Origin of the sequence: Sphingomonas spermidinifaciens, assembly GCF_002351485.1 — a bacterium.
Taxonomy (GTDB): Bacteria; Pseudomonadota; Alphaproteobacteria; order Sphingomonadales; family Sphingomonadaceae; genus Sphingomonas; species Sphingomonas spermidinifaciens.
This window is the reverse complement of record NZ_NWMW01000001.1, coordinates 55280-112950: the sequence shown is the minus strand read 5'-3', so window position 1 is coordinate 112950 and position 57671 is coordinate 55280. Positions and strand designations below refer to the sequence as shown.

The 57671-nt window shown below is 68.2% G+C and carries 50 protein-coding genes and 1 riboswitch (1 of these 51 cut by a window edge); of the genes, 28 read left to right on the top strand and 22 right to left on the bottom strand.

The annotated features are described in order from the left end of the window. Positions 1-491 precede the first annotated feature (491 nt). The 5 genes from COC42_RS00520 to COC42_RS00500 all read left to right on the top strand — a co-directional run bounded on the left by COC42_RS00520 (position 492) and on the right by COC42_RS00500 (position 7308). Entirely contained in the window at positions 492-1769 is a 1278-nt protein-coding gene (locus COC42_RS00520) for a cytochrome P450 (protein ID WP_096341360.1), read from the top strand. Between the two features lie 453 nt (positions 1770-2222). After that, complete coding sequence (locus COC42_RS00515; RefSeq protein WP_096341359.1) at positions 2223-3302, top strand: GAF domain-containing protein; 1080 nt, start codon at positions 2223-2225, stop codon at positions 3300-3302. A 63-nt stretch (positions 3303-3365) separates the two neighbouring features. Then, a complete protein-coding gene (locus COC42_RS00510; protein WP_096341358.1) occupies positions 3366-4526 on the top strand; it encodes a benzoate/H(+) symporter BenE family transporter in 1161 nt (386 codons plus the stop codon). A gap of 316 nt (positions 4527-4842) precedes the next feature. Continuing rightward, positions 4843-6459 (top strand): GMC family oxidoreductase, encoded by a 1617-nt coding sequence (locus COC42_RS00505; protein ID WP_096341357.1) that lies wholly within the window; start codon positions 4843-4845, stop codon positions 6457-6459. Between the two features lie 87 nt (positions 6460-6546). Next, a complete protein-coding gene (locus tag COC42_RS00500; protein ID WP_217991249.1) occupies positions 6547-7308 on the top strand; it encodes a winged helix-turn-helix domain-containing protein in 762 nt (253 codons plus the stop codon). A gap of 231 nt (positions 7309-7539) precedes the next feature. On the opposite strand, the gene COC42_RS00495 is transcribed toward COC42_RS00500, so the two are convergent. Next, positions 7540-8478 (bottom strand): hypothetical protein, encoded by a 939-nt coding sequence (locus COC42_RS00495; RefSeq protein ID WP_096341355.1) that lies wholly within the window; start codon positions 8476-8478, stop codon positions 7540-7542. 24 nt (positions 8479-8502) lie between these two features. Here COC42_RS00495 and COC42_RS00490 point away from each other — a divergent pair, with 24 nt between their 5' ends. Beyond that, the gene (locus COC42_RS00490; protein WP_217991248.1) at positions 8503-8985 is read left to right on the top strand and encodes a nuclear transport factor 2 family protein; all 483 of its coding nucleotides are present in this window, start codon (positions 8503-8505) and stop codon (positions 8983-8985) included. Between the two features lie 582 nt (positions 8986-9567). Continuing rightward, positions 9568-9789: a hypothetical protein gene (locus COC42_RS17325; RefSeq protein ID WP_141395751.1), complete on the top strand. Its 222-nt coding sequence runs from the start codon at positions 9568-9570 to the stop codon at positions 9787-9789. A gap of 158 nt (positions 9790-9947) precedes the next feature. Here COC42_RS17325 and COC42_RS00485 read toward each other — a convergent pair whose 3' ends face one another. After that, positions 9948-10427 carry a MarR family winged helix-turn-helix transcriptional regulator gene (locus tag COC42_RS00485; protein ID WP_096341353.1) on the bottom strand — a complete coding sequence of 160 codons (480 nt, stop codon included), beginning with the start codon at positions 10425-10427 and terminating at the stop codon, positions 9948-9950. A gap of 113 nt (positions 10428-10540) precedes the next feature. On the opposite strand from COC42_RS00485, the gene COC42_RS00480 reads away from it, so the two are divergent. Together COC42_RS00480 and COC42_RS00475 are read left to right on the top strand one after the other, a co-directional pair. Continuing rightward, a complete protein-coding gene (locus COC42_RS00480) occupies positions 10541-11557 on the top strand; it encodes an alpha/beta hydrolase (protein ID WP_217991247.1) in 1017 nt (338 codons plus the stop codon). A gap of 23 nt (positions 11558-11580) precedes the next feature. Beyond that, complete coding sequence (locus tag COC42_RS00475; protein ID WP_096341352.1) at positions 11581-12012, top strand: organic hydroperoxide resistance protein; 432 nt, start codon at positions 11581-11583, stop codon at positions 12010-12012. Between the two features lie 374 nt (positions 12013-12386). Here COC42_RS00475 and COC42_RS00470 read toward each other — a convergent pair whose 3' ends face one another. Genes COC42_RS00470 through COC42_RS00455 form a run of 4 tightly spaced genes read right to left on the bottom strand, consistent with a single transcriptional unit; the run spans position 12387 to position 18497 of the window. Continuing rightward, entirely contained in the window at positions 12387-13385 is a 999-nt protein-coding gene (locus COC42_RS00470; protein WP_096341351.1) for a DUF2891 domain-containing protein, read from the bottom strand. Then, the gene (locus COC42_RS00465; RefSeq protein ID WP_096342984.1) at positions 13382-14287 is read right to left on the bottom strand and encodes a DUF979 domain-containing protein; all 906 of its coding nucleotides are present in this window, start codon (positions 14285-14287) and stop codon (positions 13382-13384) included. Before COC42_RS00465 ends, COC42_RS00470 begins: the two co-directional genes overlap by 4 nt. Beyond that, the gene (locus COC42_RS00460; RefSeq protein ID WP_096341350.1) at positions 14284-14940 is read right to left on the bottom strand and encodes a DUF969 domain-containing protein; all 657 of its coding nucleotides are present in this window, start codon (positions 14938-14940) and stop codon (positions 14284-14286) included. Before COC42_RS00460 ends, COC42_RS00465 begins: the two co-directional genes overlap by 4 nt. After that, positions 14940-18497 carry a hydantoinase B/oxoprolinase family protein gene (locus COC42_RS00455; protein ID WP_096341349.1) on the bottom strand — a complete coding sequence of 1186 codons (3558 nt, stop codon included), beginning with the start codon at positions 18495-18497 and terminating at the stop codon, positions 14940-14942. The genes COC42_RS00460 and COC42_RS00455 overlap by 1 nt, the downstream gene beginning before the upstream one ends. Positions 18498-18559: 62 nt before the next feature. Here COC42_RS00455 and COC42_RS00450 point away from each other — a divergent pair, with 62 nt between their 5' ends. Continuing rightward, a complete protein-coding gene (locus COC42_RS00450; protein WP_096342983.1) occupies positions 18560-20398 on the top strand; it encodes an ABC-F family ATP-binding cassette domain-containing protein in 1839 nt (612 codons plus the stop codon). A gap of 27 nt (positions 20399-20425) precedes the next feature. On the opposite strand, the gene COC42_RS00445 is transcribed toward COC42_RS00450, so the two are convergent. Genes COC42_RS00445 through COC42_RS00420 form a run of 6 tightly spaced genes read right to left on the bottom strand, consistent with a single transcriptional unit; the run spans position 20426 to position 26507 of the window. Beyond that, positions 20426-22105 carry a GMC family oxidoreductase gene (locus tag COC42_RS00445; RefSeq protein WP_096341348.1) on the bottom strand — a complete coding sequence of 560 codons (1680 nt, stop codon included), beginning with the start codon at positions 22103-22105 and terminating at the stop codon, positions 20426-20428. 20 nt (positions 22106-22125) lie between these two features. Further along, on the bottom strand, positions 22126-22959 hold the full coding sequence (locus COC42_RS00440) for a sugar phosphate isomerase/epimerase family protein (protein ID WP_245843745.1): 834 nt from the start codon (positions 22957-22959) through the stop codon (positions 22126-22128). Then, entirely contained in the window at positions 22956-23534 is a 579-nt protein-coding gene (locus COC42_RS00435) for a gluconate 2-dehydrogenase subunit 3 family protein (protein ID WP_096342981.1), read from the bottom strand. The genes COC42_RS00440 and COC42_RS00435 overlap by 4 nt, the downstream gene beginning before the upstream one ends. Continuing rightward, positions 23534-24337 carry a 3-keto-disaccharide hydrolase gene (locus tag COC42_RS00430; protein WP_096341347.1) on the bottom strand — a complete coding sequence of 268 codons (804 nt, stop codon included), beginning with the start codon at positions 24335-24337 and terminating at the stop codon, positions 23534-23536. Before COC42_RS00430 ends, COC42_RS00435 begins: the two co-directional genes overlap by 1 nt. Before the next feature lie 14 nt (positions 24338-24351). Further along, the gene (locus COC42_RS00425) at positions 24352-25260 is read right to left on the bottom strand and encodes a hydroxypyruvate isomerase family protein (protein ID WP_096341346.1); all 909 of its coding nucleotides are present in this window, start codon (positions 25258-25260) and stop codon (positions 24352-24354) included. Then, positions 25257-26507, bottom strand: coding sequence for an MFS transporter (locus tag COC42_RS00420; protein ID WP_096341345.1), 1251 nt, complete (start codon positions 26505-26507; stop codon positions 25257-25259). The genes COC42_RS00425 and COC42_RS00420 overlap by 4 nt, the downstream gene beginning before the upstream one ends. A gap of 334 nt (positions 26508-26841) precedes the next feature. On the opposite strand from COC42_RS00420, the gene COC42_RS00415 reads away from it, so the two are divergent. The 7 genes from COC42_RS00415 to COC42_RS00385 all read left to right on the top strand — a co-directional run bounded on the left by COC42_RS00415 (position 26842) and on the right by COC42_RS00385 (position 36607). Continuing rightward, positions 26842-29880 carry a PAS domain-containing protein gene (locus tag COC42_RS00415; RefSeq protein WP_096341344.1) on the top strand — a complete coding sequence of 1013 codons (3039 nt, stop codon included), beginning with the start codon at positions 26842-26844 and terminating at the stop codon, positions 29878-29880. A gap of 72 nt (positions 29881-29952) precedes the next feature. Further along, positions 29953-30172, top strand: a riboswitch (cobalamin riboswitch). Positions 30173-30369: 197 nt separating this feature from the next. Beyond that, the gene (locus COC42_RS00410; protein ID WP_096342980.1) at positions 30370-32316 is read left to right on the top strand and encodes a TonB-dependent receptor plug domain-containing protein; all 1947 of its coding nucleotides are present in this window, start codon (positions 30370-30372) and stop codon (positions 32314-32316) included. Beyond that, positions 32316-33152 carry an ABC transporter substrate-binding protein gene (locus COC42_RS00405; RefSeq protein WP_096341343.1) on the top strand — a complete coding sequence of 279 codons (837 nt, stop codon included), beginning with the start codon at positions 32316-32318 and terminating at the stop codon, positions 33150-33152. Before COC42_RS00410 ends, COC42_RS00405 begins: the two co-directional genes overlap by 1 nt. Continuing rightward, positions 33149-34132, top strand: a complete 984-nt coding sequence (locus COC42_RS00400; protein WP_096341342.1) for a FecCD family ABC transporter permease — start codon at positions 33149-33151, stop codon at positions 34130-34132. Before COC42_RS00405 ends, COC42_RS00400 begins: the two co-directional genes overlap by 4 nt. Further along, positions 34129-34896 carry an ABC transporter ATP-binding protein gene (locus COC42_RS00395; protein WP_096341341.1) on the top strand — a complete coding sequence of 256 codons (768 nt, stop codon included), beginning with the start codon at positions 34129-34131 and terminating at the stop codon, positions 34894-34896. The genes COC42_RS00400 and COC42_RS00395 overlap by 4 nt, the downstream gene beginning before the upstream one ends. A gap of 56 nt (positions 34897-34952) precedes the next feature. Beyond that, positions 34953-36005, top strand: coding sequence for a LacI family DNA-binding transcriptional regulator (locus COC42_RS00390; RefSeq protein ID WP_176484521.1), 1053 nt, complete (start codon positions 34953-34955; stop codon positions 36003-36005). A gap of 65 nt (positions 36006-36070) precedes the next feature. After that, positions 36071-36607, top strand: coding sequence for a cytochrome b (locus tag COC42_RS00385; protein ID WP_096341339.1), 537 nt, complete (start codon positions 36071-36073; stop codon positions 36605-36607). A gap of 162 nt (positions 36608-36769) precedes the next feature. Here COC42_RS00385 and COC42_RS00380 read toward each other — a convergent pair whose 3' ends face one another. Then, entirely contained in the window at positions 36770-39595 is a 2826-nt protein-coding gene (locus COC42_RS00380; protein WP_096341338.1) for a M16 family metallopeptidase, read from the bottom strand. A 157-nt stretch (positions 39596-39752) separates the two neighbouring features. Between COC42_RS00380 and COC42_RS00375 the strand changes: the two genes are divergently transcribed. Beyond that, positions 39753-40760, top strand: a complete 1008-nt coding sequence (locus tag COC42_RS00375) for a cell wall hydrolase (RefSeq protein ID WP_245843744.1) — start codon at positions 39753-39755, stop codon at positions 40758-40760. Between the two features lie 224 nt (positions 40761-40984). Here the strand turns inward: COC42_RS00375 and COC42_RS00370 are convergent, their stop codons facing one another. Next, on the bottom strand, positions 40985-41317 hold the full coding sequence (locus COC42_RS00370; RefSeq protein ID WP_096341337.1) for a hypothetical protein: 333 nt from the start codon (positions 41315-41317) through the stop codon (positions 40985-40987). Positions 41318-41447: 130 nt separating this feature from the next. After that, positions 41448-41849: a GFA family protein gene (locus COC42_RS00365; RefSeq protein WP_096341336.1), complete on the bottom strand. Its 402-nt coding sequence runs from the start codon at positions 41847-41849 to the stop codon at positions 41448-41450. A gap of 101 nt (positions 41850-41950) precedes the next feature. On the opposite strand from COC42_RS00365, the gene COC42_RS00360 reads away from it, so the two are divergent. Both COC42_RS00360 and COC42_RS00355 read left to right on the top strand, forming a co-directional pair. Next, on the top strand, positions 41951-44224 hold the full coding sequence (locus tag COC42_RS00360) for an ATP-dependent helicase (RefSeq protein WP_096341335.1): 2274 nt from the start codon (positions 41951-41953) through the stop codon (positions 44222-44224). A gap of 79 nt (positions 44225-44303) precedes the next feature. After that, complete coding sequence (locus COC42_RS00355; protein WP_096341334.1) at positions 44304-45416, top strand: acyltransferase family protein; 1113 nt, start codon at positions 44304-44306, stop codon at positions 45414-45416. Position 45417: 1 nt separating this feature from the next. Here the strand turns inward: COC42_RS00355 and COC42_RS00350 are convergent, their stop codons facing one another. Then, on the bottom strand, positions 45418-45732 hold the full coding sequence (locus COC42_RS00350; protein ID WP_096341333.1) for a hypothetical protein: 315 nt from the start codon (positions 45730-45732) through the stop codon (positions 45418-45420). A 163-nt stretch (positions 45733-45895) separates the two neighbouring features. On the opposite strand from COC42_RS00350, the gene COC42_RS00345 reads away from it, so the two are divergent. Further along, positions 45896-46720: an alpha/beta fold hydrolase gene (locus COC42_RS00345; RefSeq protein WP_096342978.1), complete on the top strand. Its 825-nt coding sequence runs from the start codon at positions 45896-45898 to the stop codon at positions 46718-46720. Here COC42_RS00345 and COC42_RS00340 read toward each other — a convergent pair. Both COC42_RS00340 and smpB read right to left on the bottom strand, forming a co-directional pair. Continuing rightward, complete coding sequence (locus tag COC42_RS00340; protein WP_096341332.1) at positions 46717-47286, bottom strand: DUF2062 domain-containing protein; 570 nt, start codon at positions 47284-47286, stop codon at positions 46717-46719. The genes COC42_RS00345 and COC42_RS00340 overlap by 4 nt on opposite strands. A 1-nt stretch (position 47287) precedes the next feature. After that, complete coding sequence (smpB, locus tag COC42_RS00335) at positions 47288-47770, bottom strand: SsrA-binding protein SmpB (RefSeq protein ID WP_096341331.1); 483 nt, start codon at positions 47768-47770, stop codon at positions 47288-47290. Positions 47771-47952: 182 nt separating this feature from the next. Here smpB and COC42_RS00330 point away from each other — a divergent pair, with 182 nt between their 5' ends. After that, complete coding sequence (locus COC42_RS00330) at positions 47953-48495, top strand: fasciclin domain-containing protein (protein ID WP_096342977.1); 543 nt, start codon at positions 47953-47955, stop codon at positions 48493-48495. Between the two features lie 28 nt (positions 48496-48523). Here the strand turns inward: COC42_RS00330 and dapA are convergent, their stop codons facing one another. Further along, positions 48524-49405, bottom strand: coding sequence for a 4-hydroxy-tetrahydrodipicolinate synthase (gene dapA / locus COC42_RS00325; RefSeq protein WP_096342976.1), 882 nt, complete (start codon positions 49403-49405; stop codon positions 48524-48526). Between the two features lie 71 nt (positions 49406-49476). On the opposite strand from dapA, the gene COC42_RS00320 reads away from it, so the two are divergent. From COC42_RS00320 to COC42_RS00305, 4 genes are all read left to right on the top strand, one after another. Next, entirely contained in the window at positions 49477-51531 is a 2055-nt protein-coding gene (locus tag COC42_RS00320; RefSeq protein ID WP_245843743.1) for a lytic transglycosylase domain-containing protein, read from the top strand. A 2-nt stretch (positions 51532-51533) separates the two neighbouring features. After that, positions 51534-52019, top strand: a complete 486-nt coding sequence (gene greB / locus COC42_RS00315) for a transcription elongation factor GreB (RefSeq protein WP_096341330.1) — start codon at positions 51534-51536, stop codon at positions 52017-52019. A 52-nt stretch (positions 52020-52071) separates the two neighbouring features. Beyond that, the gene (locus COC42_RS00310; RefSeq protein ID WP_096341329.1) at positions 52072-52305 is read left to right on the top strand and encodes a hypothetical protein; all 234 of its coding nucleotides are present in this window, start codon (positions 52072-52074) and stop codon (positions 52303-52305) included. A 109-nt stretch (positions 52306-52414) separates the two neighbouring features. After that, entirely contained in the window at positions 52415-52702 is a 288-nt protein-coding gene (locus tag COC42_RS00305; protein ID WP_342747270.1) for an acylphosphatase, read from the top strand. Between the two features lie 141 nt (positions 52703-52843). Here COC42_RS00305 and COC42_RS00300 read toward each other — a convergent pair whose 3' ends face one another. Both COC42_RS00300 and pdhA read right to left on the bottom strand, forming a co-directional pair. Beyond that, the gene (locus tag COC42_RS00300; RefSeq protein WP_096341327.1) at positions 52844-54277 is read right to left on the bottom strand and encodes a pyruvate dehydrogenase complex E1 component subunit beta; all 1434 of its coding nucleotides are present in this window, start codon (positions 54275-54277) and stop codon (positions 52844-52846) included. 1 nt (position 54278) lies between these two features. Further along, positions 54279-55328, bottom strand: coding sequence for a pyruvate dehydrogenase (acetyl-transferring) E1 component subunit alpha (gene pdhA / locus COC42_RS00295; protein WP_096341326.1), 1050 nt, complete (start codon positions 55326-55328; stop codon positions 54279-54281). A 146-nt stretch (positions 55329-55474) separates the two neighbouring features. On the opposite strand from pdhA, the gene argJ reads away from it, so the two are divergent. Next, on the top strand, positions 55475-56698 hold the full coding sequence (argJ, locus tag COC42_RS00290; protein WP_096341325.1) for a bifunctional glutamate N-acetyltransferase/amino-acid acetyltransferase ArgJ: 1224 nt from the start codon (positions 55475-55477) through the stop codon (positions 56696-56698). A 36-nt stretch (positions 56699-56734) separates the two neighbouring features. On the opposite strand, the gene COC42_RS00285 is transcribed toward argJ, so the two are convergent. After that, positions 56735-57163 carry a response regulator gene (locus COC42_RS00285; RefSeq protein WP_096341324.1) on the bottom strand — a complete coding sequence of 143 codons (429 nt, stop codon included), beginning with the start codon at positions 57161-57163 and terminating at the stop codon, positions 56735-56737. Positions 57164-57293: 130 nt separating this feature from the next. Between COC42_RS00285 and COC42_RS00280 the strand changes: the two genes are divergently transcribed. Next, positions 57294-57671 carry the 5' portion of a pseudouridine synthase gene (locus tag COC42_RS00280; RefSeq protein WP_281253060.1) on the top strand. It continues 972 nt past the right edge of the window, so 378 of the gene's 1350 nt are visible here — the first part of the coding sequence; its start codon is at positions 57294-57296; its stop codon lies off the right edge, out of view.

The window sequence follows — 57671 nt, the reverse complement described above, 5'->3', positions numbered from 1 at the left end:
TCGCATTCGTCCCCTCCCTCGATCAGGTCGAGTGCGAATTTGACGGGGAGCCCGCTCCGCCAACGTCCGGACGCTTGGCCCATACTGCTCGCCATGGCCCAACAGAAGGAAACGACGCCGCTCACCCGGACGATTCCGATCGCGGTGCGCGCCCCCCGCAGGAATGGTCGCATCCGGCCTGCCTGAACCGATAGGGCGAAACCACAGAGCGAGATGTCGACGCAAACCATCGCAAGCAGCCACGCAGACTGCACGTGGCTGCCCTCCCTGTGAAAGCATCTCGCAGGTAATCGAGCACTCGTTGCAAGGGAGGTCGTCTCAGCTGGTATGCCAGCCCCTTCGCAGCAGCCCACTGCATAGCGGCCCCACACCGACCGCAGCAGGTTTGCGTCGTGTGGAAAGGATCGCGGCACTGGCCCTTCACTACTCCGGTCACCCACGCGCGGCGAGTGGTAGCGCGAGGGTAGCCGGACGTGCCGCAACCTGCGCGCATGAGCAACGAAAGCCGGTCCGCCGATGTCATCGAACCCCTGGACGCCGCCTACTTCGAAGCGGCGCTCGACCGACTCCCGATCGAGGCGCTGAACGTCGCCCAGCCCGAGCTGTTCGCCGCCGGGCTGGCGCCGCAATATCTCGCCCGACTGCGCCACGAGGCGCCGGTGCATTACTGCGCGGAAAGCCGCTTCGGCCCCTATTGGTCGATCACACGCCACGCCGACATCGAGGCAATCGAGCTCAATACCGAAGTCTTTTCGTCGGCGCATGCGAACGGCGGCATCACCATCGGCTCCAGCGCCGACGATCCGCAGTTTCTCCCCGCCTTCCTCTCGATGGACCCGCCGAACCACGCGGCGCAGCGCAAGGTCGTGGCGCCCGCCTTCGCGCCCGAGCGGCTGTCGGCAATGACGCCCCGGTTGCGCGCCTGGGCGGCCGAGATCCTAGACGGGCTGCCGCGCGGCAGCTGGTTCGACTGGACCGACCGTGTGTCGATCGAGTTCAGCGCGCGCACGCTTGCACTGCTGCTGGGCTTTCCGCAGGCGCGTTCACGCGACCTGATCCACTGGTCCGACACGATGGTGGCGCTGCCCGGGCACCCCGCCTTCGTCTCGCTCGACCACAAGCTGCGGGTGATGCACGAATGTTTCGGCACATTCGACGCGATCCGGGCAGAGCGGCGCGCGGCGAGCGAGGGAGACGACCTGATCTCGCTGCTGGCGCGGGGTGCGGAGACACGGGACATGCCGAAGGAGGAGTTCTACGGCAATATCCTGCTGCTCATCGTGGGCGGCAACGACACCACCCGCAACAGCATCAGCGGCAGCATCCTCGCCATGCACCGCTTCCCCGAGTCATGGCGCAAGCTACAGGCAGATCGGGATCTCCTCGCCAGCCTCACGCCCGAGCTGCTGCGCTGGCAAAGCCCGATTGCCCATATGCGCCGGACCGCCATGTGCGATGCGACGATCGGCGGACGAACCATTCGCCGCGGCGACAAGGTGGTGCTTTGGTATCTCTCCGCCAATCGCGACGAAGCGCTGTTCGAGGGCGCCGACGATTTCGTGCTCGATCGACAGAATGCGCGCCGCCATCTCGCATTCGGCTTCGGCATCCACCGCTGCATCGGTGCGCGGCTTGCCGATCTTCAGATCCGCACGCTGTGGGAAGCCATCTTGGAGCGCGGACTGTCGTTCGAGGTGGAAGCGGAACCGCTGCGCATCCCCTCCACCTTCATCAACGGGTATCAACGCGTCCTCGTGCGCCTGTCTTGAACGACCCCGGGATGCGCCGGGAGCGACGATTGTCGGCTCGAGGCGTCCTGAATGTTTGCTGTGATCAATCTGCAGTGGATGCGTCCACACACATCCCGGGGATAGGAAACAGCATAGCAACGCTCGTCCCGTTGAATGCTCCCATGCCGAGAGCACAGGATCCCCCAAGGCGAGCCACCCCAGACCTGACCAATGTGTCGCATAAGACGAACCCCAACGGCGTCGTATTTACAGAGCCTTGGGCGTCAAAGATCGTACTAGTATTCTCTCGATATGAATCGCGCTATGGTCGCAGCAACCTAATCGCGGGCTCCGCCTGCCGCTTCTCTCGACCGATCCACCGCCCTTTAAATTGCCGATTCTATCAATATGTTTGGCCATCTGTCCGCGCTTAGCGTGGAGACGTCGCACAGAGGTTGCGAATAGGTCCGTCGGGTCGAGGAGTCGGAAAGCTTGAAGGATATTTTGACCACGGCAGACGCAGCGAAGTTGCTGGGCGTATCGGTACGCACGTCCCAAGTGCTGATTGAGGGCGGCACGATCCCTTCGTGGAAGACTCCGGGCGGCCATCGCCGGGTCTATCTCGCCGATGTGCTGGCATTGATCGACAGCAAGCAGGCGCCGGCGGATACCGAGGCCTCCGCGATCCTCGTCGTCATCGCGGCAAGCGACCGCATGCCAGACTATCATGCTGCGACCGCAAATGCCGCCGATTTCGAGATCGAGTATTTCGACGACGTGCTAGCTGCGCTGGTCCTGATCGGCTCGACGCGGCCCTATGCCGTACTGGTCGACTGCGCCTCAGGGTTCAACAGTCAGCCGCTGTTGCGTAGCCTAGCGGCGAACAAGTCGATCGCCGCGACCCGGCTCGTCGCAGTCGGCAGCGATGGCTGCGTCCCGATCGAACTCAGCGCGCGGGTCACACGCGCCGCGGCACCGGCGCAAGCGCTCGCGCATCTGCGCGGATCGGCATTCCTCACAGAGGGTACGGAGTTTGCAGATTGGGGGGTCGCCTTTCCGGTCTCACAGGACGAACGGCGGCGACTGATGGCGGTCGAGCGCTCGGGCCTGCTCCATTCTGAGAACGAAGAGAGTTTCGACAGACTGACCTGGCTCGCCGCGCAGACCTTCGACGCGCCGATCGCGCTACTGACTCTGCTCACTCCGACCAAGCAATGGTTCAAGTCGAAGGTCGGCCTCGACATGACCGAGACGCCGCGCAGCTGGGCTTTCTGCAACCATACGATTCTGCAACGCGAGATCTTTACCGTCCCCGATCTTTCAGCCGACCCGCGGTTCGCCGACAATCCGGCGGTGGCAGGCGATCCGGGCTTCCGCTTCTATACTGGCGCGCCGGTGACCGATGATGACGGGTTCATCGTCGGATCGCTTTGCGTGATTGATCGCAAGCCGCGTGTGATCGGCGACCGCGAGGCCAAGACACTGCAGGCACTCGCAGCCATGGCTTCGGACGAAGTCCGGCTCCGTGCGCTTGACCGGAAGCTGCGCTCGACAGCGCGCGCAAAGCGCTAGCCTCTTCGCCGCGCGGCATCGACAATCGCGCGCCGATCAATTGTCCCCCGAGAGCGCCCGGTCATGCATCGAATGCCACCGCCGTCTGCGTGGATTTCCGCGTTCGTTGCGGCGCTGGTCGGCTTCGGCGGCACTGTCGCGCTGGTAATCCAGGCACTGCACGCGCTCGGCGCAACGGGCACGCAGATCGGCACGGCGCTCACTGCCCTGTGCCTGGGGATCGCCATAGGCAGCGCGGTGCTGTCGTTTCAGCAACGGGTGCCGGTGATCCTCGCATGGTCCACGCCCGGCGCCGCATTGCTCGCGGGCATGTCTGGCCTGTCGTGGAGCGTCGCGACCGGCGCCTTCGTCTTCGCGGCGCTGGTCGGGATCGCATTCAGCCTGATCCCGACGCTCGGGCGGCTGGCGGCGGCGATCCCGCACGCGATCGCCGCTGCAATGCTGGCGGGCGTACTGATGCCCTTCTGCCTGGCCTTGTTCCGGCTGGGCAGCGTCGATCCGCTGCTGGTGGCAAGCCTTGCCCTCCTCTTCCTCGTCGCACGGCAGCGTATCCCGGTCTATGCGCTGCTGGTCGTGCTTGCGGCCGGCATCCTGCTCGCGTTCGTGCGCGGCCAGGTTGGGGGCGTGGCGCCTGGCGCCGTCTTCGGCAGCCTCGTGCCGGCGCCGATGGAGGTTGACGCCAGCGTGCTTGCCAGCGTCGGGCTACCGCTGTTCTTCGTGACCCTCGTGTCGCAGAACCTGCCCGGCCTCGCGGTGCTGCGCGGGGCCGGCTATCCGGCGAGGCCGACGCCGCTGCTGCTTGGGACCGGGCTCGCCAGCCTCGCTGCGGCGCCGTTCGGCGGACATGCAGTGAATCTGGCGGCGATCACCGCAGCGATCTGCACCAACGAAGAGGCCGATCCGGAGCCGCACCGCCGCTGGAAGACGGGCCTTCTCTATGGCGGCTTCTACCTTCTGCTCGCCGGCTTCGCGCCGCTGCTGGTCCGCCACTTCCTCGCTTTGCCCCCGACGCTGATGGCGGCGCTCACCGGCATCGCGCTACTCCCGCCGCTCGGCGCCGCGATTAGCAGCCTCGCGACGGCGGCGCAGGACCGTGATGCCGCGATCTTGACCCTGCTCGTCACCGCATCGGGCGTGTCCGTTTTCGGGCTGGGATCAGCGCTCTGGGGGATCGTCGCCGGGCTAGTCGCGCTGGCCGTCTCCAGGCTGCTGAAGCGCAGATAGCGTCTCTCGAAAGGCTGGCTTGGGGAACGTGTCCTCCCGGCGCCGCGGCCGTAACATGTCTGTAGCCAAGATTTTGATCCGGCAGTATTGCCATATTTGATAGAAATGATAGGCCGCCTGCGCCGGAGGTGGACGCACGAACCCCAACCCTTCGGACTGCCGGATGTGGAGAGCCCCCGCTGCGTCCGGCAGCGCAAACGAGTTGAGAGTCACCCGTCCTCAGGCGCGGCCGACGGCATTTCCACGCCGTCGCGGCGCCAACGGATCCGCGTGCCTCCTTCCCGACCGCGCATCAGCCATTCGAAGGAGTTTGACGATGACCCAAGCACAGCCCACCAGCCATCCGGACTTCCTGCGCCGCGCGGCTGAAAACCAGGCCCGCCTGACCGCCGACCTCGAGCCCGCCTATGACTTTGTCGTCTGCGGCGCCGGCTCATCCGGCTCGGTCGTCGCGCGGCGGCTCGCCGAGAATGCGGCCGCCCAGGTCCTGCTCGTCGAAGCCGGCGGCAGCGACGACGACGAGTCGGTGCTGAACCCCGCCTTGTGGCCGACGAATCTCGGCAGCGAACGCGACTGGGGCTTCACCGCCGAGCCCAACCCGCATCTGAACGGCCGCGCCCTGTCAATGGCGATGGGCAAGGGCCTGGGCGGGGGCTCCAGCATCAACGTGATGGTCTGGGCGCGCGGCCACCGCAACGACTGGGAGCATTTCGCGGCGGAAGCGGGCGATCCAAGCTGGAGCTATCAGAACGTCCTCGACATCTATCGCCGCATCGAGAACTGGCAGGGTGCCCCAGACCCCGGCCATCGCGGCACGGGCGGTCCGGTCTGGGTGCAGCCGGCCGCCGATCCGAGTCCGATCGCGCACGCACTGCTCGATGCTGCCGGCGAACTCGGCATCCCCACCTATGACAGCCCCAATGGCGCCATGATGGAAAACGAGGGCGGCGCGGCGATCAGCGACATGCTGGTTCGCGACGGCCGGCGCCAGTCGCTGTTCCGCGCCTATGTGCAGCCCTATCTCGATCGCCCGAACCTGACGGTACTGACCGGCGCGACCGTCGAGCGGATCGCCTTCGACGGCAACCGCGTCGTCGGTGTCGACCTGATCCATGGCGGCGAGCGCAAGCGGATCGGCGCGCGGCACGAAGTGGTGCTCTCGATGGGCGCGATGCAGACGCCAAAGGTGCTGATGCATTCCGGCATTGGCGACGAGGCCGAACTGCGCCGGGTGGGCATCCCCGTTCGCCAGCACCTGCCGGGCGTGGGCGCCAATCTGCAGGACCATGTCTCGTTCGGCTGCACCTGGGAATATGCCGAGCCGATCGCCCCGCGCAACAGCGGCAGCGAGGCGACGCTCTACTGGAAGAGCCGCCCCGAACTGACCGCGCCGGATCTGCTGTTCTGCCAGGTCGAGTTCCCGGTGCCGAGCGAACGCACCGCCTCGCGCGGGGTGCCCGAACACGGCTGGACAATGTTCGCAGGGCTGGCGCAGCCGCACAGCCGTGGCCGGCTGCGCTTGCGCAGCGACGATCCGGCGGCGGCGCTGCAGATCGACGCGAACATGCTGTCGGAGCCAGCGGACATGACCGCGGCGCTTGCCTGCGTCGAGCTTTGTCGCGAAATTGGCAATGCGCAGGCCTTCCGCCCCCTGGTGCGCGGCGAAGCGATGCCGGGCCACCTGAGCCGCGACGCGCTGAAGGACTATGTGCGCGACGCGGCGGTCACCTACTGGCACCAGACCTGCACCGCAAAGATGGGGCGCGACAGCATGTCGGTGGTCGATGGCGCGCTGTGCGTCTATGGCATCCATGGGCTGCGTATCGCCGATGGCTCGATCATGCCGCGCGTCACGACGGGCAACACGCAGGCGCCGTGCGCAATCATTGGCGAGCAGGCCGCAGCCAGACTCCGCGCCACGCATCAACTTTAATCCCTCGACCCGCCGGGTGTGTGCGCGGATCGCAGGACACACCCGGTGCTCCGGCCACCTGCGCAAGTCCCCTGCGGAGTTCCTGCCATGTACCGCTTTCCCATGCATGCATTCTCTGAACAGGGTCGGCGCGCGACCAGCATCGGCCGGATCCTCGTCGTCGATGAAGACGAGCGGGTCCGCGACCATGTCCTCACCTATCTGCGCGACCATCGCTGGACCGCGATCGGCTCCGGCACGCGCGACCTCGCTCACCAGCTGCACAACCGCGCGCTGAGCCTCGTCTTCCTCAGCGCGCGGCTGTGCAGTCGCGACGCGCTGGACGTGTTGCGCGAGATCCGCAGCCGATCGGATGTGCCGGTGATCCTGTACGATGATGGCGAAAGCGATCGCGTCAGCGCCATTGTGGGATTGGAGCTGGGCGCCGACGACTTCCTCACCGGCCCACTCAATGTCGCCGAGTTGTTGGCGCGCGCGCGAGCGGTGCTGCGGCGGCAGGAACTGGGCCGCGTCGTCGGTACGCCGCTGCGCGGCGGCTATCGTTTTGCGGGATGGGAAATGCGTCATGCCGGGCGCGCGCTGATCGCTCCTGATGGGGCCGAAATCGATCTCACCAAAGGAGAGTACAGTCTGCTCTCCGCGCTGCTCGACGCCCCCGGACGATCGCTGTCGCGCGTCCACCTGATGCGTGCCACCCGCGCCCATGACGACATCTACGACCGCAGCATCGACGTGCAGGTTCTGCGGCTTCGCAGGAAGCTGGCGCGGGTACCCGGCGGCGAGACGCTGATCAAAACCGAGCGGGGTTTCGGCTATCGACTGGAGGCCGAGGTCGAGGCGCTGTTTTGACAGCTGCCCGGGAAGCCGGCAGTGCGGCCGACCGGCTCCCTTCCCTCGATGCTGCACAGGATCTTGAGCAGAGTCGCAGCGTATGTGACGTATCGGTAGCGGCGTCGGGGCAATCCAGCGGTACCACCGGATGCCAACGTCTCGCCGGTGATACTAGCACCGACAGCCATTCTTCCCGTGCGCCCTGACGCGCGCCAGACCTGGGGTACGAGCTTCGCTCCGGCCCGCCGCTCAGGATCCCGAGGCCAGCAGTACCGTCACGCGCTTCAGCCGCGCGCGGACCGCCGGCGCATCGAGTGGTACGTAGCGATGCAGGATCTTCCCTTCGAGGTCCCGCACGACGATGGCGGGGCGCACGTGCCACCGCGCCTCTAGCTGCTGCCACGCGATCAGTTCGGCGAGCTCTTCGCCCGGTGCCACGCTGGCGTACAGCGACACGAACGGCGTCTGCCTCATGCCGGCATAGAGCGCAGCCGCATCGCCTATCGGTCGCTTGGCGCCGCCACGCCAGGCAATGCTGCCGGTTGCATTGTTGACGAGGCCCGGTGCCAGCGCCCTTCCCTCGCCCCGCGCCCAGACGCCCTCGCGAAACGCGTTGCGCGTCGACAGGCCGAGCACCCGGTCGACGATATGGCTGCTCTCGTGCAGCAGGATGTAAGGAACGGCGGGCAGCTCGCCTGCCTCGATGCGCACCGTCGTGCCAGAGCCATCAGCCTCGAACAGCCCAGCCTCCTTGTCCGTGAGGAAGCGACTCAGCGATTCTCGGAACAGTCCCGCGCGCAGCGTCAGGTCGAACAGCGCCTCCCCGCAATCCGCGTCCACCTGGCTGGTCAGTGCATTGCCCGCACCGTCGGAGGCCTCGACGAAGCTGATGCGACGAAGGTGGCGCTGCAGAATATCACGATGCTGGCGCGGCAGCGCTGCGATCGCGGCATCCACCTGTTTCCACTCGGCGTCCGAAAGGTTGTGCGGACCCACGCCCGTTGCGCCCGATCCCCGATATGCGGCGAGGACGTCGCGCGAGGGCTCACCCACCCGCGCGCGCAGTGGCATTGCCGGATCGAATGGGATCGCACACGGCGGCTCGCGATCGGCGCGGGACAGGGCAGAGGCGCCCGGGGCGAGGACGAACGCTGCGGTGATCACCACCGCAAAAACCCGGTTATGCATGTCGCATCCCTTGTCAGTGGGTCGATGGCAATCGCTGGGCGCCGCCCCGCTGTTGGCGACGGCGACGTAAGGCGCTGCCGGGCCATTCTAGCGCGAGACGCTGAAAAGCTCCCGCCTGCCAACTGCCCGGTCAATATCCCGAAAACAGACACGGCGCATCTTGAATCGTCTCTCTTATTGCCCAAACCCGGCGTGTTCTTTTTCGCGACTTATTTCCACGAGGATCGACACGGCGATCTCGAGGACGTCGTCGCCCGCTTCACGGCCGATGCCACCGTTCGCGACGAGGACGTGATGAACCGCGGCCACGACGCAGTTGGCGCTTGGAAGACAAAATCCCCCACCGTCTACAGCTATACCAGCGAGCCCTTAGCGGTGACGACCACCGGCGATCAGACGATCGTGACGAGCCATCTTGTCGGCGACTTCCCCGGCAACCCGCTCGACCTGCGCTATCTCTTCACATTGCGCGACAGCAAGATCGCCGCGCTGGAGATCCAGCCGTAAGCGGCTTTCTCGACCTGAAACGCGGGATCGCGCTAGCACAAGGATCGCCGCTGCAGACGCGCTCCCCGCGACTTCATGGCGCGTCAGCTTCCGCATTCCTCTATCCGGTGCACAGGATCACAATTGCGCCGTTCTGCGCCTTGGCTTCGGAGGTGGCCTCGGGCGCAACTGGATGGAGGGCCCGCGTCGCGACGAGTGACTGGAGAAAATCCTGATCGGCGGGGGGCGCGCGGCCCATGTCTTTGCAAGCCGGACGCCCGCTTGCTGGAGCGGCGTCGACTCGAAGACGGTTTGGCTCGGAGCGGATTCACCGAAGGAGTGCACGGGCGTGTCGGAAGGCATGGTCTACGATCCCGGCTATAGTGCAGCACCGATTGCGTATCGCTGGGCCGAAGCCGCGCACCAAAAAGGGCGCACGAAGTTCGACTGGCAGAGGATTGCTATGAGCGCGTGCCGAAAAGGCGTCGATCAGCGCACGCGCTGTCCAGTGGGGGGCCGTATCAGCAGCAGTTTTTCGGGGCATTGGAATAACCGGCACTCGGAATTGTCTTGCACGGGTCACACCGACGAGGGAGCCGACCCATGAGAATCGGGGCAGTCGCCGCGACGTTTATCGTATTTTGCTTACCCGGTGACGGACGGGCGGAAGCGCAGGCCGCCGTCGGCGTCGCCGTGCTGTTTCCGAATGGATCAAGCTTTCGGAATTTCGCGGCCAGCCTTGGCGAGGTGCGCTGCGGCGCAGCCTGCCAAAGAACAGCGCAGATCGTTCACAATCACCGCTATGATGATGGGGACGGGATGTGAGCGCTGCACCTCCTCGGCCTCCGTCCAAGCGGCGCCCTCTCCGGTGGTTCCCGCCCCTTTCGGCGGAGAGGGCCTCATCAGATGGACGCCGCGCCTCAAGGCACCGTCCATCTATCCGAGGCCATGCCAAGCGCCAGCCCGAACCGCTTCGACCGCGCCTATCCGGCGCGCCCCGCCGGGGCGGCGGCGCTCCGAAGCGCGGCACCGAGGGACGCCAGCTTGTGGTTGAGCGCCGTCAACTCCTCGGCACGCATCCCGGTCGCTTCGAGCAACGCGGCAGGAATGCAGCCGAGTGCATCGTCGATCAGGCTCCGACCGGCGTCACTCAAGGCAACCCGAACGACGCGCTCGTCCTGCTTGTCCCGCGTTCTCGTGACCAGTCCGGCGGATTCGAGTCGCTTGATGAGCGGAGTCAGCGTGTTCGACTCCAAATGCAGCTTAGCCCCGAGCGCGCTCACCGTTTGCGCATCAGCGCCCCGCAATGCCACCAGTGCGAGGTACTGGGGATAGGTGATGCCGAAGCGATCAAGCAGCGGCTTGTAGACGCGGTTGAACGCCAGCCCGGTCGCATAGACCGAGAAGCACAGGAACTGGTCGAGCGGATCGCCCTGAGGGGCGGGAGGCGATGTTTCTGACATGGGGCCCATATAAATCGCGCGCGATTAAATCGCAACGCTTGACAGTGAACGTGACCCAGCTATTTAGGTCGTGTGCGATTTAATCGCTCATACCTCTAACAGGGAGATCACCAATGCGCAGCATGACGCACTTCGCCGCCCTTGCCTCTACCGCGCTGCTGCCGCTCGCCGCGGCGCCCGCGTCAGCCCAGGCGCTCGAGCCAGCTGCCGCGGCCTTTGCCAAGGCTGCCGCTGCCGGGAAGCCGATCTACGAACTGCCCTATGCCGACGCACGTGCCGTGCTGGCGGGCGCGCAGGCCGAGAAGGTGGCCGCATCGGCTGCCACCTCGACAAAGGACGTGGTGTGGAAGATCGGCCCGACCGGCCAGGTGCGCGTCCGTATCGTGCGCCCGGCCGATGCCGCGGGCACCCTGCCCGCCGTGCTCTACTATCATGGCGGCGGCTGGGTGATGGGCGACCGCAACACGCATGATCACCTGATACGCGAGCTGGCGGTGCAGGCGCGCGCTGCAGTCGTCTTCGTCGAATATGACAACGCACCGGAGGTTCGCTACCCGGTCAACAACGAACAGGCCTATGCCGCGCTCGAGCAGGTCGCCGCCAATGGCGCAGCGCTCGGCATCGACCCGTCGCGGCTGGCGGTGGCGGGAGACAGCGCGGGCGGCAATATGGCGATCGCCGTCACGATGATGGCCAAGGACCGCGCTGGCCCGAGGATCAGCCATCAGCTGCTCTTCTATCCGGTGACCGATGACGTTTCGGACAACGCATCCTATCGCGCCTTCGGTGATGGCCCGTTCCTTACCCGCCGTGCCATGGATTATTTTCTGGAGGCGAATTTTCCCGCCGACCGCCGAAAGGACGTGCTCGCCTTCCCTTTGCGCGCCTCGCTCGACCAGTTGGCGGGCCTTCCCGCAGCGACCGTGATCGTGGCCGAGAACGACCTGCTTCGTGACGAGGGCGAGGCCTATGGGCGTCGACTGATGGACGCCGGCGTGCCCGTCGCCATCACCCGCTACAATGGCACGATGCACGATTTCGTGATGCTGAACGCGCTTGCCGGGAGTGAGCCGGCCCGCACCGCCATTGCCCAAGGCGCCCAGCGGCTGCGCAGCAGCTTTGTACGTTGACCCCCTCGACCAGGAATGGAGTCATGACCACGATCCTGTATGCAACCCGTGCTACCGCAACCGGCGGCCGAGACGGCGCCGCACGCACCGACGACGGCACCTTCGAAGTGGCGCTGGGAACGCCGAAGGAACTGGGCGGCAACGGCCGGGGCAACAACCCGGAGCAATTGTTCGCCGCCGGCTACGCCGCCTGCTTCCTCAGCGCGCTGAAATTCGTCGGTGCGCAGGGCAACCGCGCCCGATTGTCAGCCGATACGAGCGTGGCGGCGACCGTCGGCATCGGACCGCGCGAGGACAAGGGCTTTGGCCTTGTCGTGACACTTGAAGTCTCGCTCCCCGGTCTCGATGCCGCAGAGGCTGAAGCACTGGTCGAGGAAGCTGACGCGGTCTGCCCCTATTCGCATGCGGTGCGGGGGAACATCCCGGTCCGCCTGACCATCACCGAAAACGCCTGACATTGTGGCGACTGGCCCGGACAATCTCGGCGGTCCGGGCCACCTCGTCGTCCAAATCACCGCAAGCAACTCGCAACACTGGCCCCATCGCGTGGAACAGGTCTTAGTTGGACCCGATGCGCGACGCGCACGTTGAATTCAGTATGCGCGTGGTTTCGCTGTAACCCCGATCCAGTGGCGAAAGATGTCAATGCGTCAGGAGCATCCGGCAGCAGCTGCCGGGGCGGCGTGTCAAGCGAGAAGGGTGGTCCTTCGGTTTTGGGGCGGTGTCTGACTGCTCTACGGCCCCGCGCTGGCGGCATGGTCGCGCAGCCGACCGCGAACGTGCTTCCGCTCGGCGAGGCGGGCGACCTCAATGCTTGCCGACACGGCCGCTAGTCGGCCCGATCGAGTGCGAGCAGTGCGAAGGTCGCGAGCCAGTGCTCGCCCATATAATCGTCGCCGAGGTGCGGCAGGCTGGCCGCGAGGTGGGTGGCGGCGGCCGCTTCGGCGCGGGGGGCGACAGAATGCACCGGGCCGAGAACCGCCGCGATCTGGCGCCAGCACCAGGCGCGGCTGAGGTTGAGGCCGTCGAGATGCGCGATCTTGCCGTCGCTGCGATCGGACACGTGCGCGGGGGTGAAGAGGGTCGCCGGCTCGCCGGCTGCCGCGCGAGGCAGGAAGCCGTCGAACCAAGCGCGAAACGCCCCGGCGCCGAGCACGCGGCTCATCAACATCGCCTCGCACAATGCCGGCGACAGGAACTCGTCGCCCCCCGGCTCCCACGCCTGGCAGTCACGGTCGCTGCCGAACCAGAGGCACGCCGCATCCGCGATCGCGGTCCGCAGCGCCGGGTCGCGGTGCTCCGCCCAGTCCCAGGCGAGCGTCAGCGCAAAGGCGATGTTGAAATGCGTGCCGACCCGCAGCGGATAGGTGAGCCGCGGGAGAAACCCCTTGCAACGCTCCGCGAGCAGCCGAGCGAGCGGCTCCAGCGCCGTGCCCCAACCGGCGTCGTGACGGCATGCCTCGTCGTGCAGTGCCAGCGCCCAGGCCCAGCCATAGGGCCGCTCGAACCCCGCCGCGCCCGGCCGCTCGAAATAGGCGATCTCGCCCGCGACCTTTTCGGGCACCAGCATCGGATCGGCGCGGGCACGGATCGCGGGGGCGAGGTCGAGGTCGGGGAACCGCCGGATCAGCCGCAGCAGCTGCCACCAGCCATGCACGCAGCTGTGCCAGTCGAAGCTGCCGTAGAAGATCGGGTGGAGCACCGACGGCGGCCTCACATCCTCAGGCCCATTGAGCAAGTGCATCAGCATGTTCGGATATTCGCGGCCGACATGGCCGAAGGTCATCGCGGCAAAGGCGCTGGCGGTCTCACGATCGAGGCGGGTCATGCCACCATCGCGTAGAGGAGCGCGATGTTGAATGCGAGCAGCGGCAGCGCGGTGCCGACCTGCGCACGAATGACGCCGTACTTGTCCCGGAGGTCGAGGAGCGCGGCGGGCAACAGGTTGAAGTTGGCCGCCATCGGCGTCAGCAACGTGCCGCAGAAGCCCGCGAGCATGCCGACTGCCGCGACGATCGCCGGATCGCCGCTCGCGCCGCGGATCAAGAGCGGCACGCCCACCGCCGCCGCCATCACCGGGAACGCGGCGAAGGCATTGCCCATCACGATCGTGAACAACGCCATGCCGAGGCCATAGGCCGCGACCGCGCCGAACACGCTGCCCGCTGGGATCACCGCGCCGATCAGTCCGCCCACCACCTCGCCGACGCCTGCGAGCGCAAAGACGGCGCCGAGGCTCGCCAGCATCTGCGGCATGACGGCGACCCAGCCGATATCGTCGATGAGGTCGCGCCCTGCCATGAACGGCTCGTCGGGACGCGCGCGGAGCAGCATGGCGCAGAGTGCGAGCGCGAGCAGCGTGCCGAGAGTCAGCGCCACGAGCGTCACCTGCTTGGGATCGACGAGGCCCGGCAGCTGCTTGAAGAGGATCGTGCCAATGACCGCCGTCGCCGGGATGACCAGCGCGGGCACGAACACGCGGGGCCCGTAGCGCGGCTCTGCGGGCGGCGTCGGCTCGGCCCGGCGCATCCGCCCTGACGCCGCGATCGCGACGAGCGCGAGCACGAGGACGCCGTTGATGACGTCGCCCAGCCGGTCGCCCGCAAGGAAGGAGAGCGCGATCAGCGCGTGGAACGCCGCGTTGGCCCAGCGCCGGTCGCGCACGCCCGACACCGCGAAGATCGCAAACACCGCGCCAGCCACGGCATAGACGAGGTCGAGGCCGATCACTTCGCCCTCCCCAGCCGCCGGTCGAGCCACATCAGCCGCGCGCCGTGGATCAGGGACGCGGCGATCGCCGTGGGGATCGCCCAGATCGAGAGCTGAAAGGGTTCGAGGACGATGCCATAGCCCTCCAGCACGCCCTTCATCAGCAGGATCGATCCGATCGCGATGAAGATATCCTCGCCGAAGAACAGCCCGACATTGTCGGTGGCGGCGGCCATCGCTTTCACCCGCTCGCTCTCGCCGTCGTCGCCGGTCTGGCGCTCAGCCGCGGCCTCTGCCATCGGCGCGACGAGCGGGCGGACGGTCTGCGCCGGCCCTCCGACCGACGTGAGGCCGAGCGCCGCCGTCACCTGTCGGAACAGCAGATAACCCATCAGCAGCCGCCCCACCGTCGCCCCGCGCAAGCCCGCGACGAGCGACCGCGCACGTGCCTGAAGCCCGCGCCGTTCGAGCAGGCCGATCACCGGCAGCACCATGTAGATCGCCGTAACGTAGCGAGTGTCGTTGAACGCGCGGCCGAAGGTGGCGAGGATGCGACCGGGATCGAGCCCCGCCGCCAGCCCCGTCACCGCCGCCGAGACGATGATGACGAGGAGCGGGTTGAAGCGGAGGAGGAACCCGCCCGCGATCACCGCGATGCCGGCCAGCACCAGCATCAGCGGCCGGCTCCGTAGCCGCCGCCACCCGGCGTTTCGATCACGATCACGTCGCCCGGCGCCATGTCGGCAATCGCGGTCGAGCCGAGCGGCTCGATCTGGCCGTCCGCCCGCTCGACCCGGTTGACGCCCGCCCGGCCCCCTTCGCCTCCTGCCAGCCCAAAGGGCGGCACCACGCGGCGATTGCTGAGGATGCCGGCCCGCAAGGGCGCAAGGAAGCGCAGCCGCCGCACCGTGCCGTCGCCGCCGCGCCACTCGCCCGTCCCGCCCGACGCGCCCCGGATCGCGAACTGCTCGACCAGAACGGGATAGCGTGTTTCAAGCACCTCGGGATCGGTCAGGCGGCTGTTGGTCATGTGGGTCTGCACCGCGTCGGCGCCGTGATGACCCGGTCCCGCGCCCGCGCCGCCGGCGATCGTCTCGTAATATTGATAGGTCGCGTCGCCGAAAGTGAGGTTGTTCATCGTCCCCTGGCTCCCCGCCATCGCCCCCAGCGCGCCGAGCAACGTGTCGGTGACGACCTGGCTCACCTCGACATTGCCCGCGACGACTGCGGCGGGGAAGCGCGGGTTGAGCATCGACCCCTCGGGCACGATCAGCGTGACGGGCCGCAGGAACCCCTCGTTGAGCGGCACCGCCTCGTCGACCAGCAGCCGCAGGACGTAGAGGACCGCGGCGCGCGTGACCGCGAGCGGGGCGTTGAAGTTGCTAGGGCGCTGCTCGCTCGTCCCGGTGAAGTCGATCAGCGCCTCGCCCGTCGCGCGGTCGATGCGGACGGCGACCTTCACCACCGATCCGTCGTCAAGTTCATAGGCGAAGGTGCCGTCGTCGAGCGCCGCGATCATCCGCCGCGCCATCGCCTCGGCATGCGCCTGGACATGGGCCATGTAGCGCGTGACCACCGCCCCGCCCTGCTCCGCCGCAAGTTGGCGGAGACCCTCCGCGCCGCGTGCGCAGGCGGCGACCTGAGCGGCGAGATCGGCGAGGTTCTGGTCGATGTTGCGCGCCGGATGCGGCCCGCCCGCCAGCAGCGTGCGGATCGCGTCCGACTGCATGACGCCATTGGCGACGATCAGCACGTCGTCGAAGATCACACCCTCGTCGGCGATCGTCCGGCTGTCAGGTGGCATCGAGCCGGGCGTCGTCCCACCGACATCGGCATGATGCCCGCGCGCTGCGACATAGAAAGCGGGTGCGTCGCCACCCGCGAACACCGGCATGACAACGGTGATGTCGGGCAGGTGGGTGCCTCCGCGATAGGGATCGTTGAGGGCATAGACCTCCCCCGCGCGCATCGTCCCCGCCCGATTGGCGATGACGGTGCGGATACTTTCGCCCATCGATCCCAGATGCACCGGAATATGCGGGGCGTTGGCAACAAGGCCCCCTTCCGCATCGAAGATCGCACAGGAGAAATCAAGCCGTTCGCGGATGTTGACCGAGGCGGCACTCCGCTGGAGGGCGGCGCCCATTTCCTCGGCGATGCCCATGAAAAGGCCCGCGAAGATTTCAAGCCTGACAGGGTCGGCGACTTCGCTTGATGCCGCGACACCGGGTGCTTCGCTGCGTTCGAGCAGGAGCGTCCCTTCGCCGAGCACCCGCGCCTGCCAGCCCGGCTCGACGACGACGGTGGACACGGGGTCGAGGATCAACGCCGGTCCTGAGAGGCGCGCGTCGGCGGCGAGATCCTCGCGCCGATGGACCGGCACGTCGTGGCTTGCGCCCGCGAGATACATTGCGACGCGATCGATCGGGGCGGCCGTCTCGATGGGCAGCGCGGCGGCGGGCAAATCCTCACCATCGCTCGCCCGCGCCTCGACGCGCAGCCGCTCGGCGACGAGGGCATCGTCGCCGGTGAAGCCGAAGCGTTGGCGATGTGCCCCGGCGAAGGCGGCGGCCATGGCGTCGGAGCTGCCCCAGGGCACCTCGATCGTCTGGTCGCCACGCGCATAACGGAGATGCGCCGCCGCCTCGATCCGGATCGCCTTCGCGGCGACCCCGTGCGCAACCAGCGCGGTTCGCGCGTCGTCGGCAAGGCGGTGCAGCGCCGTCGCAATACCGGCATCGCCGACCGGCAGTCCGAGCGTCGCTTCCCGCACCACGCTCCGCTCGGCCAGACCGATGCCCACCGCCGACAGCACCCCGGCGAGCGGGTGAATGAGCACCTGTCGCATCCCCAGCGCATCGGCGACGAGGCAGGCATGCTGCCCGCCCGCCCCGCCGAAACAGGCGAGCGCATAGGCCGCCGGGTCCTCGCCCCGCGCAACGGAGACGGCGCGGATTGCGCGCGCCATGTTGGCGACCGCGATCGCCACCAGCCCCTCGGCAGCGGCTTCGCGGGTCAGGCGGTCGCCGGTCGCCGCCTCGACCTGATCGAGCAGCGCATCGAGTGCAGCCTCGGACGCAGCGCGGTCGGGCGGCAGGTCACGGTTCGGCCCGAACAACGCAGGAAAATGCGTGGGCTGGATTTTGCCCAGAACGAGGTTGCAGTCGGTGATCGTCAGCAGGCCGCCGCGGCGATAGCAGGCCGGGCCGGGATCGGCGCCCGCCGACGCAGGGCCGACGAGCAGCCGCCCGCCGTCGAAATGGCAGATCGACCCGCCGCCCGCGGCAACGGTGTCGATCCGCATCATCGGCACCGCGACGCGCACGCCCGCGAGCACCGCGTCAGAGCGCAGGTCATAGGTACCGGCATAAAGCGAGACATCGGTCGAGGTACCACCCATGTCGAAGCCGATGACGCGGTCGAACCCTGCCGCCGCGGCAGTTCGCGCCATGCCGACGATCCCGCCCGCCGGGCCGGAGAGCAACGCATCCTTGCCGCCAAAGCCAGAACCCGCGACCAGCCCGCCGCTCGACTGCATGAACAGGAGGTCGGGTCCCAGCGCCCCCTCCAGCCCCTCGACATAGCGGCGCAGCACGGGCGAGAGATACGCATCGGCGAGCGTCGTGTCGCCGCGCGCGACAAGGCGGATGAGTGGCGCGGTGCGGTGGCTGACCGAGACCTGGGTGAACCCTGCCGCGGCGGCGAGTTCGGCCAGCGCCGCTTCGTGCGCGGTGTGCTTCCACCCGTGCATCAGGACGATCGCAACCGCGCGCAGGCCCCTTTTATACGCGCCGGCGAACGCCGCGGCGGCCGCGCCGTGGTCGAGCGGGGTCAGGACCGTGCCGTCCTCGCCCACGCGCTCGTCGATCTCCACCACCTCCGCGAACAAGGGCGGCGGGCGGCGGATGTCGCGGGCGAAGATGTCGGGCCGATCCTGATAGCCGATGGTCAGTGCGTCCCCGAAGCCCCTGGTAATGGCCAGCAACACCGGCTCACCGGCGCGTTCGAGCAGCGCGTTGGTGGCGATCGTGGTGCCGATGCGGATGCGGCACGGCGGCAGCGGCCCGTCGCCCACGCCGGTCAGCTCGCGGATCGCCGCCTCCGCCGCGTCATGGCGGCGGGCGGGATCTTCGGACAAGAGCTTGGCGGTCGCCAGCGTGCCATCTGGCCGCCGCGCCACCACATCGGTAAAGGTGCCGCCGCGGTCGATCCAGAAACGCCATTCGCTCATCGCCGCTGTCTGACATCCTTCGCAGGCTTGGGGAAGCTGCGCGCGCCTGCTAGGCGGTGGCGATGCTCAACCTCAACGACGTGACCGTGCGCCTGGGCGGCCGGACCATCATCGACGGCGCCAGCGCGCGCCTGCCGCCCAAGGGCCGCATCGGCCTGATCGGTCGCAACGGCGCGGGCAAGACGACGCTGGTGCGTACCATCACCGGCGCGATCGAGGCCGATGCCGGCAGCATCGACATGCCGCGCGGCGCGCGCCTCGGCTACATCGCCCAGGAAGCCCCTGCGGGCGACCGGACGCCGTTCGAAACGGTGCTCGCCGCCGATACCGAGCGCGCTGCGCTGATGATCGAGAGCGAGACGTGCGAGGACCCTGATCGGCTCGGCGACGTCTATGAGCGGCTGATCGCGATCGACGCCTATACCGCGCCGTCGCGTGCGGCGCAGATCCTCGTCGGCCTCGGCTTCGACGAGGATATGCAGCAGCGCCCGCTCGACAGCTTTTCGGGCGGGTGGAAGATGCGCGTGGCGCTTGCCAGCCTGCTCTTCTCACAGCCCGACCTGCTGCTTCTCGACGAGCCGTCGAACCACCTCGACCTCGAAGCGGTGATGTGGCTCGAGGACTTCCTCAAAAGCTATCCGGCGACGATCCTGCTCGTCAGCCACGAGCGCGACTTCCTCAACAATGTGGTCGACCACATCCTGCATCTGGGCGGCGGCAAGCTGACGCTCTATCCCGGTGGCTACGACGCTTTCGAGCGGCAGCGGGCCGAACGGCAGGCGCAGATCGCCTCCGCCCGCGCCAAGCAGCAGGCCGAGCGTGAAAAGCTGCAGGACTATGTCGCCCGCAATTCCGCCCGTGCCTCGACCGCCAAGCAAGCGCAGGCGCGCGCCAAGATGCTGGCCAAGATGCAGCCGATCGCCGAGCTGATCGACGATCCGACGCTGTCCTTCGGCTTTCCCGATCCCGAGGAACTGCGCCCGCCACTGGTCACGCTCGACATGGCGGCGGTCGGATACGACGCGGTGCCGATCCTGCGCCGCCTCAACCTTCGGCTCGACCCCGACGACCGGCTGGCGCTGCTCGGCCGTAACGGCAACGGCAAGACGACGCTGGCGCGGCTGCTGGCGGCACAGCTGCCCACGATGGAAGGCGGGATGAGCGCCAGCGGCAAGATGCGCGTCGGCTATTTCACGCAGTATCAGGTCGAGGAGCTGGACCGCGATGAAACGCCGCTTCAGCACATGACGATCGCGATGAAGGGTGCGTCGCCCGGCGCGGTGCGGGCGCAGCTTGGGCGGTTCGGCTTTGCGGGGCAGAAAGCCACCACGCAGGTCGGCAAGCTGTCGGGCGGCGAGCGGGCACGGCTGGCATTGGCGCTCATCACGCGCGACGCACCGCACATGCTGATCCTCGACGAGCCGACCAACCACCTCGACGTCGATGCGCGAGAGGCACTGATCCAGGCGCTCAACGCCTATACCGGCGCCGTCGTGATCGTCAGCCATGACCGCCACATGATTGAGATGACTGCCGACCGGCTGGTGCTGGTCGACAACGGCACCGCGCGCGACTTCGACGGGTCGGTCGACGACTATATCGCGATGATTCTCGGCAAGGAGTCGCCGGCCAAGGCCGAGGCGCGCGGGGGCGAGAAGAAGTCGGGCCTCGATCGCGACCAGCTTAAGGCGCTGCGCCAGCGCGCGAAGGCAGCGGAGAGCGATCTCGCCAGGCTGAGCGCCGAGCGCGAGGCCCTCGATCGCACGCTCGCGGACCCGGCGACAGCCGGTGCGCCGGTCGGCGACCTGATGAAGCGCAGGGCCGAGCTCGACCTCGCGGTTGCGGCGGCGGAAGCGGCGTGGCTCGAGGCGAGCGAGGCGGCGGAGGCGATCGCCGCCTGAGCCCCGAAAGGCCCAGGCGGCGGTCGGTCAGGTGCGCAGCTGCTTCACTGCATGGTCGGCGGCGCGGACCGTCAGCGCCATGAAGGTCAGCGAGGGATTGACGCACGCCACCGATGCCATCTGTGCACCGTCGGTGACATAGAGGTTGGGCGCATCATGTGCCTGGCTCCACCCATTGAGCACCGACGCCCGCGGATCGGCGCCCATGCGCGCGCCGCCCATCTCGTGAATCGCGTCGCCGGGGACGTGCTCCCCCTCATAGCTCGACACGTTGATGAGGCCGGCCTCGCGCAACATCTTTTCACCCTGCTCCTTGGCGTCGGCCATCATCTTCAGCTCGTTCTCACGGAAGGTAACGTCGAACTTCATCAGCGGCACGCCGAACCGGTCGACCTTCGACGGATGGAGCGACACGTGATTGTCCCTGTAGGGCAGGCACTCGCCGAACGCGCCCATTCCGAAGTTCCAGCCGCTATATTTGCGCATCCCGTGCTTCATCTCGGCCCCGAAGCCGACCGGACCCATCGGGTTGCGGCTGGCGCCGCCCTGGTAGCCATAGCCGCGCTTGAACCCCACGCCTTCCTCGCCGCCGATGTTGCGGAAACGCGGGATATAGACGCCGCCGGGCCGCCGGCCATATTCGATATACTCGGTCATGCCCGGGATGTCGCCCGACACGCCGACGCGGAAGATATGGTCCATGACATAGCGGCCGAGCGTGCCGCTATTGTCGAACCAGCTCTTCTCGCTGCCCGGCGCGCGCGAGTTCATCAGGATCTGAACCGACCCCATCGCCGAGGCACAGAGAAAGACGAGGCCGGCATTGACGACCTGGGCCTGACCCGTCTTGGCGTCGATATAGCGCACACCCGTCACGCGCTTGGCCCTGGGGTCGTACTCGAGATTGGTGACGACCGCATCGGACTGGAGCGTCAAGCGGCCCGTCGCGCGCGCGGCGGGCAGCGTCACCGCCTGGGTGGAAAAATACGCGCCGAACGAGCAGCCATTGCCGCACTGGTTGCGGTGCTGGCACTTGGTGCGGTTCTGCTCGGGCTTGTCGACGGTGATGTTCGACAGGCGCGTGTTGATGAGCTTGCGGCCCGGGAACTTGGCCTCGAGCCGCTCCTTCATCCACTTCTCGGCGATGTTCATCGGCATAGGCGGCATGAATTCGCTATCGGGCAGATAGGGCAGGTTCTCGCGCGAGCCCGAGACGCCGATGTACTTCTCGACCTGGCTGTACCAGGGCGCGACATCGTCATAGCCGATCGGCCAGACACCATCGATCCCCTCACGCTTGTTCGCGGCGAAGTCCTCTTCGGCCCAGCGGAAGCTCCAGCGGCCCCAGATCAGCGACTTGCCGCCCACCGCGCCGGGGCGAATCCAATAGAACTTGCTGCCCTCGTCATAGGCGTAGGGATTGAGCCGGTCGTCATTGTAGAACTTGCGGCTGCTCGGCGCGACATAGCCGTGGCGGGCGATAAAATAGTCGCTGTCGCGCAGCGGCTCGGGCATGCGGTTGCGCGCCGGCACCTCGAAGGCGGGCTTGCCCTCGTAATCATAGCCCTCGCTGTGCTCGACCATCACGCCGCGGTCGAGCATCAGGACCTTGAGGCCCTTTTCGGTCAATTCCTTGGCGGCGAACCCGCCGCTGATCCCCGAGCCGATGACGATCGCATCGAAACGGTTGGTCGAAGCCGTCTGCATAAATCCCTCCCGGTACGCGCTCAGTAACGCAGCGCGCGGAGCGTCTTGAAGCTGGTGGTGATGTCGGGAAGATAGGGCGCAGGCGCCTGATCGTTCTCGACATAGAAGTGGCGCACGCCCTTGCTCGACGGGCGGGCGAAGATCGCGCCGAAATCGACGGTGCCGGTGCCGACCGCGGTCATGTTGCCGTCGGCGCGCCGATCCTTGACGTGATAGGCGTAGAGCCGTGGCGACAGCCGATCGAGCAACGCCTCCATGTCCTGCCCCGCGACGATCGCCCAGAACAGATCGAGCTCGATCTTCACCAGCGCCGGGTCGGTCGCCTCGAGCAGCAGGTCGTACATCGACTTGTCGCCGATGCGCGTCGTGAACTCGAAATCGTGGTTGTGATAGGCGAAGCCGAGGCCCGCTGCCTTCAGTTCGGTCGCGAAGCGGTTGATGTTGGGCAGCGCCCCCTTCCACCCGGCCTCGTTGCGGTACTCGTCGGTCATGTACGGCAGCACGACCGTGTCGGCTCCCAGCGTCTTCGCCATCGCCACCTGCTTGGGCAGGTCGGCGAGCAGCGCGTCATAGCCGATGTGCACCGACGGCGACTTCAGCCGCAGGCGGTCCATCGTGCGGCGGAGCAGCTTGTGGTCCATCGCGTCATAGCCGCCGCCACCGAACTCGACCTCGCGATAGCCGATGCGGGCGACCTGCTCGAGCGTCTTGACCGGATCCTTCTGGAAGATCTCGCGCACGGTGTAGAGCTGGAGGCCTATGGCGCCAAGCTGCGCGCCCGCGGCAAGGCGCGGCATCGCCGCGAGCGCAAGCGCCCCGCCAGCGCCGCCGATCAGGGTACGACGATGGATCACGAGCTGTAGACCTTGTTGACGCCGGCATAGGGGAAGGCACCGTTATACTCGCCGGGAACCGGCAGATATTCGCGCTCCTGCGTGATGCCGATTTCCGACGTGTAATAACCGGTGATGACGAGCTGGCGGAAGTTCTCGAACCACGCCTTGCCGCCCGGGATCTGGTCGTTCATCGCCAAGGTGAGCAGCGTGTCATGCTGCTTGGCCGACGCCTTGTCGCCAGCGACCTTGAAGTCGGCGACCGATCGCTTGTCGATCGCGTCGAGCCCGGCAATGATCGGCTCGCGCTCCTTGGGATAGGACCAGTCGGCGAGCAGTTTCTCGATATACTGCGGCACGCCCGCGGCGATCGCGCCCGGCGTGTCGGTGGTCGGGATCACCCGTTCCGACAGCGCGGTCAGCAGCGTGCGCTGGGCGGGCGTGAACACGGCCACACTCGGCGGCCCGTCGCTGATCCCGGGAATGACGGCACCCTTGGTCTGTGCGGCTGCCGTGGCGGCTCGGGCGATCGGCGCGAACGCCCCTGCCCCGAACATCGCGGCCACGCCGGCCAGCGCGGTTCTGCGGTCGATAATCACTTGGCCTCTCCTGTCAGGTCCTGCGCGATCGCCGCCTCGGGCAGCGGGCGCACCCAGATGTTGCGGATTGATACGGGCGAGTCGTGATCCTGAAGCTGAATGGGCGCGGCATCGCCATGCGCCTCGTACTTCGCAATCTGCCGCCAGATGGTGGTGCCGAGCATCGCCTGATGATTCTGGACGAGTACGCCGTTCAGGAATGCGGTGATGTAGGCGGGACGAAGGAGCTTGCCCGCCGCATCGAAGCGCGGCCGCTCGAACACGATGTCGTAGCTTTGCCACTCGCCGGGCTTGCGCGAGGCGTTGGCGAGCGGCGGTTTCCAGCCATAGACCGCGCCGACCGTGCCGTCGGCATAGGTCGGGTTGTCATGGCCATCGAGGATCTGGATCTCGTAGCGTTCCATGAACCAGATGCCGCTGTTCCCGCGATCCTGCGACGTGCGCGTCGGCGGATTGGGGCTGCGAAACTCCAGATGCATCTGGACGTCGCCGAAGCTCTGCTTCGTGGTCAGGGGACCCGCGCCCTTGGGAATGGTCATGACGCCGTCCCGGACCGTCCAGAGCGCCTTGCTCGGCCGCCAGGCGTCGAGCGAGGTGCCGTCGAACAGCACCACCGCATCGGCGGGCGCGCCGCCCGGCTGCGGTGCCGGCGCGACCACCGCCGGATAGGGCCGGTCGGCGTCATGAACGCGCCACTTGCCGCCCGGCAGCACGGGCGTGTCCTTGAAGCCCGGCTTGTCCTGCGCAGCGGCCGGACCGGCCAGCGCCACGGCCGCGACGGCGGCCCACCTTGCAAACATCACGCCTACTCCCCTCACACCTTGTCGATCGCGCGATAGGCGGCGATCAGCCGCTCCTCGCCCGCGCGTCCGTCGATCGAATTGCCGTGCTCCATGCCGATCACGCCGGCATAGCGCTTCAACTTCAGCCACTTGACGATGTTGCCGTAGTTGATCTCGCCCGACCCCGGCTCCTTGCGGCCGGGATTGTCGCCGAACTGGATATAGCCGATCTCGTCCCAGCACATGCCGAGCGCCGGGATCAGGTTCCCCGACTGAATCTGCTCGTGGTAGCAGTCGGCGAGGACCTTGACCCCCGCGCGGTCTGCCCCGCGCGCGACCGCGAGCCCCTGTGCAAAGGTCTGCATATAGACGCCGGGATGGTCGGTGCGGGTGTTGAGCGGCTCCATGACGAGCGTCAGGCCCTTGCCCGCGACAATGTCGCCGGCGCGCCGCATCACGTCGATGACGCGCGCGGTCTGCACGTCGAGCGGCACGCGCGGGTCGAGAAAGCCCGTCACCACGGTCGCGTGCGTCGCATTGAGGCGCTTGGCCACATCCAGCGAGGCGCGGATGTCCGCAAGGAACGCATCCCGCTCCGCCACGTCGCCCGACCCGAAGCGGGGACGGCTCTCGCCCCATCTGGGCATCGAGGCGACGAAGACGCCCATCGTCATACCCCGGTCGGCCAGCGCCTTCGCCATCGCCGTCTGCTCGGCGACGGTGCGGCCCGCCGCCTCATTGTCCTCCCAAGCGGTGAACCCCTGGTCGGCGGCAAAGGCGATCTGCTCGATTCTGCCGCCGCGGCTTGCGAAGCTGCCCTCGTGCGGCGCGAACTTCATCGAGAAGCGCGCGGCGTTCGACTGCGGCGCGGCACAGGCTGCGCCAGCGACCAGCGGCGTCACCGCGGCGGCGGCGATCAGGCTGCGGCGGGTGAGGCTCATCCGCGCACGCCCTCGCGGCTGTCGTCGCGGAAGCTGAACTGGAAGATCAGCGCGATCACCGCTGCGGCGACGGCGGGCGCGACCCACATCCCCTGCCAGTCGGCGATCGTCGGCGTCGCGGGCAGCTGCGCATAGAGGAGGCCACCGATCTGCGAGCCGAGCAGCATGCCGACGCCATAGGTGAACAGCGTCAGCATCCCCTGCGCCTGCGCATTGACCCCCTTCGGCGCGGCGATCGTCTGCGTATAGATCGCGCCGGCGACGAAGAAGAAGTCGTAGCAGATGCCGTGCAGCGCAACGCCGAGATAAACCGCCCAAAGCCCCGATCCGCCATCGCCGATCGCGAACAGCGCATAGCGAAGCGCCCAGGCGGCCATGCCCACCAGCAGTAGCGGCTTCACGCCGAAGCGGCGATAGAGCAGCGGCATCGAGAACATGAAGACGAGCTCGGACATCTGCCCGATGGCGAGCGTGCCGCCCACATTCTCGATCCCCGCCGCGCCGACATAGGGCGAGGCATAGGCGTAATACATCGCCAGCGGGATCGAGATCAGCGTCGCGCAAGTGACGAAGATCAGGAACGAGCGCTGACGCAGCAGCCCGAACGCCTCGACGCAGAGCACCTGGCGGACGAGGCTGCCGTCGCTCGGCGCGTCGGCTTCGACATTGGGGAGCGTCAGGCTGTAGAAGCCGAGCGCGAGCGACACGACCGCGGCGACGCGGAAAATCTCGGGGCTCGCCGACAGGCCCGCCCAGCCGATGATGAGGCCCGCGGCAATCCAGCCGATCGTGCCGAATGCGCGCACGAACGGGAAGCGATCGACCCGCTCGCCGAAGCTCTTGAGCGCGATCGTGTTCGCTAAGCCGACCGTCGGCATATAGAGGATCATGTAGCAAAGGAGCAGCCAGACGAAGGTGCTGCCCCCTTCCGGATTGATGAAGCCGGGAAGAATGAAGAGCAGCACGCCGCCGACCAGATGCAGGATCACCATCAGCATCTTGGGACTGAGGAACCGCGTCGCGGCCATGCCGAGGAGGAACGACCCGACGATCGAGGCAATCGGCCCCACCGAAAAGGCGTTGGCGATGAGGTCGCCGATACCGACCGTCTGCATGACGAGGCCGAGCGTCACCGCGCCCGCGCCCCAGACGAAGAATTGCATGAACATCAACGCGCTGAGACGCGCTGTCAGCATGCCTGCCGCCGGACGCGCGCCGCCCGCAATGGTCCCGTCAATCGCGGCCATTCCGCACTCCTCCCTCACGCGGTTCGCCCGCTTTGCTCGGGCACAGGCCTATGCAGCGCGCGGCAGCGTGTAAAGCGTTACATTGCGCTCGTGTGCAAATATGAAAATGAACGTGCATTAACATTGGATGGTCGGAATTGATCGTAAGACACTGGTAAGGTAAGTTTCTTGGTTTCTTCGCGCGGACCAACACCGCCCTGTGAGGCCTCACCCGCGCAGCAACAGCATACGTAAACATGACAACGTTGGCATGGCCGCGGACGAATGCGTTGCGCCTGTCCAACATAGGATAATTTCGCGTGCTGCCCATGCGCGCGGGTGCTAGTGCCGCAAGATGAGCGAACCGATCGAGACCGACGCACCCGAAGGCCGTCGGCGCTGGAACGAACCCGAGCGCATCGCCGCGCTCGAAGCGTATGACATTCTCGACACGCCGGCGGAGCATGATTTCGACGAGCTTGCGCAGCTCGCCGCCGACGCGCTCGAGGCGCCGATCGCGTTGGTCAGCCTCGTCGCGCGCGATCGCCAGTGGTTCAAGGCAGAGGTTGGCCTTGGCGCGCGCGAGACGCCGATCGGAACGTCGATCTGCGTCCACGCGCTCGCCGGCGACGGGCTGATGGTGGTACCCGACCTCAGCGCCGATCCGCGTTTCGCCGACAACCCGTTCGTCACCGCGACCGGCGGCATCCGCTTCTACGCGGGCGCCGTTCTTTATGGCCGGAGCGGCGCACCGCTCGGCACCCTTTGCGTCATCGACCATGTCGCCCGCCCGGACGGGCTGACGCCGGCACAGCGCCGCTTGCTCGAGTCGCTGGCGCGTCAGGTCGTCGCGCAGATGGAGCTGCGGCGCGCGATCGCCGACGCCCGCGCGCGCCGCGAGGAGCGCCTCGCGATCGAGACACGCTACCAGCTCGCCGCGCAGGCGACTACCGACGCGATCTGGGACTGGGACCTCGCCACCGACCGCGTCCAGTGGAACGCGGCACTCGAGATCGCTTACGGCCACAAGCCCGAGGGCAACCAGACCGCCGGTCACTGGTGGCTTGAGCGCATTCACCCCGACGATCGCGACGGGGTGGGCACCAGCATCTATGCCGCAATCGCTGGCGACGACCTGAACTGGTCGGCCGAATACCGGTTCGAGCGCGCCGACGGGAGCTACGCGCCGGTTTATGACCGCGGCTCGATCCTGCGGGGGAGCGACGGGCGGGCGGTGCGGATGATCGGCGCCATGCTCGACCTGACCGAGCGGCGCGCGCGCGAGGCCGAATTGCGCGCCAGCAACGCGCGCTTCCGCGCGGCGGTCGCGGCGATCGACGGCTATGTCTGGACCAACACGCCGGAGGGCGAGATGCAGGGAGACCAGCCCGGCTGGCATGCGCTGACGGGGCAGACCGAGGCCGAGTATCGCGGTTATGGCTGGACCGCGGCCGTGCATCCCGACGACGTGCCGGGATCGGTCGCCGCGTGGCAGGCGGCGCTCGCCAGCCAGTCGATGTACGTCCACGAACATCGCGTGCGCACGGCCGCCGGCGAATGGCGGCAGTTCGCTACCCGCGGCGTGCCCCTTTTCGACGAGAGCGGCACGCTCGTCGAATGGGTGGGCATCCACACCGATGTTACCGAACGCCGCGCCCAGCAGGCGGCGCTGCGCGAGAGTCAGGCGAAGCTTCAGTTCCTCGACGATCTCGGCAGCGCGATCGCCGACGCGAGCGATGCCGACACGATCATGGCGACGACGACCGCGATGGTCGCGCGCCACATGGGCGTCGCCAACTGCGCCTATGCCGACATGGATGCCGACGAAGACGGCTTTACCATTCGCGGCGATGGCGCGGCGCCGGGTACCGACAGCATCGTCGGTCATTATCGCCTTCGCGACTTCGGCGAACGTGCGGTTGCGACGTTGCGGGCGGGCCAGCCGCTCGTCGTCGCCGACATCGCCGCAGAGCTGCCCGAAGCGGCGGCGGCGACCTTCGCCGCGATCGGCGTCGCCGCGACGGTGTGCATGCCGCTGGTCAAGGGCGGACGACTGACGGCGCTGATGGCGGTCTATGATCGTGTGCCGCACGCCTGGAGCAGCGAGTCGCTAAGCCTGATCGCGGCGGTGGCCGAGCGGTCTTGGGCCCATATCGAGCGGGTCCGCATCAATGGCGACCTCGCCGAGCTCAACGCCAGCCTCGAGGCGCGCGTCGCCGAGCGCACGCGCGCGCTGCTCGCCGCCGAGGAAGCGCTCCGTCAGGCGCAGAAGATGGAGGCGGTGGGCCAGCTGACCGGCGGCATTGCCCACGACTTCAACAACCTGCTGACGATCGTGATCGGCAGCGTCGACATCGCCCGCCGCGCATTGGCCGTGGGCGACGCGATGCGCGCGACGCGGGCGATGGGCAATGCGCAGAAGGGCGCAGAGCGGGCCGCGGCGCTCACCCAGCGACTGCTGGCCTTCTCGCGCCGCCAACCGCTCGACCCCAAGCCGCTCGACGTCGGCCGGCTGATCGGCGAGATGTCAGACCTGATCGGTCGGGCGCTGGGCGAGACGGTGACGCTGGAGGTGATCGGCGACCCGGCCCTGTGGCGCGTCGAGGCCGATCCCAACCAGCTTGAGAACGCGATCCTAAACCTTGCGGTCAACGCCCGCGACGCGATGCCCGGCGGCGGGCGCCTCGTCATCGAGACGCGCAACGCCGAGGTACATGAAGGCGACCTTTCCGAGGTGCCGCCGGGCGATTACGTGATGGTCGCCGTGACCGACACCGGCATCGGCATGCCGCGCGAGACGCTGGCGCGCGTGTTCGAGCCCTTCTTCACCACCAAGGAGGTCGGGCGCGGCACCGGCCTCGGCCTCAGCCAGGTCTATGGCTTCGTCCGCCAATCGGGCGGGCAGGTGAAGATGTTCTCGCAGGAGCATGTCGGCACTACCATCCGCCTCTATCTGCCGCGCTTCCACGGCGAGGACGGCGTGCGCGACGAGGAGGCGGTGACCGCCGCTCCGCTCCCGCGCCGCTTGGACGAGACGATCATGGTCGTCGAGGACGATGACGATGTGCGCGCCTATACCGTCGAGGTGCTGCGCGAGCTCGGCTACCGCGTGCTCGAGGCGCATGACGGCACCACGGCACTGCGCCTGCTTGAGCGGCGCGATACCGCGATCGACCTGCTCTTCACCGACGTGGTGATGCCGGGCATGTCGGGGAGCGAGCTGGTCGCGAAGGCGCGCGCGGTGAAGCCGGCACTGCGCGTCCTCTACGCCAGCGGGTATACGCGCAACGCGATCATGCAGGGCGGACGGCTAGAGCCCGGCATCGACCTGATCGCCAAGCCGTTCACCTATGAGGGCCTCGCCCGCAAGATCCGCGACGTGATCGAAGGCTGAAGGCGTCGGGCGATTGCGCTTGCGACGACGCCCGCTTGCGCTAAAGGGCGGCGCGTCGGACGGGTCAGCCCGAACGACAAAGATCGCGCCGGTGCCCGAGAGGGCTTGAATGGGAATGCGGTGCGGAGCCCCCAAGGCTCCAATTCCGCGGCTGTCCCTGCAACTGTAAGCGGCGAGCGAGGCGAGCACGTGGCCGGCAATGCGCCGGGCACAGCCACTGGGGAAACCTGGGAAGGCGCCCGCCGAGCCCTGACCCGCGAGCCAGGAGACCTGCCGGCGCAGTCGCTCATCGCTGTGGTCCAGGGGATGGCCGGGGCGCGGGACATGCTTCCGTTCGAGCGACGAAGCCGCGCGGCCTCTGGAGGGCCAAGTGCGGCGCTGGTCGTTCCGGGGGCATCGCGTTCGCCCCTCGCCCGCCCGTGCGCCGCCGTTCGTCCGCGAACAGCCCCCAGCCGCGTCCTTTGGAGCAACGCGGGGGACAGAATGAACATGACGACAATCCAAGTTTCGCTGATCGCGCTCGCCGCGGCAGCCAGCCTTGCCGCGCCCGCCGCGGCGCAGACCGACCCGAGCCAGCCCGCGCGCGATGCCGAGGGCAACGCGATCGTCGTCACCGCGACCCGCTCGACCGGCGCGGTCGAGGCGGCGACGGTGCCCGCCTCGCTCACCGTGCTGTCGGCAGACGACCTCGAGGAGCGGCAGGTCCGCGTCGTAACCGACGTGCTTCGCGACGTGCCGGGCCTGGCGGTCAGCCAGACCGGCGGCCGCGGCGGCCTGACCCAGGTGCGCGTGCGGGGGGCCGAGAGCAATCACGTCCTCGTCCTCGTCGACGGAATCGAGGTGTCGGATCCCTATCAGGGCGAGTTCGACTGGAACACGCTGGCCGCCGACGACGGCGCCCGGATCGAGGTGCTGCGCGGGCAGCAATCCTCGCTCTACGGCTCTGACGCGATCGGCGGCGTCATCCACTATATCACCGCGACGGGCCGTGAGGCGCCGGGCGTCTCGCTGCGGGTCGAGGGCGGGTCGTTCGACACGCTCGCCGGTAATGCTCGCATCGCAGGCGCGGGCGAGACTGTCGATTACGCGCTCACCGGCACACTCTATCGCACCGATGGCCAGCCGACCGCGCGCGGCGGCGTCCGCAATGTCGGCGTCACCAGCGCCTCGGGCAGCGCCAAGGCGAGCTGGACACCCGCCGACAATTTCCGCCTGACCGCGGTCGGCCGCTACAGCTATACCGACGCGCTGACCAACAACAGCGACGGCGATTTCGCCAGCCCGACCTTCGGCTACACCGTCGACAGCCCCGGCGTGCGGACGCGGATCGACGGGGCCTACGGCCTCGTTCGCGGCGACCTGTCGCTATTGGACGGTCGCTGGACGCATGCGCTGACGGGACAGGTCGCCGACACGGTGCGCCAGGGGCTGACGCCCGACGGTCTCGACTATGGCAACAAGGGCCGTCGCTGGAAGGGCAGCTACGAAACCGGCCTGCGCCTCGGCGACGACCGGGTCGGTCACCGCCTGACCGCCGCGGTCGATTATGAGCATGAGGCTTATCGGACGACCACCCCCTCGCCCTTCGCCTTCCAGGGGCGCCGCACCACCGAGAATTGGGGATTTGTCGGCCAGTACGAACTGACCGTGGGCGAGGCGCTGTCCGCCGGTGCGAGCATCCGCCACGACGCCAACAACCGCTTTGCGGACGCAACGACGTGGCGCGCGCAGGCGGGGTACCGCCTGCCCTTCGGCCTGCGGGTGCGCGGCGCCTATGGCACGGGCGTCAAGAATCCCGGCTATTTCGACCTGTTCGGCTATTCCGACGGCCGCTACATCGGCAACCCGAACCTGCGGCCCGAGAAGTCCGAGGGTTGGGAAGTCGGGTTGGACCAGCAGATCGGCGACCGCGCGACGATTGGCGCGACCTATTTCGACAATCGGCTGAAGGACGAAATCTTCGTCACCTATCCCGCGCCCGATTTCGTCGCGACGCCATCGAACCGCGCGACCCGGTCGAAGCAGCACGGCGTCGAGGCGTTCGTGTCGGCGCGGCCCGTCGACCAGCTCAAGATCGACCTTGCCTATACCTATACCGACGCCACCGAGAACGGCGTGCGCGAAGTGCGCCGGCCGCGCCATGTAGGCAGCGTCAACGTGACCGCGTTCAGCACGGACAAGCGCTTCTCGGGCACGTTCACAGCGCGCTACAACGGACGGCAGGACGATCTGGCATTCATCGACCCCAGCTTCGTCCCCGTCACCGTGTCGCTGGAGGAGTTCGTCATCGTCAACTTCGCCGCCGGCTATAAGCTGACCGACAAGCTGTCGCTGTTCGGCCGGGTCGAGAACCTGGTCGGCGAGCGGAACGAGGAGGTGTTCAGCTTCGTCGGCAACGGCCGCGCCGCCTATGGCGGCGTGCGGGCGCGCTTCTGATGCGACTCGCGGCGGCATCGCTGATGCTGCTGCTGGCGGCCGGGTGCAGCGCGCGCCCGGCCGCTGTTCCGGTCGCCTCGGCAAAGCCGGTGCGCGTGATGAGCGTCAACCAGTGCACCGACCAGATCGTCCTCGCGCTGCTGCCGCCCGAGCGCATCGCCTCGGTCAGCTGGCTGTCGCGCGACACGGCCGGCTCGCTGATGGCGGGCGCAGCTGCCCGCGTGCCGCTCAATCACGGCCAGGCCGAAGAGGTGCTGCGCCAAGCGCCCGACCTCGTCATCGCGGGCAGCTTCACCACCCCGGCGCTGCGCGGCATGCTCAGGCGGATCGGCTGGCCGATGATCGAGGTCGATCACGCGAGCAGCTTCGATGACATCCGCCGCACCGTCCGCCAGATCGCCGCCGCGGTCGGCGAGCGGGCGCGCGGCGAGGCGCTGATCGCGGGGATGGATGCACGCCTGACCGAGGCATCGCGGCGCGCGCGCCGCCATCCGCGCGTCGCCGCGTGGGACGGCAGCGGCTTCGGCGCGGCGTCGGGCACGCTCTACGACGCGGTGCTGACCGCCGCGGGTGCGCGCAACGTGGTCCGCGAGATGGGCGGCTATAGCTATGGTCGCCCGAACATCGAGACGCTGCTGAAGCTTGACCCCGACCTGATCGTACAGGGCGCCGCCGTCCGATCGGGCGGCAGCCTGGGCGACGAGATCACCAATCACCGGATCGTCCGCGAACGCTGGAAGGGTCGGACGCTCCGCATTCCACAGGCCTATTATGTCTGCGGCACGCCGATGATCGGCGACGCTGTGCTTCGTCTTCAGGCGGAGATGGCGGCGTGAGGGCGGCGGCGCTCCAACTGCTGATCGCAGCGATCCTCGCGCTGGCGGCGGGGTCGCTGCTCGCCGGGCCGGTCTGGCTGTCGCCTGCGAGCGTCGCCGGCGCGCTCGCCGATCCGCAGCCGAACCTCGCCAAGCTCCTGATCGTCGAGGTGCGGCTGCCGCGGCTCGTCCTCGCGCTGATGGTCGGCGCGATTCTCGGGCTGGCGGGCGCAGTGCTTCAGGGCCTGCTCCGCAATCCGCTCGCCGAGCCGGGGCTGCTCGGCGCGTCGTCGGGCGCATCGCTTGGGGCGGTGATCGCGATCTATTACGGGTTCGCGGCGAGTGCGGGGCTGGCGACGCCGGTGTTCGCGCTCGCGGGCGCGCTGGTGGCGGTCGGCATCGCCTTTGCGCTGTCGCGGACCGGGGGCACGTTGTCGTTGATCCTCGCTGGCGTCGCGGTCTCGACGCTTGCGTCGGCAGGCGTCAGCTTGGCGCTCAACCTCGCGCCCAATCCGTTCGCGGCGTACGAGATCGTCACCTGGCTGATGGGATCGCTCGCCGACCGGAGCTGGGACCATGTGACGCTCGCCGCGCCATTCATCGCGATCGGTGCGGCGCTGCTGGCGCTGACCGCGCGCGGGCTTGACGCGTTGACACTTGGGGAGCGGCAAGCCGAAAGCCTGGGCGTCGATGTGGCGCGGCTGCGACTGCTCGCGCTGGTGGGTACCGCGGCGGGCGTGGGCGCAGCGACCGCGGTGACCGGGGCGGTCGGGTTCGTGGGGCTGATCGCACCGCATCTCGCGCGGCCACTCGTCGGGCACCGGCCGGGCGCGGCGCTCGCGCCCTCGGCGCTGATCGGCGCGGCACTGGTACTCGCCGCCGACGTGGCGGTGAAGATCGCCGGGCCGGCGCTCGACCTCAAGCTCGGCGTGCTGATCGCGGTGGTCGGCGCGCCCTTCTTCCTCTGGCTCGTGCTTCGCGTGCGGCAGGTGGCGCCATGACGCGACTGTCTCTCGCGGACGTGACGCTCCGTCGCGGCGGCAGGTTCGTGCTCGAGTCGGTCGATGCCGTATTCGAAGCCGGTCGCCTCACCGCCGTCATCGGCCCGAACGGCGCGGGAAAGTCGACGCTGCTCGAGGTCGCCGCCGGCCTGCTTCGCCCCGACGCGGGCGAGGTGCTGCTTGGCGGCGAGCCAATCCGCGCGATCGCCCCGCGCCGGCTGGCGAGCATCCGCGCCTACCTTCCCCAATCACCCCGCGCCGAGTGGCCGGTTTCGGTCGAGCGGCTCGTCGCGCTCGGCCTGTCGCCGCAGCTGCCCGCCTTCGGATCGCTGCCCGCACGCTGGCAGCCGGCGATCGACGGCGCGCTTGCACGGTTCGACCTCCTCGCGCTGCGCGAGCGATCAGCAACGCGGCTGTCGGGCGGCGAGCTTGCCCGCGCGATGCTCGCCCGCGCCGTTGTCGCCGAGCCCCGACTGTTGATCGTCGACGAGCCGAGCGCTGGCCTTGATCCCCGTCACGCGCACGAGGCGGCGCGGCAACTGCGCGCGCTGGCCGACGGCGGTTGCACCGTGGTCGTCGCACTCCACGATCTCGACCTCGCCGCCCGCATCGCCGACGAGGTGGTGGCGCTGAAGGACGGCCGTCTGCTCGCCGCCGGCCCCGCCCGCGACGTGCTGACAGGCCCGATCCTCACCGCCCTCTACGACATGCCCGTCAAGGTGGAGGAGGAAGCGCGCGACGTCTCGATCCGGTTCGGCGACTGACCCCTTCCCGAAGGCCCGCCTTCCCTTTGGCGCGCGGCATGGTAACAGCGGGGCAGATGCCGCGCAGCGCCCCTCCCCCCGAGATCGACCCCGCGACCGGCCGCGCCATCGTGACCTCGTTCGACGTCGCGGCGGCGGCCGGGGTGTCGCAGTCGACGGTGTCGCGGGCGCTTCGCAACCTCGACAGCGTCAGCGCCGAGACACGCGAGCGGGTGCTGGAGGCGGCGGCGCAGCTCGGCTATCTGCCCGACCTGCGCGCGGCGCGGCTGCGCCAGGCGACGACGGGGTGCATCGCGCTCGTCCTGATCGTGCCCGCCGGGCTCGACCGCGCAGCGCTCAATCCCTTCTACTACGATCTCGTCGCCGCGATCGAGGCGGCGGCGGCGGCCGGTGGCCGGCGCATCCTACTTTCCTTCCAGGATGAGGAAGCGGGCTTCGACGCCGAGTTCGAGCAGCGGCGCGAGGCCGACGGGATGATCGTCGTCGGAAGCGCGACCAACACGGCCGGTTGGGCGCACTTCACCCGCGCTGCCGCGCAGGGCCGCCGCGTGGTCGCCTGGGGCTCGCCGCACGACGAACTGCCGACCGTCCGGGCCGACAATCGCGACGGCGCGCGGCAGGCGGTCGAGCATCTGTTCGCCCGCGGTCGTCGACGCATCGCCTTTGTAGGGCCCGGCTGGGAGCGCCACGCCGCCTATGCCGAGCGGCGTGAGGGCTATCTGGCGGCGCTGGCCGAGCGCGGGCTCGAGCCGATCGACCTGTCGGGTGCGAGCGTCGGCGAGCGCGAGGAACAGGGCGCGGCAGCCATCGCCGGCCTGATCGACATGCTGCCCAGAGCCGACGCGCTGTTCGCGGCGAGCGACCTCGTGGCGCTGGGGGCGCTCAGGGCGCTGCGCGCGTCCGGGTTGCGGGTGCCGGACGATGTCGCCGTCGTCGGCTTCGACGGCATCCAGGGAGTGCGCCACTGCGACCCGGCGCTGACCACCGTGGCACAGAACGCCCCCGCCGCCGGACGTGCGCTGGTCGAGGCGCTGTTGCGCAACATCGCCGGTGCGCCCGCCGCATCGGCACGGGTCCCCGTCGCGCTGGTAGTCCGCGCCAGCACCTGACCCTGCTTGCCACCGCGAACGGCGCGGCGCACAACATGGGTCAATCAGTTGGGCGGGAGCGGCGGATGGCAACGATCTTCGACGGCGGGCGGCAGCGTTACAACAGCGTCGCCCGTACCCTCCACTGGGTCATCGCGGTGCTGATCATCGGCAATCTGGCGGGTGGGCTGCTGCACGACGCGCTGGAGGATGTGGTCAACGTGATGCCGATCCACAAGGCGACAGGCCTGCTGATCCTGGGGCTCACGCTGGTGCGGATCGGCTGGCGGCTGACCCATCGTCCGCCGCCGCTGCCGGGTCATGTTGCAGGGCTCGAGCGGCTGGGGGCACAGGCGGCGCATGTCGGCCTCTATGCCCTCATGCTGCTGATGCCGATGAGCGGCTGGATCATGAGCTCGGCGGGCAAATATCCGCTCAGCTTCTACGGCCTGTTCGACGTACCCAAGTTCGCGGTGACGCGGGACGATCCGATCGCGGGCATCGCCGGCGAGGGTCACGGGCTGCTCGGCTGGGTGATGCTGGCGCTGGTGGTGCTGCACGTCGCGGCGGCGCTGCGGCACCATTTCGTGCTCAAGGATCAGGTGCTGCGCCGTATGGCGTGACCGGTTCCGGTGCGTCGCCCCAGCGAAAGCTTAGGCCGCTCTCTGCTCTTCCAACTCAACGATCCCAGCTTTCGCTGGGTAGGTAGGCTGCTGACAGGCGAGACGCTTCGCCCCGAACCTACCCACCCCCGGCCCCTCCCTTCCAGAGAAGGGAGGACGTGATCACTTCAGCGTCGGTGAGTCGAGGTTGAGCGCGCTCGCCGGCACGACCTCGAGGTTGGGATAGGCCTTGCGGAGCGGTTCGACGAACGCCTTGGCGTCGCCGACCACGACGATGCTGGCACCCTTCACGTCGAACAGTCGTGCGGCCGCCGCCTGCACCGAAGCCGGGTCGACCCCCTCGATCGCGGGGATAAAGCGACCGAGCTCGTCAATGCCGACCTGCTCGATGACATAGTCGCCGACCAGCCCGGCGATGCCGGCATTGGTCTCGATCGTCCGGCCGAAGCTGCCGACGAGCACCGCCTTGCGCGTCGCCAGCTCGGCCTCGGGCGCGGGCTGCGCGCCGAGGCGCTGCATCTCGGCGGTGATGATCGACACGACCTCGGGCGCCGAGGGGTTCTTCGTCTGCGTCGCCGCGGTGAACGGCCCAATAGCGCGCCGTGCATCGAGGCTGGAGCGCGCGCCATAGGCGAGGCCGCGCTTGATGCGGATTTCCTGATTGAGCCGCGAAGTGAACCCGACGCCCAGCGTCGCATTGGCGACCTGTCCCGCATAATATTGCTGGTCGGAGCGGGCGAGGCCGGTGCGCGCGACGACGACGCCCGCCTGCCCCGCATCGGGCAGATCGACGACGATGACGCGCGGTGCCGGGGCCACGCCCTCCACCTTCGCCGCCGCGGCAGCCGCCCCCTGCCCCTGCCAGTCGCCGAACAGCTTTTGCGCCAGCGCCTGCCCCGCCGTGGCGCGCACGTCGCCGACCAGGATCAGCGTGCTGCGCTCCGGCCGCCAGCTGGCGCGGTAAGCCGCGGACAGATCGGCGGGCGCGATCGCCTTGAGGCTGGCGGGCGTGCCGCCTTCGGGATTGCCATAGGGCTGCGCGCCATAGACCGCGCGCGCTGCGACGAGCTGCGACAGCGCGCCGGGGTCCTTGAGTTGCACGGTCAGTCCGTCGATCGCCTGCGTTCGCGCGCGGTCAAGCTCCTCGGCGGCGAAGGCGGGGTTGCGGGCGACGTCGGCGAGGATCGTCATCGCCGGAGTGAGCTGGTCGGACTTGACCGACAGCGTGACCGAAGAGCCATCCCAGTCGGCCTCGCTACCGATCGAGCCGCCGAGCGACTCGACCGCCTCGGCGATCTGCGTGGCGGTCCGCGTCTTCGTGCCCTTGGTCAGCAGGCCCGCGGTCAGGCTGGCGAGCCCCGCCTTGCCAGCGGGATCGCCCGACGCGCCGCCATCGGCAACGAGCTGGGCCGACACGAGCGGCAGGTCGGGGCGATCGACGACGATCACGCGCATCCCGTTGGCGAGTTTCGTCTCGACCGGCTTCGGCAGCGTCGGCACCACCGCGGCGCCCGGTGCGGGCGGCAGGATGCGCTCGGCCGCGCTCGCCTGTTGGTGGATGACGATGCCGGGCGGGACCGTCAGCGGGGTCGCGCGCACGGTGGAGGCGATGGCGATCGTGTCCCCCTTGACACCGTTCGCCGCCTCGGCCGGGTTGTAGAGCACCGTCGAGGACCGCTGCGGCGCCAGATAGCGGCGGGCGACGCGCTGCACGTCGGCGGCGGTGACGGCGGCGATCGCGGCAAGGCGTTTGTCGGCGGCGGCGGGATCGCGCTCGACGATGACGCCCTGCGCCAGTTGCGACGCCTTGCCCTCCGCGGTCTCGCGGCTCTGCAGCGCCTCGGTAAGTAGCTCGTTCTTGGCCTCTGCTAGTTCGGCGGCGGTGACGGGTGTGTCGCGAAGCCGGGCGATCTCGGTCGTCAGCCCCTTCTCGCCCTCGGCCGCGGTCTTGCCGCCCGCGAGGATGGCATAGACGCTGAACAGCCCGGTACCCTGCTTCGCCTCGTAGAAACTCGACGCCTGCGCCGCCACCTGATCGCGATAGACGAGGCTCTGATAGAGGCGCGAATTTTCGCCGCCCGCCAGTACGGTGTTGAGCACCGACAAGGCGGGCGCATCGGCGCTGTTGGCGGGCGGGATCGGCCAGCTGACCAGCACCGCGGGCAGCGGCGTGTTAGGCTCGTACACGGTGTAGCGTTTCGCCGCTGTCGGATCTGGCTCTGCCACCGTCACGCGCGGAATCGGACGGTCGGGGCGCTTGATGCCGGCGAAATACTTGTCGACCCACTGGTCGAGTTGCTTCGGGTCGAAATTGCCCGCGACCACCAGCACCGCATTGTCCGGCCGGTAGTAGGTCGCGTGAAAGGCGCGGATATCCTCGACCGTCGCGGCGTCCAGATCCTCGATGCTGCCGATACCGGGCCGCGCATAGGGATGGACGGTGTATGCCGCCATCGGGCGGTAGAGATAGAAGAGCTTGCCATAGGGCTGGGCCAGGACACGGCTGCGCAGTTCCTCCTTCACGACGTCGCGTTCGGAGGCGAAGACCTTGGGATCGACGACCAGCGTCGCCATCCGGTCCGCCTCGGCGAACAGCAGCCGCTCCAGATGGTTGGCGGGCACCACCTCGTAGTAATTTGTATAATCGTCGTCCGTGGAGGCGTTGTTGTAGCCGCCGACATCCTCGGTCAGCCGGTCGAGCTGTTCGTCGACCAGGTTGCGCGTCCCCTTGAACATCAGATGCTCGAACATGTGCGCAAAGCCCGAGCGGCCGGCGGGATCGTCCTTTGACCCCACATCGTACCAGACCTGAACCGACACGTTCGCCGTCTTGGTATCGCGGATGGCATAGACGCGCAGCCCGTTGGGAAGCGTGCGCTGGGTAAAGGCGATCGGCTCGACCCGCGTGGCGGCGGGGCGCGCCTGCGCAAGCGCGGGAGCGGGCGAGAGCAGCGTAGCGGCGAGCAGGACGGCGGCGAAGCGGGGCATCGGTGACTCCGGTGAGCGGAGCGGCGAGTTGTGGCGCGCCCGCGGCGACTGTCAATCGGGACCCGCGATCGGTTGACGCCGCGGGCAACCGTCCCGCGATCGGACAGCCGGAATCAACGCCTCAAATCTTCATGCCCGATCGGCTATGCGCTACGCGATGAAGATGCGGCGGCTCAGCAGGCGGTGGGTGACGGGAGCGATCGCGCTGTCGCTTGCCGGCGCGTTTGGCGCGCACGCGACAATCGCCAGCCGCGATCAGGTGGGGACACCTGCGCCCATCCTGTCCGACGGCTACGACGCAGCCGCGCATTTTCCAGGCGCGGCGCTGGAGATGGCCGTCGCCGACAATGCTGCGCCGGCGCCGGGCACGACGGGGACGATGCCGCTGCCCGACCTGCCCGTGCCGAGCGATGCGCTGTTGACGGCGTCCGCCGGCATTGCCGCCGCCCAGCCCTTTCGCCTGCGCGGCTCGGGCATCGACCAGTCGCGCGCGCTCCAGTGCCTGACGACCGCCATCTATTACGAGGCAGCGAGCGAGCCCGATGCCGGGCAGCAGGCGGTAGCGCAGGTGATCCTCAACCGGGTGCGGCATCCCGCTTTTCCTGCGACGGTTTGCGGGGTCGTTTATCAGGGGTCTGACAAGCGTGGCTGCCAATTCAGCTTTGCCTGCGACGGCTCGATGGCTCGGGTGCCGGTGCGGCGCTGGTGGGACCGGGCGCAGCGCGTCGCCGCGGCGGCGCTCAACGGCAGCGTCTTCGCGCCGGTGGGGTTGGCGACGCACTATCACACCTATGCAGTGACGCCATCGTGGAACCGCGGCCTTGTCATGACCGATGCCGAGGGGGCGCATTTCTTTCACCGGTGGAAGGGCTTCTGGGGCACGCCCGCGGCATTCCGCGACCGCTATTTCGGCGGCGAGCCGATGCCGGGGCCGCTGCGGCCGGCAGCGGTCCCGGCCATGATCGCGGCGGCCCCTGCCCTCGATCCGCTCCCCGTCACGCCCGCTCCGAGCACTCCGGCAACCGCGACGATCGCGCCGGTATCGGTGACACCGGCTCAGCAGGTGCAGGCACCCTATGCGGAGAGCGGCACTGCGGTTGCCGCGCGAGCCGACGAATCGCAGGTACTCGACAAATGGAAAGACGCAGGCAAGCCCATCCGTTGAGGGACGCGGGCGCCGGCGAGGCGTGACGCGCGGTTGCGCCGCAGCCGGATCATGAGCGCCAACCGTGGTTCGATGCGGCCCGATACGCCCCTCATGGGGCTACTCGACGGCTACTCAGGAATGAACGGGAGAGGGAGGGGAGCCACGACAGCATGCGAACGCGCCCGGTTCGGGCCCCGCGCCGCAAAGGCAGGGGCGGCCCCTTTCGGAACCGCCCAAGTTCGTTACCAGCGACGACCCTGACGGTCGTTCTTCTGCACCTTGATCCGCGCCGACAGCGCATCGAAGCGGCGGTCGAGGTCGCGGCGCTCCTGCAGCGACAGCCCGCCGCCCGTGCGGCGATAGCGTGCCTCCAGCTGAGCGAGCGCGCGATACTGGCTGCGCAGCCGCACCGCCTCGTTGCGGTTGAGCGCGCCCGAGCGGATGCCCTGGTTGATGCGCTGCTCGAGCCGTGCCTGACGCGCATTGATGTTTTGCCAGGCCTGCGCACTGGCGGCGGCGGGCAGCGAGGTCGCGGCGACGGCGAGGCCGGCGAGCATCAGCGAAAGCTTCTTCATGATCTGTCTCCTCCGAAACCGGCCGGGGGCGGCCGATGAGGAGGGTTATGACCCCCGCCTGTCGCGAAGGTTTCGCGGGCACGCCGCGAAATTGTCGCAAGGCGTCGTCGCCCGAAAACCTTCGTTCAGGTCAATCCATGCCTGGATACATGGCGAAGCGCGGCAGCGACCCGACACTGTCCATCCATGGAAGCCGGTCGCGCACCATGATCTCGGCGCCTGGCGGAGCCGCCTCGGGCAGGTCGAGCGTCGCCGACTGCACATCGACGATCCCAGGCAACGTCGCCGGATTTCGATAGAAGAGCCCGGTGCCGCAGGTGCCGCAGAACTCGCGCGTCACTCCCGGCGACGATTCGTGGCGGGTCGGCGATCCGTTGACCGTCACCTGCTCCTCCCGAAACGCGATCCAGCCCACCATCGGCGCCCCTGCCGAGCGGCGGCAGTCTGCACAGTGGCAGATCGCATGATGCTCGGCCTCTCCCGCTGCTTCGTATCGCACCGCGCCGCAGCGGCACCCGCCCGTCATCGTCATGGCTTCCTCCCGATCACCGTTCGGTGTATGTTCTCACGCAGCCGCCGCCCTGGCAAGGCCCGAACTTGCCGCCCCCCTGCCCCGCCCCTACGTGCGAGACAATGACCGATCCGCGACAACAACTGGCCGATCCGCCTTATCTCAAGGGCCTGAACCCGCCGCAGCGTGAAGCCGTGCTGACCACCGATGGGCCGGTGCTGGTGCTGGCGGGTGCGGGCACCGGCAAGACCGCGGCGCTCACCGCCCGGCTCGCGCACCTCATCTACACGCGCAAGGCCTGGCCGTCGGAGATCCTCGCCGTTACCTTCACCAACAAGGCGGCGCGCGAGATGCGCGAGCGGGTCGGGCGGCTAATCGGCGACGCGGTCGAAGGGATGCCGTGGCTCGGCACCTTTCACTCGATCGGCGCCAAGATGCTGCGGCGGCATGCCGAGCTGATCGGGCTGCAATCGAACTTCACCATCCTTGACACCGACGACCAGCTGCGACTGCTGAAGCAGCTCATCACCGCCGCCGATCTCGACGAGAAACGCTGGCCCGCCCGGTCGCTCGCGGGGCTGATCGACGAGTGGAAGAACAAGGGGCTGACCCCTGCCGACATCGATGCGGGCGAGAGCGAGCGCTACGCCAACGGGCGCGGGCAGGATCTGTACCGGCAATATCAGGCGCGGCTGCTCGCGGTGAACGCCTGCGACTTCGGCGACCTGCTGCTCCACGCGCTGACGCTGCTCAGGACCCACCGCGAGATTCTGGAGCAGTATCAGCAGCGCTTCCGCTACATCATGGTCGATGAGTATCAGGACACCAACAGCGTCCAGTATCTGTGGCTCCGCCTGCTGGCGCAGCAGCGCCGCAACCTCTGCTGCGTCGGCGACGACGACCAGTCGATCTATTCGTGGCGCGGCGCGCAGGTGGAGAACATCCTGCGCTTCGAGCGCGACTTCCCGGGCGCGACCGTAATCCGGCTGGAGCAGAACTACCGCTCGACGCCGCACATCCTAGGTGCCGCGGGCGGTGTCATCGCCAACAATGGCGGGAGGCTGGGCAAGACGCTCTGGACTGAGCTCGACGCGGGCGAGAAGGTGCGCGTGCTCGGCGTCTGGGACGGGCCGGAGGAGGCGCGCCGCGTCGGCGAGGAGATCGAGAGCCTGCAGCGCCGCGGCCTGAGCCTCGACGATGTCGCCATCCTCGTGCGCGCCCAGCACCAGACGCGCGAGTTCGAGGACCGCTTCATTTCGATCGGCATGCCCTACCGTATCGTCGGCGGCTTCCGCTTCTACGAGCGCGCCGAGATCCGCGACGCGCTTGCCTATTTGCGCGTTGTGTCGCAGCCGGCCGACGACCTTGCCTTCGAGCGGATCGTCAATGTCCCGAAACGCGGTCTGGGCGACAAGGCCGTGCAGAAGGTGCATCAGCTGGCCCGCGTTGAGGGGCTGCCGCTGACCAGCGCGGCGGCGCGCATCCTCGACACCGACGAGCTGACGCCGCAGGCGCGCCGGTCGATGGGCAACCTGGTCGGTGACATCGCCCGCTGGCGGCAGATGGGGCAGGAGCTGCCGCATCCGGAGCTCGCGCGCCAGATCCTCGACGAGAGCGGCTACACCGCGATGCTCGAGAACGAGAAATCGGCCGAGGCCGCCGGGCGACTGGAGAACCTGACCGAACTCGTCCGCGCGATGGAGGAGTATGAAAGCCTCGGCGCGTTCCTCGAGCATGTCAGCCTCGTCATGGAGCGCGAGGGCGGCGTGCGGCAGCCCGAGGTGACGATCATGACGATCCACGCCGCCAAAGGACTAGAGTTCGACACCGTCTTCCTCGCCGGCTGGGAAGAGGGACTGTTCCCGTCGCAGCGCGCGCTGGACCAGGGCGGGACCGCCAGCCTCGAGGAAGAGCGCCGACTCGCCTATGTCGCGATCACGCGCGCGCGTCGGCGGGCGACGATCCTGCACGCCGCCAACCGCCGCATCTATGGCCAGTGGACCAGTTCGCTCCCCAGCCGCTTCGTCGGCGAGTTGCCGCCCGAGCATGTCGAGGTGGAGACGACGATGTCGGGCGGCGAGAGCCTGTGGCGCGCCAATTGGTCGGAACGCGCCGATCCGTTCGCCGATGTCGGCCGCGGCACCGGGCGCGGCCCCGGCTGGCAGCGCGCGGCGGCGGGCGGCTTCACGCGCGATCCGCCGCGCGTGGTCGAGGCCCGCGCCTCCGCGATCAGCTTCGGCAACAAGGGGCGCGACGACCTGTCCAAGGGGATGCGCGTCTTCCACCAGAAATTCGGTTACGGCACGATCGACGCGATCGAGGGCAACAAGCTTGAGGTCGAGTTCGAGCAGGCGGGGCGCAAGCGGGTGATGGACAGCTTCGTCTCGATCGGCTGAACGCTGCCGTCCCGCTACGGAGCGTTAACCCTTTATCACGGTGGGCGCGTGCCGCCGCCCCGTCGTATAGGCCGGGACGATGATGGTCGCCCCGCGTCATAGTGCTGTACCCGAGGACAGCGCCCGCTGGATGGACGCGGCGCGGGCGGCACTCGCCGTCGCGGTCGCCTTTTCACACGCCTGGCTGCTGTTCGTGACCGACCATCGTCCGGGCGATCCTTGGATCAGCTATCCCTTCTATTTCGCGTCGGGATTTGCGCACACGGCGGTCATCCTGTTCTTCGTCCTGAGCGGCTTCTGGATCGCCAAGAGCGTCGAAGCGCTCGACCGGCGGGGATGGCGATGGCGCGACTTCCTGCTCGACCGCTGGACGCGGCTGGGCATCGTCGTGCTGCCGGTGCTCGTGCTGGGCGGGGCGCTCGACTATCTGGGCTTTGCCGTGCTGCGGACGCCCGTGCATCTCAACGCGCACGATGTCTGGTTCCTGCCGCGCGACATGGCGCGAAGCCTCGGACCAGTTGCCTTTGCCGGTAACCTAGCGTTCCTTCAGAGCATCCTCGTGCCCCCGCTCGGCACCAACGGGCCGTTGTGGAGCGTCGCGTTCGAGTTCTGGTATTATCTCTGGTTCGCCGCGCTCTGGCTGCTGGTGCGGCATCGCCGGTTCAGTGTCGCGCTCTTGCTGCTCGTGCTGGCGGCGGCGTCGCGCGATCTGGCGGCGGGCTTTCTCGCCTGGCTCGTGGGCGCCGCGATATGGCTGAGGGGGGCGCGATTGGCGATCGACCGTTTCTGGCCGATCGCCCTCTTTTTCGCCGCGACGCTCCTGTGGTCGCGGCTGGGCGACCGGCCGGGCGAGGATCTGGTGGTCGCGGGCGTCGCGGGGCTGTTCCTGGCGGCGCTCCTCCGCCGCAATCCCCGCTTTCCCGCGCGTCTGGCGCCAGTCGCGCGGTTCGGCGCCTCGGGCAGCTTCTCGCTCTACGCGATCCACTTCCCGGTCATGGCGATGGTGGCGGGGTTGAGCGTCTGGCCGGGACAGCTGCCGCCCGGTCCCGCGGGTATAGCCGCGGCGCTGGCGGCGGTGGGCGGCGCCGTCATGCTGGCGATCGGCTATGCCCGGCTGACTGAGGCGAACACCGGGCGCCTGCGCAACTGGCTGCGGGGCAGTCTACAAACGGCCATCCGCCCTGCGGAATAGCTCAGCGCTCGACCGCGAACACGACCTCGCCGCCATATTTGTCATCGATCGGATTGAAGCCCTCGAACACCTCGAACGGCTCATCGGTCCGGCCGATGTTCGAGAGACCGATCAGCTTGAACGTGCCGAGCTTGGTCTCGCGCGGGGGATTGCCGTTGAGGCGCACGGTGACGGCATCGACGAACATGTCACCGTGCCGCGTCCAGATCGCATGCGGGGCCAGCACCACGTCAGTGCGGTTGTAGGTCGCCGTCACGCACGCCTTGCGGACGATCGCTTCGAAAATGGTCGGCGCGGGGCCTTGGGGCTCGGTCAAGCGGGTGTTCCTGTGCTTCGAAAGCGGCGTCCGCCTAGCGGCTTTGTCGCGGTGCAGCAACAATCGTAACCGCAGTTCGGGTTCGGCCCGGCGCAATCTGAACGTCACGGAACGGCGATAGGTTCGGCTCGTTCGCCAAATGCTGCGCGAGGAGATGATCGACATGCCCTATGTGAAGACCCAGGATGGCACCGACCTCTACGTCAAGGACTGGGGCAGCGGACGGCCCGTAGTCCTGATCCACGGCTGGCCGCTCAATGCCGACAGCTGGGAGCCGCAGGCGATCGCACTGGCCGAGGCGGGCTACCGCGCCATCGCCTATGACCGGCGCGGCTTCGGCCGGTCGGGCCAGCCTTGGGGTGGGCACGACTATGACACCTATGCCGACGACCTGAAGGCAGTGCTGGAGGCCGCGGGCGCGACCGAGGGCGTGGCGCTGGTGGGCTTCTCGATGGGCGGCGGCGAGGTCGCGCGTTACATGAGTCGACATGGCGGCGCGGGCGTGACCCACGCCGCGCTGGTCGGATCGGTCGTCCCCGGCATCCTACAGACCGAAGCCAACCCCCACGGCGCGCCCGAGGCGCTGCTGCGCGACATCGGCGCCCAGATCGCCGCGGACCGCGCGAAGTTCTTCAGGAGCTTCCTGCGCGACTTCTACGGCGTTGGCGTCATCAGCCATCCGGTCAGCGATGCGCGGGTCGACGAGAGCTGGAACGTTGCCATGCAGGCGAGTCTGCATGCAACGCTGGCGGCGGCAAAGGCATGGGGCTTTACCGACTTCACGCCGGACCTGACCCACTTCCGTGTGCCGACGCTCATCGTCCACGGCACGAGCGACGCAACGGTGCCGATCCAGGCAACCGCGCACCGCGCCGTGGACGGCATCGCGCGCAATCAATTGGTCGAGTATGCGGGCGCGCCGCATGGACTGTTCGCGACCGAAAGCGACAGGCTGACCAAGGACCTGCTGACCTTCCTGGGCGGCTAGGCTTCCTGCCGGTGGTGCCGCCGCCGCCATTTGGCGGCGGTGCGCACGCGCCAAAACCAGTCGGCGATGAAATAGCCGACGACCGCGCTGACGGCGGAGATCACGAGCAGGCCGAACAGCATTGCCGGCGCCGCCTCCGAAAACAGCCAGCCCAGCCACTGCGACACGCTGGCATGGCTGTCGATCAGCGCCATGAAGCCGGATACGTCAGCGCTGCGGCCGAGCAGCAGATTGCCCAGCCACGCCGAGGCGAGGAGGATGAACGGCGTCGTCAGCGGGTTGCTGAGAAAGGTCATTCCCGCCGCGATCGGGATGTTTGCCCGAAACGGCAGCGCGAGCATCGCCGCCCCAGCGATCTGGAGGCCGGGGATCATCAGGAAGATGCCGACGAACAGGCCCAGCGCCGTGCCGCGCGGCACCGACCGGCGCGTGAAGCGCCACAGCGCCGGCGCCAGCACGCGGTGCGCGACGGGGCGCAGAATGCGGACCTGCTCCAGTTGCTCGCGCGTCGGCACGTTCGCCGCGATCTGGCGCGCCAGCCAGTCCTTGCGCTTCGGCTCGCGCATATCAGCCGCGGTCGCGCAACAGGCGCTGCTGTTCGCGCTTCCAGTCGCGCTCCTTGATCGTCTCGCGCTTGTCATGCGCCTTCTTGCCCTTGGCCAGCGCCAGCTCGACCTTTGCCCGCCCGCGTCCGTTGAAATAGATGCTGAGCGGGACAAGGGTCATGCCCTCGCGCGCGACGGCACCGTGGAGCTTGCCTATCTCGCGCGCGTGAAGGAGCAGTTTACGCGGCCGCTTGGGCACGTGATTGTGGCGGTTGCCGTGGCTGAACTCGGGAATGTTGGCGTTGACCAGCCACACCTGCTCGTCGCGTACCTCGGCATAGCTTTCGGCGATCGATCCCTCGCCGAAGCGCAGCGACTTTACCTCGGTCCCGGTGAGCGCGAGCCCCGCCTCGTACACATCCTCGATGAAATACTCGAAGCGAGCGCGCCGATTCTCGGCGACGATCTTCTTCTTGTCGAACGTGGCGGGGCGCGGACGGGGCATGGGAGGGCGGGAGATAGGCGCGGTCGCGGCGAAAGGGAAGCGCCCTGGCTGGGCGGAGCGAGGATACGGCCATCGGGCACCCTCATCTTTGGTCCGTGTCGTCGTCCGGGGCTGGCTGCACCACGTACCTTCGCCTGTCGGCCCACGCTTTCCCAGACGGGCCGCGATCAGGAGACTGGATGATGAACGCTCGCTTTTCGGCCCTGCTGCTGTCGGTCGCGCTCGTCGGGGCGCCGGCGCTGGCGCAGAAGAACCCCATGGTCGGCGGTGCCGCGATGTACGCCAACAAGGACATCGTCGATAACGCCGTCAACTCTAAGGATCACACCACCCTCGTTGCCGCGGTGAAGGCCGCGGGGCTGGTCGACACGCTGAAGGGTTCCGGCCCTTTCACCGTCTTTGCCCCCACCGACGCCGCCTTCGCCAAGCTGCCCGCGGGCACTGTCGATACGCTGGTGAAGCCCGAGAACAAGGCGACGCTGACCGGCATCCTCACCTATCACGTCGTCCCTGGCCGAATCATGGCGAGCGACATTGCCGGGAAGGTCGCCGCGGGCGGCACCGCCACCTATCCCACGGTGCAGGGCGGCACGCTGACCTTCGCCAAGGCAGGGAGCGGCTATACCGTCACCGACGCCAAGGGGAACACCGCGAACATCACCATCGCCGACGTACGCCAGAAGAACGGCGTCATCCACGTCATCGACACGGTGCTGATGCCGTAAGCGCCGGCCTCATGCCGGCCGGGTCGCTTCAGATCAGGCCGGCATGGGCGAGCGCGGCATCAACCGCCGCTTTCGACGCCGCCGACGGCTCGGTCATCGGTAGGCGAAGCTCAGGCGCGAAACCCGGTCGCACCTTCGACAGAGCATATTTGACCGGGCCGGGCGATGCATCGCTGAACAACGCTAGGTGGAGCGGGAAGAGCCGGTCCTGAAGCACGAGCGCCGCTTCATAGTTGCCGCCCGCGCACGCCGCCTGAAACTCGGCGCAGAGCCGCGGCGCGACGTTCGCCGTGACCGACACGCAGCCGCTGCCACCCATCGCCATGAAGCCAAGCGCGGTGTCGTCGTTGCCCGACAGCTGGCAGAACTCTTCTCCGCACGCCGCGCGCTGCATCGAGACCCGCGCAAGCACGCCGGTCGCATCCTTTACGCCCACGAACTTGCCCGGAAAGTCGGCGACGAGCCGCCCCATCGTATCGACGGCGATATCGGTCACCGTGCGCGCGGGAACATTGTAGAGGACGATCGGCAGGCCGCCCTCGCTCGCGAGCTTGGCGAAATGGGCGTAGACCCCGTCCTGATTCGGGCGGTTGTAATAAGGCGGTACCAGCAGCGCCGCCGCAGCGCCCGCCTCGCGAGCGGCGTGCATGTGCTCGAGCGCGACAGAGGTATCGTTCGATCCGCAGCCGGCGATCACCGGCACGCGTCCTGCGGCCTGCTCGATGCAAACGGCGAGCACGTGATTGTGCTCGGCGATCGACATCGTTGCCGCCTCGCCCGTGGTGCCGCAGGGCACGAGCGCGGCGGAGCCCTCCTCGATCTGCCATTCGATCAGCGCGCGAAATTGACCTTCGTCGAAGCGGCCGTCGCGGAAAGGCGTGGCCAGCGCCGGAATCGAACCCGAGAACATGTTGAGGAAACTGCCCGTCAAGAGGATTTTCGGGGGCGACAGATAGGGCGGGCCTGCATATCCTGTCCAGCATGACGGGTCTGTTTTCCAAAGTCATCCTGATCGGCGCCGGCGTATCGGGTGCCGCCCTCACCGCGCAGACGATGGTGCAGCCCCTGCCCCCATCATCGTCGCCGCAGCGCCAGAGCTGGCCGCCGCGCGGGCTCGACCAGGTGGTGCCTGCACAGATACCGCCGCAGACGGTGCAGCCCATGCCGCAGGCGGCCTACGACCCGCTGATCGCGACGATCGATACGTGGAAGCGGCTGCAGCAGTCGGACAACTGGCCGTTTTCCGATTATGCCAACTTCCTGCTGGCCCATCCGGGTTGGCCCGGCGAAGCGGGGCGTCGCACCGCCGCGGAAGCTGTGCTCGACAGCGGGGCGACGGCGCCCGCGCTGGTCGTCCGTTTTTTCGAACGCTTCCCGCCCCTGTCGAACGCCGGACGCGCGCGTTATGCCGAAGCACTTTCGGCAAGCGGGCGGCGGGGCGAAGCGCAGGAGCAGGCGCGGCTCGCCTGGCGCGGTGGCGCGCTTCGCCCTGCCGACGAGGCGCGGCTCATCAGCGGCTTTCCCGGTGCGATCGGCCCCGCGGATCATGACGCGCGGATGGACGCGCTGCTCTGGGCGGGCGCGACGAGCGCGGCGCAGCGTCAGCTGGCGCTGGTTTCGGCGGGGCGGCGCGCGCTGTTCGCCGCGCGCCTCGCCTTTCGCACCCGCGCCGCCGACGCGGCCACCTACGACGCGGCGGTGCAGCCCGCCGATCGCGACGATGCCGGCTATATCGCCGACCGCGCGCAGTGGCTGCGCAACAGCGGATCGAGTCCGGCGGCGCGAGCCTATCTCGCCCAGCCGCGCCGCACGCTGACCCCACCGAGCGATGTCGAGGCGTGGTATGAGGTGCTGCTCGCCAATGCGCGCGGCGCGGCGGCGGATCGGCAACATCAGCTCGCCTATGACATCGCGCGACAGATCGACGATGCCTATCCCACGGGGACCGACGTCTCGACGCGGCCTTATGGCGAGCGCGACGACTATACTTCTCTTGCCTGGCTGGCGGGACAGACCGCGCGGCGGAGCCTCGGCCGCGCCGGCGATGCCGCGGCGATGTACGCGCGCTACGCTGGCGGGTCGAGGACGCCGCAGACGCAATCCAAGGGCTTTTATTGGGCGGGTCGTGCGTCGGAGGCGGCGGGCGATACCGCCGCCGCGCAGGGCTATTATGCACGCGCCGCGGCGTGGCCCGACCTTTACTATGGCCAACTCGCGATCGAGCGGATGGGCCGCCCGATCCCGCGCGTGGGACAAGGGGCCCCCACCAGCAACGATCCGGCCCTGCGCAACGCCTTCTTCCAGCGCGAGGTGGTGCGCGCGGCGCGACTGCTCGGCCAGCTCGGCCGCACCGCCGACCAGTCGCTATTCGTCCGCCAGATCGCGAGCGACGCCAAGAGCGCGCCCGACCACGCTTTCGCGGCCGAGCTGGCCGGGCAAATCAATCGCCCCGACCTGCGTGTCATGATCGGGCGCAGCGCCTCGCTCAACGGCCATGCGGCGCTGATCGGCTCTGGCTATCCGACGTTACCCGCGACGGGGGCGGCCTCGGCCAACTTCACGATGGTCCATGCGATCACGCGGCAGGAAAGCCAGTTCGATCGCAATGCCGTGAGCCGCGCGGGTGCGCGCGGGCTGATGCAGCTGATGCCGGGGACGGCGCGCGAGCAATCGGGCAAGCTCGGCCTCGGCTACAACCTCGCCGGACTGACGGGAGATCCAGGATACAACGTCCAGCTGGGATCCGCCTATTTCCAGCGGATGCTCAACTATTACGGCGGCAGCTATCCGCTCGCCGTCGCCGCGTACAATGCCGGCCCGGGCAATGTGAACAAGTGGCTCGCCGCGAACGGCGATCCGCGGCGCGGCGTTGATATCGTCGAATGGGTCGAGGACATTCCGATCTTCGAGACGCGCAACTACGTGCAGCGCGTGCTCGAGAACGCCGTGGTCTACGACCTCCTCTATCCCGACCGCGCGCGGTCGCGCGGGCCGGCAAACCTGTCCTTCTATCTCGGCAAGTCGCGGCCGGGCTGATCGTGGAGCAACGTCCGAACTACATCACGCCGGCCGGCTATGCAGCGCTGAAGGCCGAGTACGACCATCTCCTCGGCACCGAGCGGCCCGCGATCGTCGAGGTGGTATCCTGGGCGGCGGGCAATGGCGACCGGTCGGAGAATGGCGACTATCTTTACGGTCGCAAGCGGATGCGCGAGATCGACCGGCGGCTGGGCTTCCTCGCGAGGCGGATGAAGGCGGCGAAGGTCGTCGATCCCGCGCGTGCCGAGGATCGCGGCCGAGTGTTCTTCGGCGCGACGGTGACGATCGCCGACGTGGACGACAACCAGCGGACGGTGACGATCGTTGGCGATGACGAGACGGATGCAACGTCGGGTCGGATCGGCTGGCACGCCCCGCTGGCGCGCGCACTCAAGGGCGCGGCGGTCGGCGACCTGCGTACCGTCGACCTTCCCGCGGGGCCGCGCGAGTATGAGGTGCTCGCAATTGCTTATCCGGCGGGCTGACGGAACGCCCGCTCGATCCAAGCGCTTGATTCTCCTTACGAAGGAGAGATCAATGGAACATCCACGCACGACCAGCGCGCGCGACCATGACGACCGCGCGATTATCGACGCGGCTGAGGATGCACCCGGCGGCGCCGGGCGGGCGGGCGGCAACCTCGCCCGTGATATCGCCACCCGTGCCGAGCTCAACGCGATCGACGATCCCGACGGGCGTGAGGCGGTGCAAAAGCGCCACGCGACCCGCCATGGCGAGCGCGTCGAGGTGCCGCGCACCGGCGACGCCTGATCCTGCGACCAAGCCCGCTGCGGCTGCGACGGATCGAACGCCGCGCCTGCTGCGTGTCGGCGGCGCCCTGCTAGGGTCAGTGGCCCAAGGTACGGGCGTAGGAACGAAGATGACGGTAATGACGACGCAGCGGTTGATCGTGTCGGGACGGGTACAGGGGGTGGGTTACCGCGACTATGCGGTGCGCCAGGCGAAGGCGCTGGGCGTGACCGGCTGGGTCCGCAACACCCGAGAGGGGCGAGTCGAAATGCTCGCATCGGGCGAAGAAGAGGCGCTGGAGCGGTTTGTCGAGGCGTGCCGCTCGGGCCCGCCGCTCGCGCGGGTCGATGCGATCGACGCGCGGCCGGATACCGAGGAGCGGAGCGCCAAGGGTTTCACCAAGCGATTCACGGCTTGAGCTGAGATCTTTCGTCACCCCGGACTTGATCCGGGATCCCGCTACTTTCTTCAACTCGGCAAGAGAGAAGAAGAAGCGGGATCCCGCGTTAAGCCCGGGACGACGTGAGAGGTGGGTCGGCTGGACCAAGCCCCACGCCGCTCAACCCTTGTACGTCACCTTCTTCACCGCCTCGATCACCTTCGCCGCATCGACAAGCGCCAGCTTCTCGAGGTTCGCGGCATAGGGTAGCGGCACGTCCTCGTTAGTGACGCGCAGCACCGGCGCGTCGAGGTCGTCAAAACCCTGCTCCATCGCTACCGCGACGATCTCGCTCGCGATCGAACAGGTGGGCCAGCCTTCCTCGACCACCACCATCCGGTTGGTCTTCTTCAGGCTCTTGAGCACCGTCGCGGTGTCGAGCGGGCGCAGCGTGCGCAGGTCGATCACCTCCGCCTCGATCCCCTCGGCCGCCAGCTTCTCGGCGGCTTCGAGCGCGACGCCGACACCGATCGAATAGCTGACCAGCGTCACGTCCTTGCCCGGGCGCATGATCCGCGCCTTGCCGATCGGCAGGACGAAATCGTCGAGCTTCGGCACCTCGAAGCTGCGGCCGTACATCAACTCGTTTTCGAGGAAGACGACGGGGTCCTCGCTCCGGATCGCGGCCTTGAGCAGACCCTTGGCGTCGGCGGCGTCATAGGGTGCGATGACGATCAGACCCGGAACGCTGGCGTACCACGGGCCATAATTCTGGCTGTGCTGCGCAGCGACGCGGCTCGCCGCGCCATTGGGACCGCGGAACACGATCGGGCAGCGCATCTGGCCGCCCGACATGTAGTTGGTCTTGGCGGCGGAATTGATGATGTGGTCGATCGCCTGCATGGCGAAGTTGAACGTCATGAACTCGACGATCGGGCGAAGGCCGCCCATCGCGGCGCCGGTGCCGACGCCGGCAAAGCCGTATTCGGTGATCGGCGTGTCGATGACGCGCTTGTCGCCGAACTCCTCCAGCAGGCCCTGCGTGACCTTGTACGCGCCCTGATATTCGGCGACTTCCTCGCCCATCACGAACACGCGATCGTCGGCGCGCATCTCCTCGGCCATCGCGTCGCGCAGTGCCTCGCGGACGGTCTGCTTGACCATCTCGGTTCCTTCGGGAACCTCAGGCAGCGCCTCACCCTCGTTCGACGCGGCGTCGAACAGCTGGCGCGCGCCGGTCTCGACCTTCTCCTGCGCGGGGTGCGCGGAGTCCTCGACCTTGTCGGCGGGCTTCGCCTCGTCGGCCTTGGCGGCGGGCTCCGGCGTGTCGTCCTTCGTCGCGGCCGGCGCCGAGGCGGCAGAGGCATCTTCGCCTTCTTCGGCAAGGATTGCGATGACGGTGCCGACCTTCACATTGTCCGTGCCCTCGGCGACGGCGATCTGCGCGATCGTGCCCTCGTCGACGGCCTCGAACTCCATCGTCGCCTTGTCGGTCTCGATCTCGGCGAGAATGTCGCCGGATTTCACGGTGTCGCCTTCCTTCACCAGCCACTTGGCCAGCGTGCCCTCTTCCATCGTGGGCGACAGTGCCGGCATCTTCAGTTCGATCGCCATCTCAGTACGTCTCCACCAGCACTTCGGTGTACAGTTCGGGCGCCTCGGGCTCGGGCGCGTTCTCGGCAAAGTCGGCGGCCTCGCCAACCACCTTGCGGATTTCCTGCTCGAGCGGCTTGAGGTCGGCCTCAGTCACGCCCAGCTTCTCGAGCTCGCGCTTCACCGCCTCGATCGGGTCGGACTTGTCGCGGACCGACTGCACCTCGTCGCGGCTGCGATACTTGGCGGGGTCGGACATCGAGTGGCCGCGATAGCGATAGGTCTTCATCTCGAGGATGATGGGCCCCTTGCCCGCGCGCACCCAGGCGAGCGCCTCCTCGGCCGCGCCGCGGCAGGCGAGCACGTCCATGCCATCGACCTGAATGCCCGGGATGCGGAAGCTTTCGCCGCGCTTGTAGAGCTGATCCTCGGACGAGGCGCGGTTGACCGACGTGCCCATCGCATACTGGTTGTTCTCGATCACGAAAATGATCGGCAGCTTCCAGAGCTCAGCCATGTTGAAGGCTTCGTAGACCTGGCCCTGGTTCGCCGCGCCGTCGCCGAAATACGCCATGCAGACGCCGCCGTCGCCGGCATATTTGTGCTTGAAGGCAAGGCCCGCACCCAGCGACACCTGCGCGCCGACGATGCCGTGGCCGCCATAGAAGCGGTGCTCGGTCGAGAACATGTGCATCGACCCGCCCTTGCCCTTGCTGATGCCGGCAGCGCGGCCGGTCAGCTCGGCCATGATGACCTTGGGATCGATGCCGTAGGCCAGCATGTGGCCATGGTCGCGGTAGCCGGTGATGACCGAGTCCTTGCCGACCTCGAGAGCCGACTGCAGCCCGACCGCAACCGCTTCCTGGCCGATATAGAGGTGGCAGAAGCCGCCGATCAGTCCGAGACCATAGAGCTGTCCCGCCTTCTCCTCGAAGCGGCGGATCAGCAGCATCTGCTTGTAGAAGTCGAGCAGCTCCTCCTTGGAAGCTTCGTAACGCTGGGGCTCGGCGGGCCGCTCACGATTGGGGATCTGGGGGTCGCTCTGGGCGGTGCGCGCCGGTGACTTGGCCACGATGATGAAACCTCGTTCCTTAGGGGGAGCCTCAGCTTCGCGGCCTATAAGCGCGAACCTTCGCACCGTGCAACGTCTTGCCGTTCGCCGGGGTCCGGGAATACGTCTGCTTGCGCGTGCCAGCAACGCTTCGTAGGGCGCCGGACATGAACCGCTCCCCCCTCGCCCCCGCCGCCTTTCCCGAGTTGCCCGCGATTTCCGGCGTCGAACTTCGCGTCGCGCGCGCAGGGTACAAGACATGGGAGCGCGCCGACCTGACGCTCGCGATTCTGGACGAAGGGACGGCGGTGGCCAGCGTGACGACGAAGAGTCGCTGCCCCTCGCCCGAGGTCGAATGGTGCCGCCGCGCACTGGTGCTCGGCCGCGCGCGCGCGCTCGTCGTCAATGCGGGCAATGCCAACGCGTTCACCGGCAATCGCGGCCGCGCCGCGGTCGAGGCGATTGCCGCGCGCGTGGCGGGTGCACTCGCCTGCCAGCCGTCGGACGTGTTCGTCGCCTCGACCGGCGTGATCGGCGTGCCGCTGCCGATCGACAAGGCCGAGGCCGGCCTCGACGCTGCCATCGCCGCGCCAATCGCGGGCTGGGAGGACGCCGCGAACGCGATCGCCACGACCGACACCTTCGCCAAGGGCGCGTCGGCGACCGCGGTCGTCGATGGGCGGACGGTGATGATCAGCGGGATCGTCAAGGGATCGGGCATGATTGCGCCCGACATGGCGACGATGCTTGGCTTCGTCTTCACCGATGCCGCGGTGGAGCCGGGCTTCCTCCAAAAGGCGCTGGAGGATGCGAACGATACGACCTTCTCGTGCATCACCGTCGATGGCGACACCTCGACCAGCGACACGGTACTCGTCTTCGCGACGGGTGCCGCGGGCAACCGGCCGCTCGGTCACGCCGAGGACACGGGCGCCGATGCGTTCCGCGCCGCGCTCGCCGATGTCTGCCGCCAGCTGGCGCATCTGGTGGTGCGCGATGGCGAGGGCGCGTCGAAGTTCATCCGCATCGACGTGGACGGCGCCGAGAGCAACCGGAGCGCGCACCGCATCGCGATGAGCATCGCCAACTCGCCGCTCGTCAAGACCGCGATCGCCGGCGAGGACGCCAATTGGGGCCGCGTCGTCATGGCCGTCGGCAAGGCGGGCGAGCCGGCCGAGCGCGACAAATTGTCGATCGCGTTCGGCGGAATCGAGGTCGCGCGCGACGGGCTGGTGGTAGAGGGCTATGACGAGGCGCCCGTCGCCGCGCACCTGATGGGCGACGAGATCGAGATCGCGGTGGACCTGAAGCTGGGCGACGGCCGCGCGACGGTGTGGACCTGCGACCTGACGCACGGCTATATCGCGATCAACGCCGACTACCGGAGCTAGCTGCCAAGCTCCCGTGCAGGCGGGGGCACGATCGGGCTACGCGGCCTGCGCAAACAGGCTGAAGCTCTGCGGCAGGCGCTTGGGGGGCTTGCCGGCCAGCGTCTTCTCGATCGCATCGATCGCGGTGAGCAGGTCTCGCTGCGGATAGGGTTTGGCGAGACAACCGGCGGCGAGCGATCGCGCCTCGCCCGGACAATTGCCCGTCACGAACAGGACGAGCGCGCCGCTGGCGCCAGCCTGCTCGGCGACCGATACGCCGCTGCCGTCGGCCAGCTCCACATCGACCAGCACCAGGTCGATCTCGGTAGTCGTGAGGATCGCGACGGCATCAGCCACGCGGTCGAGCGTGGCGACGACCTCGAACCCCGACTCGCTCAGAAAATACTCGGTGTCGAACGCCACCAGCGGCTCGTCCTCGACGATGAGGATGCGGGTGATCCGCCGCTTCTTGCGTCCGAACATCATGGCCGATGTAATTTCCCTTACGCGACTCGGCCCCGAGGGCCATGGCGTGCAGAACATCCTACTCGCGGCGGACGATCCCGGCGCGAGATTTTTTTGCCGCCGGCGCCTGCTTGCACTATCAGCCGCCACCGTGTCCAAGCCCCCAGAACAGCATCGCATCGCCAAATTGCTCGCCCGTGCCGGAATCGCGTCACGGCGAGAGATCGAGCGGATGATCGAGGATCGCCGCATCGCCATCGACGGCTTGCCCGTCGAGACGCCCGCGACGATCCTTTCCAATCTGCGCGGCGTCACCGTCGATGGACAGCCGGTGGCGGCCCCCGCCCCTGCGCGCCTGTTCCGTTTTCACAAGCCCGCGGGAGTGCTGACCGCGGAGCGCGATTTCAGCGGGCGGCGGACGATCTATGACGTGCTGCCGAGGGACATGCCGCGCGTCGTCCCCGTCGGCCGCCTCGACCTCAATACCGAGGGGCTGTTGCTCCTCACCACCGACGGCGAACTGAAGCGC

Coding starts and splice junctions, on each gene's coding strand:
- COC42_RS00520 (WP_096341360.1), top strand. CDS start 492: ATGAGCAACGAAAGCCGGTCCGCCGATGTCATCGAACCCCTGGACGCC.
- COC42_RS00510 (WP_096341358.1), top strand. CDS start 3,366: ATGCATCGAATGCCACCGCCGTCTGCGTGGATTTCCGCGTTCGTTGCG.
- COC42_RS00505 (WP_096341357.1), top strand. CDS start 4,843: ATGACCCAAGCACAGCCCACCAGCCATCCGGACTTCCTGCGCCGCGCG.
- COC42_RS00500 (WP_217991249.1), top strand. CDS start 6,547: ATGTACCGCTTTCCCATGCATGCATTCTCTGAACAGGGTCGGCGCGCG.
- COC42_RS00495 (WP_096341355.1), bottom strand. CDS start 8,478: ATGCATAACCGGGTTTTTGCGGTGGTGATCACCGCAGCGTTCGTCCTC.
- COC42_RS00490 (WP_217991248.1), top strand. CDS start 8,503: ATGGCAATCGCTGGGCGCCGCCCCGCTGTTGGCGACGGCGACGTAAGG.
- COC42_RS17325 (WP_141395751.1), top strand. CDS start 9,568: ATGAGAATCGGGGCAGTCGCCGCGACGTTTATCGTATTTTGCTTACCC.
- COC42_RS00485 (WP_096341353.1), bottom strand. CDS start 10,427: ATGTCAGAAACATCGCCTCCCGCCCCTCAGGGCGATCCGCTCGACCAG.
- COC42_RS00480 (WP_217991247.1), top strand. CDS start 10,541: ATGCGCAGCATGACGCACTTCGCCGCCCTTGCCTCTACCGCGCTGCTG.
- COC42_RS00475 (WP_096341352.1), top strand. CDS start 11,581: ATGACCACGATCCTGTATGCAACCCGTGCTACCGCAACCGGCGGCCGA.
- COC42_RS00470 (WP_096341351.1), bottom strand. CDS start 13,385: ATGACCCGCCTCGATCGTGAGACCGCCAGCGCCTTTGCCGCGATGACC.
- COC42_RS00460 (WP_096341350.1), bottom strand. CDS start 14,940: ATGCTGGTGCTGGCCGGCATCGCGGTGATCGCGGGCGGGTTCCTCCTC.
- COC42_RS00455 (WP_096341349.1), bottom strand. CDS start 18,497: ATGAGCGAATGGCGTTTCTGGATCGACCGCGGCGGCACCTTTACCGAT.
- COC42_RS00450 (WP_096342983.1), top strand. CDS start 18,560: ATGCTCAACCTCAACGACGTGACCGTGCGCCTGGGCGGCCGGACCATC.
- COC42_RS00445 (WP_096341348.1), bottom strand. CDS start 22,105: ATGCAGACGGCTTCGACCAACCGTTTCGATGCGATCGTCATCGGCTCG.
- COC42_RS00430 (WP_096341347.1), bottom strand. CDS start 24,337: ATGTTTGCAAGGTGGGCCGCCGTCGCGGCCGTGGCGCTGGCCGGTCCG.
- COC42_RS00425 (WP_096341346.1), bottom strand. CDS start 25,260: ATGAGCCTCACCCGCCGCAGCCTGATCGCCGCCGCCGCGGTGACGCCG.
- COC42_RS00420 (WP_096341345.1), bottom strand. CDS start 26,507: ATGGCCGCGATTGACGGGACCATTGCGGGCGGCGCGCGTCCGGCGGCA.
- COC42_RS00415 (WP_096341344.1), top strand. CDS start 26,842: ATGAGCGAACCGATCGAGACCGACGCACCCGAAGGCCGTCGGCGCTGG.
- COC42_RS00410 (WP_096342980.1), top strand. CDS start 30,370: ATGACGACAATCCAAGTTTCGCTGATCGCGCTCGCCGCGGCAGCCAGC.
- COC42_RS00405 (WP_096341343.1), top strand. CDS start 32,316: ATGCGACTCGCGGCGGCATCGCTGATGCTGCTGCTGGCGGCCGGGTGC.
- COC42_RS00395 (WP_096341341.1), top strand. CDS start 34,129: ATGACGCGACTGTCTCTCGCGGACGTGACGCTCCGTCGCGGCGGCAGG.
- COC42_RS00390 (WP_176484521.1), top strand. CDS start 34,953: ATGCCGCGCAGCGCCCCTCCCCCCGAGATCGACCCCGCGACCGGCCGC.
- COC42_RS00385 (WP_096341339.1), top strand. CDS start 36,071: ATGGCAACGATCTTCGACGGCGGGCGGCAGCGTTACAACAGCGTCGCC.
- COC42_RS00380 (WP_096341338.1), bottom strand. CDS start 39,595: ATGCCCCGCTTCGCCGCCGTCCTGCTCGCCGCTACGCTGCTCTCGCCC.
- COC42_RS00375 (WP_245843744.1), top strand. CDS start 39,753: ATGAAGATGCGGCGGCTCAGCAGGCGGTGGGTGACGGGAGCGATCGCG.
- COC42_RS00370 (WP_096341337.1), bottom strand. CDS start 41,317: ATGAAGAAGCTTTCGCTGATGCTCGCCGGCCTCGCCGTCGCCGCGACC.
- COC42_RS00365 (WP_096341336.1), bottom strand. CDS start 41,849: ATGACGATGACGGGCGGGTGCCGCTGCGGCGCGGTGCGATACGAAGCA.
- COC42_RS00360 (WP_096341335.1), top strand. CDS start 41,951: ATGACCGATCCGCGACAACAACTGGCCGATCCGCCTTATCTCAAGGGC.
- COC42_RS00355 (WP_096341334.1), top strand. CDS start 44,304: ATGATGGTCGCCCCGCGTCATAGTGCTGTACCCGAGGACAGCGCCCGC.
- COC42_RS00345 (WP_096342978.1), top strand. CDS start 45,896: ATGCCCTATGTGAAGACCCAGGATGGCACCGACCTCTACGTCAAGGAC.
- COC42_RS00340 (WP_096341332.1), bottom strand. CDS start 47,286: ATGCGCGAGCCGAAGCGCAAGGACTGGCTGGCGCGCCAGATCGCGGCG.
- smpB (WP_096341331.1), bottom strand. CDS start 47,770: ATGCCCCGTCCGCGCCCCGCCACGTTCGACAAGAAGAAGATCGTCGCC.
- COC42_RS00330 (WP_096342977.1), top strand. CDS start 47,953: ATGAACGCTCGCTTTTCGGCCCTGCTGCTGTCGGTCGCGCTCGTCGGG.
- dapA (WP_096342976.1), bottom strand. CDS start 49,405: ATGTTCTCGGGTTCGATTCCGGCGCTGGCCACGCCTTTCCGCGACGGC.
- COC42_RS00320 (WP_245843743.1), top strand. CDS start 49,477: ATGACGGGTCTGTTTTCCAAAGTCATCCTGATCGGCGCCGGCGTATCG.
- COC42_RS00310 (WP_096341329.1), top strand. CDS start 52,072: ATGGAACATCCACGCACGACCAGCGCGCGCGACCATGACGACCGCGCG.
- COC42_RS00305 (WP_342747270.1), top strand. CDS start 52,415: ATGACGGTAATGACGACGCAGCGGTTGATCGTGTCGGGACGGGTACAG.
- COC42_RS00300 (WP_096341327.1), bottom strand. CDS start 54,277: ATGGCGATCGAACTGAAGATGCCGGCACTGTCGCCCACGATGGAAGAG.
- argJ (WP_096341325.1), top strand. CDS start 55,475: ATGAACCGCTCCCCCCTCGCCCCCGCCGCCTTTCCCGAGTTGCCCGCG.
- COC42_RS00285 (WP_096341324.1), bottom strand. CDS start 57,163: ATGATGTTCGGACGCAAGAAGCGGCGGATCACCCGCATCCTCATCGTC.